The organism is Flavivirga spongiicola, assembly GCF_030540825.1.
GTDB lineage: Bacteria > Bacteroidota > Bacteroidia > Flavobacteriales > Flavobacteriaceae > Flavivirga > Flavivirga spongiicola.
Genome location: NZ_JAUOEO010000001.1, coordinates 1,246,099 through 1,303,769, shown reverse-complemented (window position 1 = coordinate 1,303,769; position 57,671 = coordinate 1,246,099). Strand labels below are relative to the sequence as shown.

At 33.6% G+C, this 57,671-nt stretch carries 36 protein-coding genes (1 of these 36 running past the window's edge); 32 read left to right on the top strand and 4 right to left on the bottom strand.

Annotated features, from left to right (window positions below; translation table 11 throughout):
• The 5 genes from Q4Q47_RS04955 to Q4Q47_RS04935 form a co-directional block, all read left to right on the top strand.
• Positions 1 to 194: the 3' end of a GH92 family glycosyl hydrolase gene (locus Q4Q47_RS04955; protein ID WP_303305543.1), read on the top strand. It extends 2,200 nt beyond the left edge of the window; 194 of the gene's 2,394 nt are visible here — the last part of the coding sequence; the start codon falls outside the window, past its left edge; its stop codon occupies positions 192 to 194.
• A 4-nt stretch (positions 195 to 198) separates the two neighbouring features.
• Complete coding sequence (locus Q4Q47_RS04950; RefSeq protein ID WP_303305542.1) at positions 199 to 1,491, top strand: glucosidase family protein; 1,293 nt, start codon at positions 199 to 201, stop codon at positions 1,489 to 1,491.
• 37 nt (positions 1,492 to 1,528) lie between these two features.
• Entirely contained in the window at positions 1,529 to 2,266 is a 738-nt protein-coding gene (locus tag Q4Q47_RS04945; protein ID WP_303305541.1) for a GntR family transcriptional regulator, read from the top strand.
• A gap of 15 nt (positions 2,267 to 2,281) precedes the next feature.
• On the top strand, positions 2,282 to 3,211 hold the full coding sequence (locus Q4Q47_RS04940; RefSeq protein ID WP_303305540.1) for an ROK family protein: 930 nt from the start codon (positions 2,282 to 2,284) through the stop codon (positions 3,209 to 3,211).
• A 541-nt stretch (positions 3,212 to 3,752) separates the two neighbouring features.
• A complete protein-coding gene (locus Q4Q47_RS04935; RefSeq protein WP_303305539.1) occupies positions 3,753 to 3,998 on the top strand; it encodes a CBU_0592 family membrane protein in 246 nt (81 codons plus the stop codon).
• On the opposite strand, the gene Q4Q47_RS04930 is transcribed toward Q4Q47_RS04935, so the two are convergent.
• On the bottom strand, positions 3,972 to 4,595 hold the full coding sequence (locus Q4Q47_RS04930; protein WP_303305538.1) for a TetR family transcriptional regulator: 624 nt from the start codon (positions 4,593 to 4,595) through the stop codon (positions 3,972 to 3,974). The two genes, Q4Q47_RS04935 and Q4Q47_RS04930, sit on opposite strands and share 27 nt — an antisense overlap.
• 149 nt (positions 4,596 to 4,744) lie before the next feature.
• On the opposite strand from Q4Q47_RS04930, the gene Q4Q47_RS04925 reads away from it, so the two are divergent.
• From Q4Q47_RS04925 to Q4Q47_RS04900, 6 genes are all read left to right on the top strand, one after another.
• Positions 4,745 to 8,029, top strand: a complete 3,285-nt coding sequence (locus Q4Q47_RS04925) for a SusC/RagA family TonB-linked outer membrane protein (RefSeq protein ID WP_303305537.1) — start codon at positions 4,745 to 4,747, stop codon at positions 8,027 to 8,029.
• Between the two features lie 20 nt (positions 8,030 to 8,049).
• Positions 8,050 to 9,834, top strand: coding sequence for a RagB/SusD family nutrient uptake outer membrane protein (locus Q4Q47_RS04920; protein ID WP_303305536.1), 1,785 nt, complete (start codon positions 8,050 to 8,052; stop codon positions 9,832 to 9,834).
• 43 nt (positions 9,835 to 9,877) lie between these two features.
• Entirely contained in the window at positions 9,878 to 10,711 is an 834-nt protein-coding gene (locus tag Q4Q47_RS04915; protein ID WP_303305535.1) for a Calx-beta domain-containing protein, read from the top strand.
• A gap of 84 nt (positions 10,712 to 10,795) precedes the next feature.
• The gene (locus Q4Q47_RS04910) at positions 10,796 to 11,878 is read left to right on the top strand and encodes an endonuclease/exonuclease/phosphatase family protein (RefSeq protein WP_303305534.1); all 1,083 of its coding nucleotides are present in this window, start codon (positions 10,796 to 10,798) and stop codon (positions 11,876 to 11,878) included.
• An 11-nt stretch (positions 11,879 to 11,889) separates the two neighbouring features.
• Positions 11,890 to 13,116 carry an alkaline phosphatase family protein gene (locus Q4Q47_RS04905; RefSeq protein WP_303305533.1) on the top strand — a complete coding sequence of 409 codons (1,227 nt, stop codon included), beginning with the start codon at positions 11,890 to 11,892 and terminating at the stop codon, positions 13,114 to 13,116.
• 88 nt (positions 13,117 to 13,204) lie between these two features.
• The gene (locus Q4Q47_RS04900; protein ID WP_303305532.1) at positions 13,205 to 14,014 is read left to right on the top strand and encodes an endonuclease/exonuclease/phosphatase family protein; all 810 of its coding nucleotides are present in this window, start codon (positions 13,205 to 13,207) and stop codon (positions 14,012 to 14,014) included.
• A 179-nt stretch (positions 14,015 to 14,193) separates the two neighbouring features.
• On the opposite strand, the gene Q4Q47_RS04895 is transcribed toward Q4Q47_RS04900, so the two are convergent.
• Positions 14,194 to 14,784: an RNA polymerase sigma factor gene (locus Q4Q47_RS04895; RefSeq protein ID WP_303305531.1), complete on the bottom strand. Its 591-nt coding sequence runs from the start codon at positions 14,782 to 14,784 to the stop codon at positions 14,194 to 14,196.
• Between the two features lie 118 nt (positions 14,785 to 14,902).
• Between Q4Q47_RS04895 and Q4Q47_RS04890 the strand changes: the two genes are divergently transcribed.
• From Q4Q47_RS04890 to Q4Q47_RS04850, 9 genes are all read left to right on the top strand, one after another.
• Positions 14,903 to 16,072: a FecR family protein gene (locus tag Q4Q47_RS04890; protein WP_303305530.1), complete on the top strand. Its 1,170-nt coding sequence runs from the start codon at positions 14,903 to 14,905 to the stop codon at positions 16,070 to 16,072.
• Between the two features lie 282 nt (positions 16,073 to 16,354).
• A complete protein-coding gene (locus tag Q4Q47_RS04885) occupies positions 16,355 to 19,792 on the top strand; it encodes a SusC/RagA family TonB-linked outer membrane protein (RefSeq protein WP_303305529.1) in 3,438 nt (1,145 codons plus the stop codon).
• A gap of 16 nt (positions 19,793 to 19,808) precedes the next feature.
• Positions 19,809 to 21,221, top strand: a complete 1,413-nt coding sequence (locus Q4Q47_RS04880; RefSeq protein ID WP_303305528.1) for a RagB/SusD family nutrient uptake outer membrane protein — start codon at positions 19,809 to 19,811, stop codon at positions 21,219 to 21,221.
• Between the two features lie 570 nt (positions 21,222 to 21,791).
• Positions 21,792 to 22,724: a glycerophosphodiester phosphodiesterase family protein gene (locus Q4Q47_RS04875; protein WP_303305527.1), complete on the top strand. Its 933-nt coding sequence runs from the start codon at positions 21,792 to 21,794 to the stop codon at positions 22,722 to 22,724.
• A gap of 97 nt (positions 22,725 to 22,821) precedes the next feature.
• Positions 22,822 to 24,165, top strand: coding sequence for an MFS transporter (locus Q4Q47_RS04870; RefSeq protein WP_303305525.1), 1,344 nt, complete (start codon positions 22,822 to 22,824; stop codon positions 24,163 to 24,165).
• Between the two features lie 20 nt (positions 24,166 to 24,185).
• A complete protein-coding gene (locus tag Q4Q47_RS04865) occupies positions 24,186 to 24,815 on the top strand; it encodes an HAD family hydrolase (protein WP_303305524.1) in 630 nt (209 codons plus the stop codon).
• A gap of 110 nt (positions 24,816 to 24,925) precedes the next feature.
• Positions 24,926 to 25,885, top strand: coding sequence for a glycerophosphodiester phosphodiesterase family protein (locus Q4Q47_RS04860; protein WP_303305523.1), 960 nt, complete (start codon positions 24,926 to 24,928; stop codon positions 25,883 to 25,885).
• A gap of 482 nt (positions 25,886 to 26,367) precedes the next feature.
• Positions 26,368 to 27,708 carry an endonuclease/exonuclease/phosphatase family protein gene (locus Q4Q47_RS04855; RefSeq protein WP_303305522.1) on the top strand — a complete coding sequence of 447 codons (1,341 nt, stop codon included), beginning with the start codon at positions 26,368 to 26,370 and terminating at the stop codon, positions 27,706 to 27,708.
• Between the two features lie 195 nt (positions 27,709 to 27,903).
• Entirely contained in the window at positions 27,904 to 28,380 is a 477-nt protein-coding gene (locus Q4Q47_RS04850; protein ID WP_303305521.1) for a GNAT family N-acetyltransferase, read from the top strand.
• Positions 28,381 to 29,210: 830 nt separating this feature from the next.
• Here Q4Q47_RS04850 and Q4Q47_RS04845 read toward each other — a convergent pair.
• Positions 29,211 to 30,308 carry an acyltransferase family protein gene (locus Q4Q47_RS04845; protein ID WP_303305520.1) on the bottom strand — a complete coding sequence of 366 codons (1,098 nt, stop codon included), beginning with the start codon at positions 30,306 to 30,308 and terminating at the stop codon, positions 29,211 to 29,213.
• Positions 30,309 to 31,056: 748 nt separating this feature from the next.
• Here Q4Q47_RS04845 and Q4Q47_RS04840 point away from each other — a divergent pair.
• From Q4Q47_RS04840 to Q4Q47_RS04810, 7 genes are all read left to right on the top strand, one after another.
• Positions 31,057 to 31,389, top strand: a complete 333-nt coding sequence (locus Q4Q47_RS04840) for a hypothetical protein (RefSeq protein WP_303305519.1) — start codon at positions 31,057 to 31,059, stop codon at positions 31,387 to 31,389.
• Positions 31,390 to 32,147: 758 nt separating this feature from the next.
• Complete coding sequence (locus Q4Q47_RS04835) at positions 32,148 to 36,494, top strand: CusA/CzcA family heavy metal efflux RND transporter (protein ID WP_303305518.1); 4,347 nt, start codon at positions 32,148 to 32,150, stop codon at positions 36,492 to 36,494.
• Positions 36,495 to 36,496: 2 nt separating this feature from the next.
• A complete protein-coding gene (locus Q4Q47_RS04830; RefSeq protein ID WP_303305517.1) occupies positions 36,497 to 37,729 on the top strand; it encodes an efflux RND transporter periplasmic adaptor subunit in 1,233 nt (410 codons plus the stop codon).
• Between the two features lie 1,663 nt (positions 37,730 to 39,392).
• Positions 39,393 to 39,920 carry an RNA polymerase sigma-70 factor gene (locus Q4Q47_RS04825; protein ID WP_303305516.1) on the top strand — a complete coding sequence of 176 codons (528 nt, stop codon included), beginning with the start codon at positions 39,393 to 39,395 and terminating at the stop codon, positions 39,918 to 39,920.
• Between the two features lie 72 nt (positions 39,921 to 39,992).
• Positions 39,993 to 40,241, top strand: a complete 249-nt coding sequence (locus tag Q4Q47_RS04820; RefSeq protein WP_303305515.1) for a hypothetical protein — start codon at positions 39,993 to 39,995, stop codon at positions 40,239 to 40,241.
• A 332-nt stretch (positions 40,242 to 40,573) separates the two neighbouring features.
• Positions 40,574 to 41,740: a FecR family protein gene (locus Q4Q47_RS04815; RefSeq protein ID WP_303305514.1), complete on the top strand. Its 1,167-nt coding sequence runs from the start codon at positions 40,574 to 40,576 to the stop codon at positions 41,738 to 41,740.
• Between the two features lie 1,779 nt (positions 41,741 to 43,519).
• Complete coding sequence (locus Q4Q47_RS04810; protein WP_303305513.1) at positions 43,520 to 45,052, top strand: M16 family metallopeptidase; 1,533 nt, start codon at positions 43,520 to 43,522, stop codon at positions 45,050 to 45,052.
• Between the two features lie 237 nt (positions 45,053 to 45,289).
• Here Q4Q47_RS04810 and Q4Q47_RS04805 read toward each other — a convergent pair whose 3' ends face one another.
• Positions 45,290 to 46,603: an IS4 family transposase gene (locus Q4Q47_RS04805; RefSeq protein WP_303305512.1), complete on the bottom strand. Its 1,314-nt coding sequence runs from the start codon at positions 46,601 to 46,603 to the stop codon at positions 45,290 to 45,292.
• An 899-nt stretch (positions 46,604 to 47,502) separates the two neighbouring features.
• Between Q4Q47_RS04805 and Q4Q47_RS04800 the strand changes: the two genes are divergently transcribed.
• The 5 genes from Q4Q47_RS04800 to Q4Q47_RS04780 all read left to right on the top strand — a co-directional run bounded on the left by Q4Q47_RS04800 (position 47,503) and on the right by Q4Q47_RS04780 (position 57,616).
• Positions 47,503 to 48,699 carry a T9SS type A sorting domain-containing protein gene (locus Q4Q47_RS04800; protein WP_303305511.1) on the top strand — a complete coding sequence of 399 codons (1,197 nt, stop codon included), beginning with the start codon at positions 47,503 to 47,505 and terminating at the stop codon, positions 48,697 to 48,699.
• 456 nt (positions 48,700 to 49,155) lie between these two features.
• Positions 49,156 to 52,416: a SusC/RagA family TonB-linked outer membrane protein gene (locus Q4Q47_RS04795; protein ID WP_303305510.1), complete on the top strand. Its 3,261-nt coding sequence runs from the start codon at positions 49,156 to 49,158 to the stop codon at positions 52,414 to 52,416.
• A gap of 16 nt (positions 52,417 to 52,432) precedes the next feature.
• A complete protein-coding gene (locus Q4Q47_RS04790; protein WP_303305509.1) occupies positions 52,433 to 53,884 on the top strand; it encodes a RagB/SusD family nutrient uptake outer membrane protein in 1,452 nt (483 codons plus the stop codon).
• Positions 53,885 to 54,066: 182 nt separating this feature from the next.
• On the top strand, positions 54,067 to 56,355 hold the full coding sequence (locus tag Q4Q47_RS04785) for a zinc-dependent metalloprotease (protein ID WP_303305508.1): 2,289 nt from the start codon (positions 54,067 to 54,069) through the stop codon (positions 56,353 to 56,355).
• Positions 56,356 to 56,422: 67 nt separating this feature from the next.
• On the top strand, positions 56,423 to 57,616 hold the full coding sequence (locus Q4Q47_RS04780; protein WP_303305507.1) for a thioredoxin family protein: 1,194 nt from the start codon (positions 56,423 to 56,425) through the stop codon (positions 57,614 to 57,616).
• The last annotated feature ends 55 nt before the right edge of the window (positions 57,617 to 57,671 follow it).

Here is a 57,671-nt window from a genome sequence, read left to right as displayed (position 1 = left end):
AAACTATAAATCAACAACCAAATAATTTCTATGTCCAATCTGTAAATTTTAATGGTTCTCCAATTAAGAATAACTGGATATATAGAGATGAAATTGTTAGAGGAGGAACACTATCTTTTACAATGGGACCAGAACCAAATAAACAATGGGGTATAGAACAAGTGCCACCATCAATGTCAAATGAAGAAAAATAAAACCATGAAAAAATATTTAGGATTATTTATAACAATACTAATAGTGAGTTGCAACCAACAAAAGGAAGACAAGGAACTTATTGGTAAAATCACGAGTAACAAAAATTTCAAAGAAGTAAAAAACAGAGCTTTAGATGTTGTTAAGACAGGGTTTAATGCTGGTGATGGTTATGGCGAAGTTTGGATACGAGATTATAATACTTTTATAGAGTTATCAGCTGAAGTTTTTGATTCCAAAGAACTTGAAGAAAATTTACTAGTCTTTTTTAGACTTCAAGGAAAAGATGGTAACATTATTGATGGTTTTATACCAAAGGAAAAAGCCATTGAGACCGAAGAAGGTTATAAATTCATTTGTAACGATTTAGAACCTAATTATTGTGGTCATAAGAATACAGTAGAGACAGATCATGAAACATCCTTAATACAAGCAGTATATAAATATATTAAGAAAACAGGTCATCACAATTTTTTAAATACACAGGTAGGAAACTTAACAGTTGCCAAACGAATGGAAAAGGCTATGGAGTTTTTGATGAGTCATAGATGGTCTGATAAATTTGGATTGATTTACGGAGCTACAACAGCAGATTGGGGAGATGTGCAACACTCACACCCTTGGGGTGTTTATATTACAGAAGACACACATTACTGTGTTGATATTTATGATAATGCAATGCTATTGATTGCATTGGATAATATGATGGAACTTGTTCCTGAAACCCAATTAAAATGGGGTACAATACGAAAAAATATTGCCAAAAACACCATGAATGTTTTATGGGATGAAAAAAATCAAAAGTTTATACCTCATGTTTATTTGGAAAAATCACCATATCCAGATGATTTTAACGAAAATGAAATTTACTATCATGGTGGGACGGCAATAGCTATAGAAGCAGGATTACTAACAAAAAAACAAATTAAAGTTTCTTTAGATAAAATGATTGCCAACGTAAAAGCTTCCGGTGCTGGTTCTATAGGGTTAACCATGTATCCTCCCTATCCTGATTGGGCCTTTGAAAATAAGGGAATGTATCCTTATGGCTACCAAAATGGAGGGGATTGGACCTGGTTTGGAGGGCGCATGATTCAGGAATTAATTGAAAATGGATTTGAAAAAGAAGCGTATGAGCAATTATTACCAATGACAGACAGAGTAGTGAAAAATGATGGTTTTTTTGAATGGTATACAGTGAAAAATAAACCCGAAGGTTCTGGTACTTTCAGAGGTTCGGCTGGTGTATTATATAAAGCTATTACAATGCTGGAAGAATGGGTAGAATCACAAAAGTAAATACAGTATATTCGACAAGTATATAAAATAATGCCTTATGGATTTTAGATTAGATCAACAAAGCTCAGTTCCTCTTCATGCTCAAATAGAAGAATACTTAAGAAAGTTAATTACTTTGAAAGAATATAAAAATGGGGATAACCTTCTTCCTAAGGAAGTAACCTTATCAAAAAAACTAGGTGTTTCCAGAAATACTGTAAGACAAGCTGTAAATACATTAGTTAATGAAGGTCTTGTAGAACGTAAAAAAGGAGTTGGTACAAAAGTAGTATACAAAAAAATTGCAACCCGGTTAGACAACTGGATTAGCTTTACCAAAGAAATGAGAAACCAGGGGATTGATGTTGTAAACTATATGGTACAAAATGCAATGGTAAATGCTCCAAATGAAATTAATGAAGCATTAGCTATTTCTCAATCAAAAGAAATATGGAAGCTAGAAAAAATTAGAGGATCTAAAGATGCCAAATACCTTTATTCAGTATCATACTTTCATCCAAGGGTAGGCATCACTGGTAAAGAAGATTTCAGTACCCCTTTATATGAGTTATTGGAGAAAGAACATGACGTAATAGTTTCTACCTCTAAAGAAAAAATAAGTGCTATTACTGCTTCGAAAGAAATTGGCAAATTATTGGATGTAGAGGAGGAAACACCAATTCTAAAAAGAGAAAGGTTAGTATGTGACCTAGGAGATCGTCCTGTGGAGTTTAACATAGTATATTATCTCACAGATTATTTTACATATGATATAGAAATTAAGAGAGACTTTTAATTTTAAAAATATATAATGAGTAATCAAATTGCAATAGGAGTAGATGTTGGTGGTAGCCATATTACAAGTGCTGCTGTAGATTTAAAAAAACTTACTATTATTTCTGAAACTACTTTTTCTGTGAAAGTAGATAATAAAGCTGAAAAAGATATTATTTTAAGAAAATGGAGCGACGCCATTAATAAGACTATTGTTAGTGCTTCATTAATGCAAAGTACTAATATAGGTTTTGCAATTCCAGGGCCTTTTAACTACAAAGATGGAATTGCATTATTTAAAGGAGAAAATGATAAATACGAAAACTTGTATAATGTTTCTATTTCAGAAGAATTATCAAAGTATCTTGTCTCTGAAGAAACCAATTTTAGGTTTTTAAATGATGCCACATCATTTGCTGTAGGTGTTTCAGCACAGGGTAAAGCCAAGAATTGCAATAAAATTATTGCAGTTACCTTAGGTACTGGTTTTGGTTCTGCTTTTATAAAAGAAGGAATACCGTTGGTAAATCATCCTGAAGTACCCAAAGAAGGTTGCTTATGGGATAAACCTTTTAAAAGTGGTGTTGGAGATGATTACTTTTCTACTCGTTGGTGTATAAAACGCTATGATGAAATTTCTTCAAAAAGTGTTAATGGTGTAAAAGAAATAGCTAAAGCGAATACGGATAATTCTAGACTTCTTTTTGAGGAATTTGGTCATAATATGGGGCATTTCATGATTCCTTTTATTCAGAAATATGAACCTCAGTTGATAGTTGTAGGCGGTAATATCTCTAAAGCCTCTAATCTTTTTATTCCTACTTTAAACCAAGTTGTTAAAGCCGCAGGTTTAGATGTTAGGATTGAAATATCTACTTTAATGGAAGATGCTGCCATTATAGGTAGTGCTAAGTTATTTAACGTTGAGTTTTGGAATAAAATAAAAAATGACCTTCCTGTAAATTAAATTATGATTGATTCACCGGTTGACCTACAAGCCAAAATTAAAGGAGCTACAACGCTGAAGATTCGGCAAGAACTTTTTAGGCGTTTTTTTATTAACCAAGTTCACTATTAAGATTTATAATATCACATCAAATTTATTTAATTCTGAAATAAGTAAATGGTTCGCCATTTTTTCTGTACGCTCTACTAATAAAGGCTAAAATATTTAAAATAAATGTTTTAGCCTTTTTGTTTTATTGCCCTTTCCAATGTTTTTTGCTATTAATTACGTGGTGACCTTTGGGATCGTTATTTTTTCAAATTCTTTGTCAAGGTTTTAACTAATAGCATTTTTTAATTCTTTGGAGATGTTTTTTGAGATAGGAGTACACTTTGTACCTTTTTTAGAGCATAGCCCAAAAAAAGTCATTCTTTTGTAGTAATTAAATTTTAATATTATAATAGCTAACCATACTGACTTAAGATTGATTATATTTATTTTTATGGACTGATTGCTACTTAAATTTTGAGCGTTGAACTAAAATTAAAAATAAATAGAATTAATGACCATTTTCGAAATCATAGGTTGGACAGGGGCTGTTTCTTATTTATTATCGTATTTCTTATTAAGCTTTAATAAACTAAAACCTAACAGTATTTCATATCAGCTTATGAATGTTATTGGAGGGTTTTGTTTAGTTGTTTCCGCATATAGCACAAGAGATAACCCCAATTTAGTAACAAATTTTGTTTGGATGTGTATTGGTTTAATAGCTTTATTTTCAATCATTATGAAGAGGAAGAGATAACATATCTTTAAAATTCAGTATCTCTATCGCTGCATTTTTGTAGTGTTCTGCTTTTTTGGAATGTTCTAAACAATCAGCATCAAAAAGAGACAGGTAGTAATAAGCTCCCTCTACTAATACAAAAATAAGTTCGGCTGTTTCTTTGGGATTCTCAACATTTACAATGCCTTCTTTTTTTGCTTCAACTATAAGATCGGTTAGATAATCTCTTAAAGAGTCATGTAAATTTTTAAAAGCTTCTTTTATATTTTTATCTCTAAAAATTAATGAATAGCAGCTATAGAAAACACCATCATCAATTAAATTGTTCCAGTCTCTTGAAAACAAATTGGAGATAGTTTGTTTAAGTTTAAGCTCACTATCTTTTATATCATTCGTAACATAAAGTTGTTTGTAACTCTCTAATATATGGTTTATAAGACCAAACATTAATTCGTCTTTAGATTCAAAATAGTGTAGTATTAAACTAGTGTTTATCCCCATGTGCTTTGCCACTTTAGCAACAGAGCTATTTTCTAACCCTTCTTGTTTAGCAACCTCATAAAAAGACTTTATAATTTCTTTTTGTCTAACGGTTTTCAAACTTTTTCTACCCATAATGCAAACATAGTTAATAATTATTTAACAAAAATAACATATTAATTTTAAATTGATTGGTTGTTCAATCAAAATATTTTTATACATTAGCCCAGCATTTAAAATAATCTATACTAAACTATTAACTATTAACTATTAAAAGAAAGCCAATGAAAACATTAAACTTTTTGATTCTTGAAAGCAAAAGAGCAGGAGGTTATATTGTAAATGAAAAACAGTATGCATGCAATTTTGCGGTATTCATATTGTTATTTATGATTAGCCATAGTGTATTTGCCCAGGAAAAAATTGTAACAGGAACTGTATTTGATGCAGAGACAGAACAACCACTTTCTGGAGCAACAGTAGTATTAAAAGGAACATCAACTGGGACATCAGCAGATTTCGATGGCAAATTCTCAATAAAAGTAGCATCGGGAGATGCTATATTGAAGGTATCTTATGTTGGTTACCAAACTAAAGAAATTCAGGCTGGTAATCAAGAAAACCTTGTTGTTTATTTAGAGGAGGACTCAAGTACCTTAGATGAAGTAGTGGTTGTAGGTTATGGTACTCAAAAAAAGGTAAACCTAAGCGGGGCCGTTGAAGTTGTTGATATGGATATCATAGAAGATAGACCTATAGCTAATGTTTCGCAAGGTCTTCAGGGAGCCGTATCAAACTTGAATATCACTTTCGGAAATGGAGCCCCTGGAGGTACAGCGAATATTAATATTCGGGGAATAACCTCCTTAAACGGTGGGTCTCCTTTAATATTGATTGATGGGGTGCCTTCATCTTCAGGTGACCTTACACGTATGAACCCTAATGATATAGCTTCCATATCTATATTAAAAGATGCGTCTTCAGCAGCCATTTATGGAGCTAGAGCAGCCTTTGGTGTTGTGCTGGTAACAACAAAAGAAGGTGGCAGAAATAAAATTCAATATTCTAATACATTTATTTGGGGAACACCTACGGTTACTCCGGAGCCCATTACAGATCCTTATATATTTTCAAGACTGTTAGATATTGCAACAAGCAATACACCCTGGAATTATGTAAGTTATAATGACGATTGGTATGCCTGGGCAAAAGCCAGATCTGAAGATCCTTCAGTGCCAAGTGTTCGGCTAGACCCTAATAACCCAAATAAATATCAATATATGGGGGATACTAATTGGAATGATTATTTTTTTAACAAATATTCTTTTTCTCAAAACCATAATATTTCCATTAGTGGGAAAAGAGCATTTGGAACAACTAAAGTAGATGGAGAAGAACTAATTGATCAAGGAATTAGTTATTATCTTTCTGCAAGTCATACTTTGGAAAATGGATTGAATAGATTAGCTACTGACAGTTGGGAGCGCAACACTTTAAGATCAAAGATTAAGATTGAACCCAATGCTTGGATGGATTTTGAAAACAATACATTTTTAACCTTATCAAACAGAAAAAACCCAAGGTATAATTTAACCAATGTGTATAATCTAAGACCTACAGAAGTGGTGAAAAATCCCGATGGGTCATGGGCAGACAACCCTGCTGGATTAGCGGCCGCAGAAATGATAGATGGCGGTAAACAAAATAATAAACAAACAGGTGTACAAACCACAAACAGATTACATTTTTACCTATTAAACAAGGACCTAACAATTACAGCAGAGCATACCTTTAAGAAAGATTTTAACAGGTATCACTCAGATCGTACTAGTTATAGAGTAAGTGACGGGCCTAATTCTTTTAGAGATATCAATGTTAATGACTGGGCTTACGAAACACAATCGATAAACACCTATAATGTCTTAAATGTATATGGAACGTATGCAAAAACAATAGGTAGGCACTATATTAGTGCAACTACCGGTTTTAACAAGGAAACCAGTAAATTTGACTGGTTTTCGGCGCAAAGAAATGGTTTGATATCCAGAGACTTACCTTACTTGTCGTTGGCTACTGGGGATCAGGAAGTTGGTTATAATTTTTCCGATTGGGCTGTAACCGGACTTTTCAATAGAGTCAATTATATCTATAATGAACGTTATATTTTTGAGGTAAATACAAGATATGATGGCTCGTCCAGATTCCCACAACAAGATCGTTATGGATTTTTTCCGGGAATGTCTGTAGCATGGTTAGTGAGCAAAGACTTAGGAGAATCAGTTACCGATGTTATGAATCATTTAAAATTCAGATATTCTTACGGTTCTTTAGGAAATCAAAGTGTTAGCAATTATGGATATATAAACTCGTTAGGACAAGGTGAGTCCGGTTATTTAATCGATGGCGATTACCCTAAGATAGTACGAGGCCCCGGTTTGGGTGTAGACCCAAATAATTATACTTGGGAACGTGTTATTTCTTCAAATTTTGGTATCGATGCAAGCTTTTTTAATAGTATGCTCTCTTTGACTTTTGAAATGTTTACCAGAGATACTAAGGACATGTTAGTTCCAAGTAAGGAACTTCCGGCTGTATTAGGAACCGCACCTCCAATTCAAAATGCAGCCGATTTACAAACCAAAGGTTGGGAATTTACGCTAGGTTATAAGGATCAATTCGAACTTGGAGGAAGCCCTTTTAATTTAGAAGTTGCTGCAAGAATATGGGATAATAAAACAAAAATTACCCGCTTTGATAATGAAGGGCAGTTATTTTCGCAATGGAGAGAAGGACAGGACATAGGAGAAATATGGGGGCTGGAAAATGATGGATTTTTTAAAGACGAGGATGAAATTACAACCTTAGACCAATCTGCAATTGTTCCATGGGGAGCCATAGCCGTAGTTCCCGGGTGGCCAAAATACATTGATCAAGACGGTGATGGTAAAATAGAACGCGGGCAGTCTGCAATTGATCCTAAAGATTTAAAATTAATAGGTAATAACCAGCCCAGGTATCAGTTTGGTTTTAATATGTATGCCGCATGGAAAGGCTTTGATGTGAGCTGCTTTGTACAAGGGATTGGGAAGCGAGATTATTACCCAAGATATTATTTGTATTGGGGACCTTACCAACAACCTTATGCTAATGTCTATCCACACTTATTAGATTTCTATAGAGCTACAGGAGATAGTGATGCATTACGAGCTCAGCATTCACAATCTTATATTGATGCTGGATTAGCAGATGCCAATACCGATTCGGAATTTCCGGTATTACAATCGTGGCTAGCGGACAATAATTTTGGAGCTGGTTTAGATATATCTCAAACAAAATATCTGAAAAGCTCAGCTTATTTAAGGTTGAAGAATGTTACGCTAGGGTATTCCTTACCAAATAAATTACTTGATAAAATGAAAATTTCCAATTTACGTGTTTTTGTTACGGGTGAAAATATTGCTGAATGGTCTTCCATCAAAAAGTTTTTAGACCCGGAAGCTACAGGAAACAGAGGTTTTGCATACCCTTTTCATCGTAAACTATCAGTTGGAATGAATGTTACATTCTAATATTAATTAAAAAAAATACAATGAAAACAATACATAAAATAATAGTGTTATTGTCAATAACTATGGTTATTGCCTGTAACGACGATTTCTTAGATACCGTTCCTAAGGATGAAATTTCTGCAGAAAACTTTTTTAATACGGCGAGTGATTTACAATTGTATATTGATGGGCTTCATTCTGTTTCAGGGTATGGAACTTTTTTAGGAGACCAGGCGACGGATGACGTGGCAACTACTGGAGCTGTAGAATTAAAGAATATTATGATCGGATCCCCAAGTGCTGAAAATATCAATTCAGGATGGAATTGGGGCAGATTAAGACAAATTAATTTTTTCCTGGAAAATTTTGATAAAGCTGAAATAGACGATGCCACTAAAAAACATTATGAAGGCATCGCTAAATATCATAGAGCAAATTTTTATTATGGTATGGTAAGACGATATTCAGATGTACCATATTATTCAAAAACACTTGGAGCAAGTGATGAAGATTTGTATAAAGCAAGAGACCCCCGTGCTATGGTTGTAGATAGTGTTTTCAAAGATATTCAATTTGCAACGCAGTATATAAATGAAGAAGCTGCGGGTACAGAAAAAGTTAGCAAATGGGCTGCCTTACATGTACTGGCTAGAATGGCTTTACATGAAGGGACCTACAGGAAATATCACCCGGAACTAGGTTTAGAAAGTACCGCAAATACCTTTTTACAAATGTCGAGTGATGCTGCCAAGCAGTTGATGGATTCCGGAAACTTTAATGTATACACTACCGGTAGTCCAAATTCAGACTATGGATCTTTATTTAATTCTGATAATCAAACTAGTAATCCTGAAGCTATTTTAGTCAATATTTATGATGTTGAAAAAGAAAAAACCAGCGGTAATAACACTGTTTTTGGTGATTATGAGCAAAGTGCTACCAAATCATTATTAAATAATTATTTAATGCAAGATGGTACTAGGTTTAGTGATCAACCTGGATCAGATACGTTTACCTATGTACAGGAATTTCAGAATAGAGACCCTAGAATGTCACAAACTTTTGTTTACCCGGGTTGGGTGCGACGAAACGAACCTGCACCATATATCCCGGAATTTAACAGGAACTTTACAGGGTATTTTCAAACCAAAGGTTATAATAACTCTAACACTAATGAAAATCAAGGGAACGATTTGATCGTCATGCGATACGCAGAAACACTATTAATCTATGCTGAAGCTAAAGCAGAACTAGGCACACTAATGCAAGCAGATCTTGATAATAGTATTAATAAATTAAGAGCAAGAGTTGGCTTGCCAAATTTAGATATGGTTGGAGCAAATGCTGATATCGATCCTATATTTGAAAGTGATTATCCCAATGTTTCTGGAGTAAATAAAGGTGTCATTTACGAAATAAGAAGAGAGCGAAGAGCAGAACTAGCATTAGAATCATTTAGGCTTTATGATTTACAGAGATGGTATGCAGGGAAGGTATTAGAGAGAAACCCTATTGGCATGTATTTTCCTGGTTTGGGTAAATATGATATGACTGGAGATGGCGTAGAAGATATAAGTATTATTGGCAGTAGTGATGATATTCCTTCGCCTAAAGAACAAAACGCATTAGGTGTTGACCTTATATATTATAAAGCCGGAGTTTTTGGAGATGCTGCTGCAAGTATTTATTTGTCAAATGGAACTTCAGGGAATATGGTTGCGAATATAGATGTACGAACCTTTGAAGAGCCTAAGTACTATTACCGCCCAATACCAGCACATCAGGTCGCTTTAAATCCGCAATTATCTCAAATAATGGGGTGGTAAAACTTGTTTAAGTTCAAAAATTTAAACGCAAAAATTAAATACAATGAAAATTTTAAAATCAATATTATATTTAACCATAGTCTTGTTAAGCTTAGGCTGTGAAGAAGAACCAGAGCTTTATAATTTTGAAAAATATAAGTTTGTTTCATTTTTAGATGAAAATGATGAAATTTTAGAAAATGAAGCAACTTATACCATTTTTTTAAGATATGACGGCAGTGTTTTAACCGAAGATTTTTCCCTAAATCTTAAAATTGCTGGCAATGCACAAGACGGTGTAGATTATTCAATAGCGAATAACATCGTTACATTTAAAGCAGGCGAAATAAAATCTGAACCCTTTGAAATCACTATAATTGATAATTTAGTAGTTAATAGTGTTGAAGATAAAAGTTTAGAAATTTCTATTGAAAGTGTTAGTAACCCTAATATAGATATTGGCGTTGGGACACTTCTTCAATCAAATAAAGCATTTGCTTTAAAAATTATAGATAATGAGTGTAGTGATGATATCGATATTTTTGCAACATCGTTAACCAATACAACGGGCTCTGGCACGCATACAATTAGTGGAAGCGTGACAGGTGATGTGGTAACATTTACAGGAGATTTAATTTCATATTCACCATTCGCTAATGCTAATTTAGAAGTTACTCTAACACCGGTTCAGGCTGGTGCAAAAATAGGGAATGCCACTTTTGCCGATTTTGATGCTGGAACCGACAGCGATGGTTATACCTATCAATTTAGGCAGGTAAGCGATGGTACTTACGATGTTTGTACAGGAACAATAAATATAAATATAGCTGTGTATTATGAATCTGGTGGTTCTTGGGTGTATTGGAAGGAGTCTAACAATACTATTAAAATACCATAACGATATATAACATTTTAGTTTTTTAAGTCAGATTGAGTTTAGTTTTAGGGAGGTGAAAATCTCCCTTTTTGAAGTTTTTATACAATGAAAAAAATAAAAATATATGTCTTTTTTGTAGTGCTGGGAGTAAGTTATGGCTGTATTTCAGCTAATAAAGACCAGCACAATGAAGTAGAAAATCCTGAGTTTTCCGAAGTTCATTTTAATGGAACATTAAAGGTTCTGTCCTTAAATACATGGCACGAAGGGGAATTGGTCGATGGTGGATTTGATGCCATTGTTGACATTATTCTTCAGACGGAAGTTGATGTCATTATTTTATGTGAAATCCGTAATTCTAATAATATTATTTTTAGTAACAAAATTACAGACGAGTTGAAAAAAAGAGGAGAAGATTACTACTCTTTTAATTCAGGAAAATCGCCTATTGTACTATCTAAATTTCCAATTGTTTCAAAACCAGTAATAGATAACACTTCATTAACTAAGTGTATAGTAAAATTGAATGAAACACTACAAGTAGCATTATATGCGGCACACTTAGATTATACACATTATGCCTGTTATTTACCAAGAGGTTATGATGGAATAACTTGGAAAAAACTGCCAGAACCAGTTTTAGATGTATCTAAAATTTTACTTCAAAATAAAGCATCTTCACGAGATGAAGCTATTGAGCTGTTTGTAAAAGATGCTTCTGTTGAAAAAGAAAATGGCAATTTAGTGCTTTTAGCTGGAGATTTTAATGAGCCTTCACATTTAGATTGGACTATGGAAACAAAAGATTTATTTGACCATAATGGAACCGTAGTACCTTGGCATAACAGCATAACCTTAAAAGAAAATAATTATGTGGATGCTTATAGGATGAAGTACCCAAACCCAACTACGCATCCTGGTTTTACTTGGGCAGCGTATAACATTGATGTAGAATTATCTAAATTGGTTTGGACTCCTGATGCTGATGATAGAGATCGTATTGATTTTATTTATTATAATAACGATTCTCGATTTACTTTAGAAGATATTATTGTTGTTGGACCTTCCGGGAGTATTGTAAATGGACAAGGTATTCAGGACAATAGTTTGCTAGATAAATTTTTATTACCTCAAGGCAAATGGCCATCAGACCATAAAGGACTATTAGCAACTTTTAGAATAAATTAAAAAGTCATCAAATGAAGTACATAATTTATCTTTTCTTATTTATAATGAGCTTTGCATATGCTCAAAATAAAAAACCAAAAGTAATTTTTATAATTGTAGATGGTATTTCTGCAGATGTTATAGAAAATGTAAAAACGCCACATTTAGACCGAATCTCAAAAGAAGGTGGGTATACCCGAGCTTATGTAGGGGGTGAAAAAAACGGGTATTCACAAACACCAACAATTTCTGCTGTAGGCTATAACAGTTTGCTTACAGGAACTTGGGCTAACAAGCATAATGTTTGGGGAAATGGGATTAAAAAACCAAATTATAATTATTGGACTGTTTTTAGAATGGCAAAAAAGTATCGACCTGAATTAAAAACAGCCATATTTTCTACCTGGTTGGATAATCGAACCAAATTGATAGGAGAAAATCTTTCAGAGACCGATAATCTGAAGTTAGATTATCATTATGATGGGTATGAGCATGACACCATTAACTTTGCACATGATAAAGACAAAATGTATATTCATAAAATAGATGAACATGTCGTAACTAAAGCGGTGCATAGTATTAAGGAAAATGCACCAGATCTTTCTTGGGTGTATTTAGAATATACCGATGATATGGGACATAAATATGGAGACAGTGATCCATTTTATAATGCCGTAAAAATAGCAGATAATCAAATAGGTGAGATATGGGACGCAATTACTTATAGAAGGGAGCAATTTAATGAAGAATGGCAAATATTTATCACAACAGATCATGGAAGAAGTAAAGAGACAGGGCAAGGTCATGGAGGACAAAGCGAAAGAGAACGTCTTACATGGATTGTGACTAATGCAAAAAAATTAAATACTTATTTTAAAGATTATCAACCAGCCATTGTAGATATCATGCCAACCATGTTGAGTACGCTACAAATTACTCCTAAAAAAGAACAGCAGCAGGAGATTGATGGCATTCCTTTAATAGGATATGTTTCACTAGCAAATGCTAAAGCCATTTTAAAAGATAATACCTTACAGGTAACTTGGGATGTCATACATAAGAAAGGGAAAGTAAAGATTTGGGTAACCACAGAAAATCAATTTAAATCAGGAGGTAATGATACCTACAAATTATTAGGCAATGTGAAAATTAAAAAAGGAAGTGCAACAATAAAGGTAAACCACCTACCATCAAACTTTTATAAAATAGTTTTAGAAGGTAAGTACAATACCGTAAATACTTGGGTTATTTATAAATAAGTATAATTATAAAACATGAAACCCAATCAAATATTATTTGATTACATTTAGTAGTTACACATTTGCTTTAAATAATTTTAACAAAAAAATGAAGAATAATCTATTCAAAGTCACTTTACTTGTGCTATTAGTTATTAGTTCTGCTGAAACGGTTTTAGGACAAGAATTTAAAGTTATAGCCTATAATGTTGAATTCGGAAAAAATACATCTCCAAAAGCAATATCTAAACTTTTGAAACCTGAAAATGCTGATATTATCTGTTTTAATGAAGTCCCGGCACAAGGATGGACTAAAAAAGTCGGAAAATTATTGGGATTGCCATATAGTTATGAAGGTGAAATTGCTTCTGCAAACCACACCGATAAATTCATAGATAAAACAAAAAAATACTATGGGAAGTATAAATCTATATTAAGCAAATATCCATTAGAAAATACGCATGAGGTTTTACTTGAAGGCATAGGTTGGTCACCAGCTTCAGCAGTAGTTGCAAATGTTGTTATTGATAACAATAATAGTATTCAAATATTTAGTTTGCATATTCCTTCTGGTAAATCTAATCCGATCAAAAGTAAAGCAGAATATTTGTCAAGATTAATTGAAAACAATTATAATACTTCAGATATGATGATATTGGCGGGAGACTTTAACGATTTATATAATTCCAAGGTTTTATCATATTTGTATCATATTGGTTTTTATAATTCGTGGAAAGCGCTTGACATAAATTTAAAAGATAAAACCACTTATATTTATCCTGAATCACCAGATGATACCGTAATAGACCATATATTTTTTAAAGGTTTAAAAGTAAAAAGAGCGGAAATAATCGAAGAAAAAGAAAAGCCTCAGTCCGACCATAAACCTATTTGGTCTGTATTTGAATTACAGCAATAGCAATGCAGAATAAAAATATGGTGCACACAGGGCATTAATATATTTCTTATCAACTTTTAGTTTTAATTTTGCATGTATGCTTTGTAAGGTAAAAGACAAGTAAGTTAGGAAATAAAGTTGTTGGAAAATATAATAGATTTACAATACAATAGTTTTCGCTTTTTAATTCAAATTGAAATCTAAATTTTAAGGTTTTTGTTAATCCCAAAAAGTAAAAATAAAATACTATTCATTTTACCACCCAGAGTTTTTCTCAAAATAGAAAACGCTTTAGTTATATGAGCTTCGACAGATTTTATGGAAACATTTAAGTACTCTGCAATTTCAATATTGGTAAGACCTTCTTGCTTACTTAATAAAAATGTTTGTTTGCATTTGGGAGGTAAATTCCCTATTTCCTTTTTTACAAGAGCAATTAGTTTTTCTAACGAATTTTCATCTTCCTTTTCAACAATATGATTCAAAGCATCAATATATTTTTTCTCTATGGTCATAACCGTTTTTCGTTTACGATACTGATCAATAAATTCATTATATACAGACCTGTATAAATAATTCTTCACTAAAAAATGATCTTTAAGTTTTAATCTATTCTTCCATATATAAACAAACACGTTCTGTACGATGTCTTCAGAAAGGTCATGGTCATTTGTTAACCCATACGTGTAAATACAAAGCTTATGGTGATAAGAATCTACTAAAAAAGTATAGGCTTTAGGTTCCCCTTTTTTTAACGACCTAATAAGATCAGTGTCATTTTTAAAAACCATTTGCATATTGAAAATGATAAAATTTGATATGAATTAAAGCGAAAATATAAAAAAAACTTAATTAAAAGTTAGGGTTGTTCGATTTTGCTTCGCTTTAATAATATAGAATGTAATAATAATGATAACGAAAAGAATACAAAAGCTGATAGCTAAATACCTTGTAAATCAAGCTTCCTTTTCAGAATTGGATGAGTTAGAACAATGGCTCAAAGACTCAGATAATGAAAAGGAGTTTGCCCGTTTTGTAAAAACAAATTATTTAATAGAATACAACTTGAAGAAATTTAATAAAGATATAACCAAGTTAAAACTTTACGACCTTATCGAACAGGAAAAGAAAGTTTTGAGATTAAAGAGAATTCAAAAATATTCTAGATATGTAGCTGCAGCTGTAGTAGTAGGTATATTAGCAACAGGTTATTTCTTTAAAGATAATATCTTTAGTACACCCATTGAACAAACTCCAACAATAGTGAATACTAAAGCTATCGTGCCAGGAACAGACAAGGCAACATTAACTTTAGGAGATGGTTCTATTGTAGTTTTGAAAAAAGGCAATACATATCAGGGGCAAAATGCTAATAGTAATGGCGAAGAAATAATCTATGAAGCAAGTAAACAAAAACCAACAGAAATAGTATATAATTATTTAACGGTTCCAAGAGGCGGAGAATATTATATTGTCTTATCCGATGGTACACGTGTTTGGTTAAATTCAGAATCTCAGCTTAAATATCCTGAAAGTTTTATAGAAGGAGAAACACGAGAAGTAGAACTGGTATATGGTGAAGCTTATTTTGATGTGTCCCCAAGTACAGAACATAAGGGATCTAATTTTAAAGTGTTTAATAGGTCTCAAGAAGTTGAAGTGTTGGGAACAGAATTCAATATTAAAGCTTACAAAGATGAAGTTAATATTTATACCACATTAGTAGAAGGAAGAGTTGTTGTAGATAATGGTATTTCAAAGCAAAATTTAATTCCGAATCAACAATCTAATTTAGACCTTGAAAAGAATAGTATTAAAGTAACTGTGGTTGACGTTGAAGGGGAGATTTCATGGAAAAATGGTGTTTTTAGTTTTAAAGGGAAATCTTTAAAAAACATTATGAGAGTTATATCTAGATGGTATGATGTTGATGTCATCTTTTTAGATAAAAATTTAGAAGAATTAAAATTTAAAGGTGTTTTGAGTAAGAATCAAAGTATTGAAGAAATTTTATCAATTATGAAGTCTAGTACAATAAGCGACTATAAGATTAAGGATAAAACTATAATTTTAAAATAGACCATTCATTTTTGTTAGATATAACTATCTGATAACATTGAAAAGACCTTGTAAAAGGATGAATAATAACCATTTAATAAAATATAAGGAACTGCTTATGAAATAAAAAAACAATTACAAAAAAGAAGGATAAAGTTTAACCCGCAAAAGTATAAAACTCTATCCCCTTAGATCATTATCTATTAATTAAAAGTGTTTAACTAACAAATAATAAACAAATTTATGGAAATTAAATTAACTAATGCCTGTTTTCAATATAGAAAATGGCTCTTAATGATTATAATGAGAACTTTCATTTTCTTATACTGCACCATGGTTTTTGCCTTAACACCAAATAATGTTATTTCACAAAATTCTAAGATTAAGGTTAAAGAAGATAAGGTATTAACTGTTGATGAGGTATTTGACCTTATCATGGAGCAAACGGATTATAAATTCTTTTATGAAGAAGGTATATTCAAAGACTTTCCCAAGGTACATTTAAAGAAAGGGACTTTAAAAACTAATAAATTATTAAATAGGACCTTGTCCAAAGGTGATTTAAATATTATAGTAACTAATAATAATGCTATTTTAATACAAGAAAAACCTAAAAAAGCTATTACCTCAGGTCAGCAACAACACAATGTTTCTGGAGAAATAACAGATGCATCTGGTCAACCATTACCAGGAGCTAATATTCTTGAAAAGGGTACAACAAATGGAGCACAAACAGATTTTGATGGTAAATTTTCATTAAACGTAAGCAGTGCAAATGTCATTTTAGTAGTGTCTTATATTGGTTTTTTATCGCAAGAAGTATCCGTTAATAATCAAGAGACCATTACCGTTGCTTTACAAGAAGATACAGCTAAGTTAGATGAAGTTGTCGTCGTGGGATACGGTACAAGTACCAAAGAAAAGTTTAATGGATCTGTGTCGAAGGTAAATAATAAAACGCTAAACAATTATTCTTCTGCAAATTTTGAACAGTCATTGGCTGGTACAATTTCGGGTGTTCAAATATTAGGTAATAGTAAAAACCCTGGTGATAATTCCGTAATCCAAATTAGAGGTCTTAGTACCTTGACTGCTGGGACTAACCCATTAATTGTAGTTGATGGAAACCCATTAAGTGAGGGATCTTCATTAAGTTCGGTAAATACAAATGATGTCGAAACTATCAGTATACTAAAAGATGCCGCTTCTGCTGCCATTTATGGGTCTAGAGCATCAAATGGGGTCATATTAATTACAACAAAAAAAGGAAACAGAGGTAAACTTAAAGTGACTTACAACGGTTATGTTGGTTTTCAATCACGGATTGACAAATTTAAAGTGACCGATGCCTATGACACAGCATTATTCGATTTAGATGCTCGTAACTTTGGTTATATATCAGGAGGAGCAGGAAGAAGTATTACAGATGATAATGCTACAAGAGATGCCAATGGTGGAGGAAAACGAAGTAGAATACCGACGTATCTTCAAGGATATATAGATGGTACTCCTGGTCTTACCAATACAAACTGGAATGATGCCGTTTTTAGAGATGCCATGCAACAAAACCATTATTTAAACCTTAGTGGTGGAAATGAAAAAAGCGACTATTCTATTTCATTTGGGCATTTGAATCAAGATAATATCATTATTGCTTCCGGTTATAAAAGATATACCAATAATATAAGATTCAATTCACAGATTAGCGATCGTATTAAGTTTGGTATTAATACAAATATTTCAATGTCTGATGCGACTCCTACAGGAGAACGCGCTTGGTCACAAACCCTTTTAGGTAGAGGCAGACAAGCAGATCCTGCATTTACAGTGACATTGATGCAACCCTATTATCCTATATATAACCCAGATGGCACCTTGGCCATTGCAGCACAATTAGATGATAATAACCAAAATTGGGATGGCCCAATTTCAGAAAACACAATAGCACATGTGCTATTGTCTGATTTTACTAAAAAAGGTTTTAGGCTTTTTGGAAATACATTTGTTGAGATTGAACCTATAGAAGACCTTAAATTTAAAACCTCCTTTGGCGGGGACTACAGCACCAGTGTAGAAGAATTCTTTGCGCCTTCAACTTTTGGTAATTACAGAACACCAGTAGCTAATAATCCTACACAAGCAGCAAAGTATGATACCAAGAGAGAGAATTTTATTATCGAAAATCTTTTAAGTTATAAGAAAAAAATTAAATCACATACATTTGATGTATTGTTGGGATATAGCTATCAACAGGAATTTAGAAACGAAACCGACCTTGAGAGTAGAGATTTTGCTGATGACAATATAAGAAACGTGAGTGGTGCGACGTCTATTACTGCAACGTCTAAAAGTAGTAAATGGGCATTAGAATCATATTTTACACGTTTACAATATGATTTTGACAACAAATATACCTTGTCTGGATCTATAAGAAGAGATGGATCATCACGTTTTGGAGCCAATACAAAGTATGGAAATTTTGCTTCAGTGTCAGCAGGGTGGGTTTTGAGTAATGAATCTTTCTTTCCTCAAGACAAGTTAATTAACTATGCAAAACTTAGGGCAAGTTTAGGTCAAACAGGTAACAACCAAATTGGTGATTTTGGTTCCGTTGCATTAATCTCTCCTGATAATTATGCCATAGATGGAAGTCTAACTTCTGGAGTGTACACGAGAACATCACCAAATGCCGATTTGTCTTGGGAAACCAATACGGCTGTTAACTTTGGTTTAGATTTAGGGCTTTTGCAAAACAAATTGTTTTTTACAGCAGAATATTATACGTCTAAAACAACCGATTTGTTATTGGATGTTCCAGTGCCTCAACAATCTGGTTTTTCTGAGTCTTTACAAAATATTGGAGAATTAGAAAACAAAGGGGTAGAGTTCGAAATAAAAGGGCGAGACTTTAATATTGGTGATTTGAAAATTGGCTTTAATGCTAACATTTCTCATAGTACAAATAAAGTATTAGCGCTTGGTAACGGACAGAGCCAAATAATATTTAGTTCAGGGGTAGATTTCATTACTAAAGTAGGCGAACCAGTAGCACAATTTTACAATTATAATGTTACGGGTGTTTACAAGTCACAGTCAGAGATCGATAACGATCCGGTAACGCCGTTATCTGGTACAGAAATAGGAGACTATATTGTACAAGACACCAATGGTGATGGCAGAATCACATCTGACGATAGAGCCATGCAGGGAGACTTTAATCCCGATTTTACCTATGGTTTTGGATTTACATTAAACTACAAAGGATTTGATCTATCTGCTCAATTCACTGGTATTGAAGGGAGAAAAGTGTCCGATCATATAATTAATCGTACCGAAAGTGGAGAAGGTTTCTTTATTCCTTCTCAATATTATTTTGATAACTATTTTAACGATCGCAATCCAGATGGATTCTTTAGAAGACCAGATTTTTCTAGTTTTTCATCTGCGGGGAGGCTGACAAGAAAATCAAATCTTTCAGTACTTGATGGTGACTACTTTAGGTTGAGAAGTTTGCAATTAGGGTATACATTACCAAGTAGTATCATTGATAAACTGAGTATTGATAACCTAAGACTATACTTCACAGGAAACAATCTGTTTAATGTCACAAAATTTAGAGGATATAATTCCGATGGGGTGGATACAAGATCAAATGAAAGGCAGTCGTTGTCCCGAGGTTATATTGATTCATCGAGTCCATTAACTCGATTTATAGCCATAGGAATGGATATTAAATTTTAATTAAAAAAATATAGAAATGAATATCAAATTAAATATTATAACTATAGCCTTAATATCGTTGGTTTTAGGGGCTTGTTCAGATAAGTTAGATTTGTCCCCAATAACAGAGAAGGCAGCAAATAATTTTTATACTAGCGAACAAGAAATTGAAAGTGCTGTTATAGGCGCATATGCTCAACTTCAAAATGGAGGACTTTACGGACTTGATTTAATTGGTGCTGGGGAAATATCGGGAGAAGATACTTTCGAGGAAATTGCGGCAAACGATGGTGGCCGTTTTGGCCAATTGGACGATTTTTCAACAAATGCTGGAAATGATTTAGTGGGAGACATTTGGAAAGAGTCTTATGAAGGCATTCAAAGAATTAATATTGTTCTTAATCGAATCACCGATATAGAATATGAAAATAGCACGATTAAAAATAACCGAATAGGTGAAATGAAATTCCTTAGGGGTTTGTTGTACTTTAACCTTGTAAGATTGTATGGAGGCGTTCCATTGGCGCTTGAAGAAACAACGAATCCTTCCGATTACTTCGGACAAGGGCGTGCCACGGTATCAGATATTTATGCGCAAATTGAATTAGATTTAAATGATGCGATTCAAAACCTTCCACCAGATACAGATAAATTAGCAGGAAGACCAGCCAAAGGAGCAGCTCAAGCCTTATTTGCCGATGTACAAATGAATCTCGGCAATTATAGTGAAGCTGTTACAATTCTAGGGCCGCTTGTTAACTCTGGGAATTACAGTTTAATGCCATCGACATCAGAAATTTTTGGTGTTGCTAATGAAGGTAATTCAGAAATCTTATTTGAAGTTCAGTTTGCCAGTGGTGTTGATGGTAATAATGAAGGGGAGCCTGCTGCATCGCAATTCAGACCCTCAGGGACTACAGCAAATGCAAAGGGACATAATTTGCCTTCTGCAGAATTTGTAGCACTTTATGAATTAGGTGATACACGAAAGGATGATTATGTAGGTCTAGATGCAGCAGCTAATCCATTTTACTTCTCATTGAAATATGAAGTGTCTTCAACAGGAGCAGATGATGGCGGTTCTGATCATATCATTATTAGATTTGCCGATGTGCTGTTAAAATACGCCGAAGCATTAAATGAATCAGGAGGTTCAAATGCAGCGCAGTATCTTAATATGGTGAGAAATAGGGCAGGATTGGCAAATACAACGGCTACAACACAAAGTGAATTGAGAGATGCCATAGAGATGGAAAGAAGGTTTGAGTTTATAGGAGAAGGACATCGCTGGTTTGATTTAAAGAGAACAGGTGAAGCCATTCAAACTATGAATGCATGGTTTACAGCTAATAGTATAAATGTAACTATAGATGTTGACAACCTTATTTTGCCCATTCCGCAAAGTCAAATAGACACCGATCCTGCGATTACTCCAAATCCAGGATATTAAAAATAAACAAGAATAGTTTTTTTGAGTTTAGTTTATTAGTGAGTCTGTCTAAAAAGTGTCATTCTGAATATTACCGAGAAGCGAAATATATTTTGTTTCGAAGGTAGCAGCGAAGCTGTGAAGAATCTCTTTAAATTATAATGTTTTGATTTATAGAAATATAGGGTTCTTCGCTATGCTCTGAATGACACTTTTCAGGCAGCCTCATTATAACTTAACTATTCCATTTTTTCAATGAACTCATTTAGACTTTTTGGATTTAAGCGAAAATTAGAAGTTTTCAGCTCTGTTGAAGATTTTTTTGAGTTGCATAGCAGAGCTACGGAAGGAAAAAAAGACAAAAACAGAGTTGAAAACAGCCATTTTTTAGCAAATTGAAAAAGTCTAAATGAGTTCAATATCAAGTTTCAAAAAAAGAGCATATTTAGTGAATTTAGAATGGATTAATCTTTAGAAAACAGAAATAAAATAATCATATAAATGAGATGAGCCGTAACAATTTCCTGATATCAAACGAAATGTTTAATGGCGAATTACATCTGACCAATAAAAACAAATAAATAAAAACAGATGAAAACATATTTTTCCATACTTACTTTTTTTATGGTATTAATGTCTTGTAATAAAGAGGTTGCAATAAAAAAAGAAAAAAGCGAAGAGGAATTCAAAATAGCTTCAATTCAAGAAAAGATTGTAAACTTCAAAGATTCAAAAAATAAAGAAGTCATCGTTGTTGCGCACAGAGCAGATTGGAGAAATGCCCCTGAAAATTCATTACAGGCTATACAGAACTGTATCGATATGGGTGTAGATATGGTGGAGATAGATGTTAGAAAAACAAAGGACAATCAGCTAGTAATCATACATGATAGAACCATTGATAGAACAACTACAGGTATGGGTCTTGTTAAAGATTGGACTCTAGATTCTTTAAAGATGTTACAATTAAAAGATGGTTTAGGTGTTGCTACCCAACACAAGGTCCCTACGCTTAAAGAAGCGTTATTAATTACTAAAGGAAAAATACTAGTTAATCTAGATAAAAGTTATGACATTTTTGCTGAATGCTTTGAGGTTATAAAAGAAACGGGAACTCAAGATGAGGTAATAATCAAGGGAGCTATTAAAAGAACAGAAGTAGAGGAAGATTTTGGGCAGTATTTGGATAAGGTACTTTTCATGCCTGTGGTAAGACTTCACAATCCTGGAGCTAAAGAGATTGTTGATGAATATATGGCATCCAATCCACCTGAAGCCATCGAGTTTACTGCTAAATATGATACACTACAAGGCATAAAAAGTTTTAAAAAACTAAGAGAACAAGGAACCAGTGTTTGGGTAAATTCACTTTGGCCGCAACATAATGGCGGTCATGATGATGAAAAAGCAGCTATTAATCCTGCGGTTTATGATTGGTATATAGATAACCATGTTGATATCATTCAAACCGATAGACCAAAATTATTATTGGATTATTTGCGTAGCAAGGGACTTCATAATTAAAATCAATTTTTTTCATAGTTGATTGAGTTAGTTTGAAAGCGCAGCATTCATACTGCGCTTTTTCAATAAATAAAACACCCCCTTTAATTAACACACCATGATTAAAAGAATCATAAATTTTTATACGGCATTAGCAGTCGGAGCAAAAATTGAAAATCAAAAAGAAATCGATAAGAAATACAAACGTTTAAGATGGGCGGTCTTTATTTCTGCAACTATAGGCTATAGCTTGTTTTATGTGTGTCGTTTAAGTTTAAGTGTGGTAAAAAAGCCAATAGTAGGTTCAGGCATATTAAGCGATTCAGAAATAGGTATGATCGGTTCAGCACTGTTTTTTGCCTATGCCATAGGAAAACTCACAAACGGTTTTTTAGCAGATAGAAGCAATATACGTCGCTTTATGGCAACAGGATTGTTATTGACTGCGCTCATCAATTTGGCGTTGGGCTTTACAACCTCCTTTACTATGTTTGTTGTGCTTTGGGGCTTTAGTGGTTGGTTTCAATCCATGGGAGCCGCACCAAGTGTGGTATCCTTATCACGATGGTTTAGTAACAAAGAACGCGGTACCTATTATGGTATCTGGAGCGCCAGTCATGGTCTAGGAAAAGCCATCACCTTTATAGTAGTAGCCTTTATGGTAAGTATTTCAGGCTGGCAATGGGGTTTTTGGGGAGCCGGATTAATTGGCTTAGCGGGAGCTTTAATGGTTGCCCTATTTTTACATGATTCTCCCGAGAGTAAAGGGTTGCCATCTATTGCAGATTATAAAAATGATCATGCCCCGGTTTCGGCAAAAGGAAAATCAGTTGGAGCTTTGCAGAAAGAAGTCCTAAAAAATCCATATATCTGGATATTGGCACTAGCCAGTGCCTTAATGTATGTTAGTAGATATGGTATAGAAAGTTGGGGGATTTACTATTTAGAAGCACAAAAGGGATATACGACTTTAGAAGCTAGTTCTATTGTTTCTGTAAGTGCGGTTAGTGGTATTATTGGTACGATAATATCGGGTATAATCTCAGATAAATATTTTAAAGGAAGTCGTAATGTTCCGGTACTAATAGCGGGTATTTTAAATGTAATGGCCATTTCGTTATTTCTGTTTTATCCAGATGGTTACCCATGGGTAGATACGGCTAGCATGTTCATTTTTGGTTTTGCTATTGGGATTCTAATAACCTTTTTAGGAGGGCTAATGGCAGTAGATATTGCTTCAAAGAAAGCTTCAGGTGCTGCTCTAGGACTAATTGGTATTGCAAGTTATATAGGCGCCGGAATTCAAGATGCCATAAGCGGCTATTTAATTGGAGACAATCATACGACAATAAACGGTATAGATGCTTACGATTTTTCAACAGTAAAAATATTCTGGCTAGGAGCTGCAGTGTTGTCATTAATATGTGCCTTGTTTGTATGGAATGCTAAGGCTAAGGATTAAATTATAAAAATTTATAGAAGATGTCCAAAGAAAATTTAAGCAAATTAAAAAATATCATATTCGATTTAGGTGCTGTAATTATGAATTTGCATGTTCCAAAAACGATTAGTGAATTAAAACATTTGGGTATAATAGATATTGTTAATGATACAGGTCATTATTATACCGATCCTATTTTTTATGATTTCGAAATAGGAAAAGTATCTGAATTTGAATTTTTAGAAAAACTTAGAAGCATGTCTAGTCTAAATCCTTCAAAGAATGAGATAAGAGATGCTTGGAATGCTATGATATTGAATATTCCTAAAGAAAGAATAGGACTTCTTATTAATCTAAAAAAGAAGTATAACCTATACCTTTTAAGTAACACGAATAGTATACATCAAGAAAAATTTGAAAGAGATTTCGAAATTCAAAATGGCTATAATTTTAAAAATTTATTTAATAAAGTGTACTATTCGCATCAAATGGGAATTAGAAAGCCAGAAGAAGGGATATTCCGTTACGTTCTTAAATGGAGTGAATTAGAAGCACAGGAAACACTTTTTATTGATGATTCGATAGACAATATTAAAGCGGCTCAAAGATTTGGGATTCAAACGTTTCATATAAATTCCAGAAATACATTACATAGTTTGTTTAGAAATTAACATAAAATAATTAATAGTTATGAAACTTCCATAACGAACAGTCGATACCCAAGGGGAAGATTATATATGGAAGCTACATGTGACCAATTAAAAACAATAAATATAAACACATGAAAAAAATAATAGTTGTGTCATTATTGATATGTGCTCTTGTTTCTTGTAAAGAGAATACACATAGAACAAATAATACCATAAAAGCAGTTAGTAGTAAAACGAGCACGCTTATTTTAGAGCAGCTTAAAAATCCAACAGAAAACCATGTGCTAGCAGTTGCGCATAGAGGAGACTGGAGAAATGCGCCAGAAAATTCTATAGATGCGATTAATAGAGCTTTAAAAATGGGGATTGACATTGTAGAAATTGATGTTCGAAAAACGAAGGACAACCATTTAATTGTTATGCATGACAAATCTGTTGACAGAACCACAACAGGCAAAGGTAAAATAGCAGAAATAAAATTAGACTCCATTCAAAAACTGGTACTTAAAAATGGAGCAGGTATGCCAACAAAGCATAAAGTGCCAACTCTAAAAGAAGTTATGAATTTTGTAAAAGGAAAACCTGTATTACTTAATTTAGATAAAGCCTGGGATAATCTGCCAGAAAGCTTTGCTATTTTAAAAGAAACAGGGACCATTAATCAAGCTATTTTTAAAGGTAACGACCCATTGCATGTCATGCAAGAAAAACATGGAAAGCTAATGGATAGTATTCATTACATGCCCATGGTATGGCCTATTAATTATAACATTTATGGGGAAACAGCAGAAGCTCCAGATATTTATGCCAAAGGATTTATTGATAATTACAAACCTATAGCCTTTGAGGTTATTTATGATAAAGAAGATTCTCCAGTTATTGATGGCATAGCATTAATGAAAAAAGAAAAAATAACGGTTTGGGTAAATACGCTTTGGGATGAATTATGTGCTGGACATACCGATGATAAAGCATTAGAGAATCCAGAGGCACATTGGGGATGGATTATTGAAAAAGGAGCGAATGTTATCCAAACAGATCGCCCAAAAGAATTACTAGAGTACTTAAGAAAGAAACAATTGCATAATTAGTGACTGGTCGGAAACAGACTAATTTTATCAAAAGATTTATTTTTGGTGAGATTTGGATTTACTTTTTATGAGGTGATGCCTTAGCATCAGGCGATTAAAAATAAATACAAAGATTGTAAAAAGAAACTTTTTTAATTTTGCTATGTTTCCGACCAGTCACTAATTAAAAGTTTAAATTTAAGTTGGTTTTATTATTGGAGTAGAGCTGTTAATTTGTTCTGTTTCTAATTTATCATAAAACATAGAAAAAATACAAAGTATTAGTAGAAGTGGTTTAAACTTTTTATAATTGGCTGCAAAATGTTCTTTTATCCCCACATTTTGCCTTTTTATTACTCCGTAGCGATGCTATGCAGCTCTAAAAAGCCTTCATTTGGGAATAAAATGACTATTTTTCGCTTCAATCAAAAAAGTTTAAACCACTTCGTATAGTAAATAAAAAAAAATCAGGATATTTATCTGCTGAATCCACAAGTTATCCAATGAAAAAAAAATGCTATGTCCTGTTTTTTGTAGTTTGTTTTATGCAAATTAATTTTGCTCAAGATTATGCTGTCCAATTTAAAATAAAAACCAAAAGTAACACCAAAACATTCCCATCGTTTGTATCAAATAAAAAATGGGATGGAGCGAAGATTGTAGATCTGATAAGTACTTCAAATATGGGACTTACTTTAGAGTCTGGAAGAATGGCAGGCTGGTCAGTTTTTATACAACCAAATGGTTCTTGGGGGTGGAATATTGGTGATGGAAAAGCACGTTTGGATTATTTACCATCCGAATTACAAAAAGTAAATGATGGCAAATGGCACCAAATAGCCATGTCGTTTTATCTGGACAAAAAAACAGCATGGCTGTATTTTGATGAGAAACATGTGGCTATTTATAGTTTAAGTGAGCTGAATTTAACAAAGGAACACCTTACCGATAATATGGTGTTTTCAGAGAACAACCAATTCAGTATCAAAGAAGAAAAGACAGGAACGTTTAAGATTAAGACAAAGGAAAATAAAGGTTATTTAGAAAATACTCCAGATAAATTAACCGTAATGAGCTGGAATATATGGCATGGCGCGCGTCATAATGGTGTTGAAAAAGGAATTGAACAAGCGATTACGGCTATAAAAGAATCGGGTGCTGAGCTAGTATGTATGCAGGAAACTTATGGGTCTGGACCAAAAATATCGGATGCCTTAGGAACGTTGTTTTATTATCGTAGTTCAAATTTATCAGTGCATTCAAAATATCCAATTGTAGATACTTACGATTTATATCAACCTTTTCGTTTTGGCGGAGTACGTGTAAAAATGGGAGCCCAATTGGTAGATGTTTTTTCATTGTGGATTCATTACCTGCCTGATATTTCTAAAATGTATCCTGGAGAATCGGTTGCCCATATTCTTTCAGAAGAAAATAAAACCAGAGGTTCAGAAATAAAAGATATTTTAAAGAGTTTACAAATGGCGGCTATTTCAGGCGAAAAAATACCGCTTATTATTGGAGGGGATTTTAATAGTCCTTCTCATTTAGATTGGGGAGAAAATATGAAACTATTTCATAATGATTATGTTATAAAATGGCCCGTTAGTGCATCAATGGCAGAAGCAGGTTTTATAGACTCTTTTCGTGAAATGGCACCAATTCCGAGACATAGTTTGGGGCTAACCTGGTCTCCTCGTTTTCATGAAGACCTGCAAGACCGTATCGATTATATATACTATAAAGGAGCTTTGAATTGTGTAGACGCATATGTAAAAGGGTATACCGATTCAGAATGGCCTAGCGACCATGCCGCTATTGTTGCCAAATACAGATTTAAGTAATATTTACTCATCTTTTTCGTAGTTTTATTTTGAAATAGATAGTATAATTTAACGCGATAATGTTTAAACCACGTAGTGTCGCTTCGAGTGCCACGCCAAGGTGTGGTGTATCGAGAAGTACATTGAATTTCTTATCCATTATTCACATTAATTAAAGCAAGCATGGGTTTTTACAAACAATAAAACTAAATATTTATGACACAGTTAGCTCTAAGAAAAACCCTTGAGAATGATTTGGATGTCCTATTTAACTTCCAAAGTGATCTCATTGCTAATAATATGGCAGCCTTTACATCTGAAAACCCAACAGATAAAGCTACCTATTTAAAAAAATGGACAAAACTTATTAACGATCCAAAGGTTAATATTCAAACTATTACTAAAAATGATGTCATTATTGGTTCGGTTTTACATTTTGAGATGATGGATCAGACCAATGTATCCTATTGGATAGGACGCCCATATTGGAAGCAAGGCTTTGCAACAAAGGCCTTGGAATTGTTTGTAAATACAAAAACAAAGAGAAGGCCTTTATATGGACGGGTTGCCTTTGATAACTTAGGTTCGCAAAAGGTTCTTAAAAATTGCGGGTTTACTTTTATTGGAAAAGAGAAGTATTATGCCAATGCCCGAAAAAAGGAGATAGAAGAACACATTTATATGCTCAGCTAATCGTGTTGTTAAGTTTTGTGGTTATGATTACAATTTAAAACGACTACAAACTATATTGCTACTATTTTTATAACTTTCCTTCTTAGTGAGTGTACCTACAAATATTGATAAATGGCATATAATGGTTTTAAAAAAGCAGCCACGAATACACAAATCTGCCTGACTGGTAGGTCTCACTAATATTCCTATCTATCGACAGGTTTGGCAGACTGAAAGTCTGATTCGTGTTCATGCTGAGATCGGTGTTAAATATTTTAACTAGCGAATGAAATGACGTGAGATTGTCATTCCTGCGAAGGCAGGAATCTAACGTATGTACACAAATATTGTATAATAAAAAGTTGGACACGAATGACACAAATTAACACAAATCCCTAAACTGCACAGGCTTGAAATCTGTCGATAGACAGATTAATTAGTGAAAATTTGTGATATTCGTGTCTTTTTTAAATATGTGTACACACAGTAGTTTGCAGGAATGACAGGCAGATTTATTTTTACTACCAACATCATAATAAATTATTAAGATTTAATGTAACTGCATTTTATTTATTAAACCTATATAATGTACTGAAAATTAAAAGTTTGCAAAAATATGTCAATAGTGATATAATATGCCACAACCATAATTTGTGTATTCGTTGCTTTGTATCGGTAGATCCTCAAGATTTAGTGAACAACCGTTTATATTGATTAAACCAACAGAAATGATAGCTTAAAAAGATGAGATCTATTGTAGTTTAGCAAAGACAGGCTACTCGATACGAAGCAGAAGCTTATAAAAAGCCACTGTTTTATGTTTTTTAACCTTCATAACGAAGTTCTAATATTTAAACTTTTATGAATATTTTTTTCCTATACAATAAATAACCCAACAGAACATAAAGCAGGACAACAGTAAGCCCATATAGCAATGAAGAAAATTTAAGACTTAAAAACTCATGCATAAAAATAGTTTTGTAAAGCCAGGAATGAATATTACTATCAGCTCCGACTTTTATTAAATACATAGATTTAGATATAAAACTAGATAAAAAGTAAATGGTAATAGCATTCATTCCCACATATTTAAATACGGTTCCAAATTCATATTTTTTGATATCTTTTAAATAATAAATAACGGTGAGAATTAAAGTGCCCCAACCACTGGTTACTAAAACAAAACTACTACTCCAAAGCGCCTTGTTTATTGGAAAATAAATATTAAGCAAGTAACCGGAAAGTAATAAACCGAGTCCAACAAAAAATAAATAGCTCACTTTAGTGAGTCCATCCAGCAATTTTCCAATTAAAACCCCTAAAAGACAGGTTACAACTGCAGGTAATGTGCTAATCAGCCCTTCCGGGTCATAATCCGATTTCCACATATGTTTGCCTAAAATTTTTAAATCTAAATAATTTGCCCAATTATTTGGAGCTCTATCAAATGTTGGTGAAATACCATTAAGGTTAGGAAATGGCATAAAACCGAGAAATAACCAATAGCTGACTAAAATAACTGTTGAAATAGTTATCAAACTTTTCCAATTACAATTAAGATATAATACAGATGAAATTAAAAACACAATACCAATTCTTTGAAGCACTCCTAGGAATCGTAAGGTTTCAAAATCAGAAACAAAAGGAAAATAGGGTAAAAATAAACCGAGAAATAACCCTAATCCTATCAGCTTTAAGCTTCTAATTATTATTTTTTTGTAAATGGATTTACTGTTCGATTTATTCTTGTAAGCGAAATAAATTGAAATACCAACGATGAATATAAAAAAAGGAAATATTAAATCGGTCGGTGTTAACCCATGCCATTCAGCATGCAATAAAGGAGCATAAACATGATTCCAATCACCGGGTGTATTAACCAAGATCATAGCAGCAATAGTAAACCCTCTTAAAATATCTACTGATTCTATTCTTTTTTTTTCTAACATAATTAATCTAAAAATTCTCCGACCCTTGGGGCGAGGTTTCCTATTTACCTCTCCTTTAGAGAGGTCAGAATTGCTTTTTTTTGTAATTCTGGGTGAGGTAAAATACAAAATTTCAATTTTTGACCTAGAGGTCAAAACCTGTACTCAACTTGATTGGGTATGAGACTGGGGAAATACCCACATGGCTTGCCTCGAGGATAGTCGGTTTCAAGAAATTTTTTATTATTCCTAATTTTTATTCAAATATAATTAATATTCCTATCCTTTTATAAGCCTCATTTTATGTCTAAAAAAAGCATAATAAAGACTATTTACAAAGAAGTTGATAGAGTTTCTACATCTAGAGGATCTATCTGGAATTATTTTTAAATGGATGAATGGTTTCCACAATAACTCTTTTTCTAAATGTCATTACATTGTACATTTGAAATTAAGAATCAGGTGTTTATATTATTATTAACCCGTTGTGCATTTTGAATCAAAAATGTATCAATATGTCAGTTCGAGTGATTTTGAGGCACGAAAAATTGTATCGAGAACCCATTTACAAGCTAAAATTCTTATTCTCGATACAAATTTCACTCATTTCAATCGTAAAATTCACTCGAATTGACAGAATTTTATCAAAATGCATAACGGGTTATTATTAGAGCAAAAAAGTAGAGTCAAGGTACTGTAAATCAAAAATTAATAGAAGTTTAACTGGTGTAGTATTAATAATATTATGATAGTTTGTATCTTTGCTTCAATGAAATTTATAGTACTTATATTGGCAGCATTAATTCTTACATCTCCGATGCGGGAGCATGTAGATGTTGTTGTTGTTGGTACATATTGCGATAATTCAGAAAGTTTTGATAACATAGGACTAGATGATCAACATCATGATGATAATGAGGACGAAAGAAATTCAAACCATCATCATCATTGTGTAGATATGAGTATTACTAACATATTTACACCTACTAAGTTCGAGTTTCAACTTGATTTTTCACCTGAATTTAAGAAACCAATATTTTCATATAAAAAGTTTCACTCTTTTAGCTTTTTAGACCGCCTTTTTCAACCCCCTCGGGTTTAATTCAATTTTTTTTAGAGGATACTTATACCAATTTGAATGTAAAATATCGTATTAAAGCCGATATTATTTTAAAATCTAAAAACGCTGTGATTAGATTGCATAGCATCGTTACGGAATTTATGAACAAGGCATTTAGATTTAAAAAAGCCTGTACTCAACTTGATTGGGTAAACAAGTCGACATGCGACATTTTACATTCAAATTGGTATTAAATCCTTACACGTCCTATTAAAATAACGCGACTTCGATATAAATAACTCTTTTGTTGTTTTTAAGTTAGTTGTCATTTCGACAGACTACTGTGTGTACACATCTTTAAAAAAGACACGAATGACACAAATTCACACGAATCCAGCACTCTATGGCGTAGATTGGACTCAACATGAATACGAATCCCTGGCCCATACAGGCTTGAAATCTGTCTATCGACAGATTGATTAGTGAAAATTTGTGGCATTCGTGTCAAGCTTTTTATTGTTCAATATTTGTGTGTACACGGTAGATTTCGGCAGAGTGAAGAATGAGCGACGAGAAATCTTATAATTATGAGATTCCCTGACTGCCATCAGGCAGGCTCATCATAAGCTTCGCTTCATATCTTCAAACAAAACATATTTTGTTTTTGATAGTGTTCAGGAATAACAAACAAACTCTTAACATTCGTATCGATCAGTTCTTTGTCTAATGCTAGGCAAGATGAATTATGTAGAACTCACGTTAAAACAGGACATATTTATAATTGAATTAATAAAAATTTTATGATTAATAAACTTATTGAGTTTTCAATCCATAACAAATTTGTTATTGGATTGTTTACACTCGCATTAATAATTGGAGGCATTTACAGTGTTAAACAAGTACCTGTAGATGCGGTTCCCGATATTACTAATAATCAAGTTCAGATTATTACCCAAGCCCCTAACTTAGGTACAGAAGATATAGAGCAATTTATTACCTACCCTATAGAAATTGCTGTTGCAAACCTTCCGGAAGTCACAGAAATAAGATCTATTTCACGTTTTGGACTTTCAGTTGTTACGATTGTTTTTAGTGACGATTTAGACACCTATTTACCACGACAATTAGTATCTGAAAAACTAAACGAAATTAAAGCTAACATTCCGGAAGGTTTTGGAGAACCTTTTATGGGGCCTATATCGACAGGCTTAGGAGAAATTTATCAATATACTTTAGAAGTTGCCCCAGAGTTTAAAGATAAATATTCTGCCACCGAACTACGTACCATACAAGATTGGATTATTCGCAGGCAAATGGCGATGGTTCCAGGTGTTGTAGAAGTGAATGCCTTTGGTGGAAGTATTAAGCAGTACGAAGTCACTATGGATCCTAATGAATTGAATGCCATAGGGTTGACTATCAATGATGTGTATGCTGCATTAGAAAGTAATAACCAAAATACGGGAGGCGCCTATATTGAAAAAAACCATCAAGCTAATTTTATTAGAGGGGAAGGTTTAGCCCGTACTTTAGACGATATTAAAAATATTGTAGTTACGAATAGAGAAGGTATTCCCATTACTGTTAAAGATATAGGAATTGTGCAATTTGGTAAAGCGACGCGGTATGGAGCATTAACCAAAAATGGAGAAGGAGAAGCTGTCGGTGGTATGATTTTAATGCTAAAAGGAGCAAGTACAGACACTGTAATAAAAAGTGTAACTGATAGGATGGATGACATTCAAAAATCCTTACCAGAAGGTGTTACCATAAAGTCATTTTTAGATAGAAGTAAACTCATAGCAAACACAACATCTACGGTGAAGAACAATCTAGTTGAAGGTGCGCTCATCGTCATTTTTATCTTGGTATTTTTCTTAGGAAACTGGCGGGGAGGATTAATAGTCGCTTCTACGATTCCATTATCACTACTCTTTGCTTTTATACTTATGAACGCTTTTGATGTTTGGGCAAACTTAATGAGTTTAGGGGCCATTGATTTTGGTATTATCATTGACGGCGCGGTCATTATTGTAGAAAGTGCCGTTTTTCTTATCTATCAGCGGATTAAAAAAACTGGAGCCATGACGGCAAAAGATAGAGATGACATGACATATAGTGCTTCATCAAAAATGATGAATACCGCTTTCTTTGGGCAATTCATTATTCTTATCGTTTTCTTACCAATTCTGGCTTTAGAAGGCGTAGAGGGAAAAATGTTTATTCCTATGGCTTTAACTTTTAGTTTTGCTATGATTGGCGCTATGGTATTGTGTTTAACATATGTGCCAATGATGACGGCGTTATTTTTAAAAGCGCCCAAAACAGAAAAGAAATATTGGGGAGACAGGATAGTACATTGGTTAGAAGATACATATGAAAACATATTGGTAAAAGCTTTAAGAAAAGGAAAAATCATTGTTGTTTCATCTGTTGTATTACTCGCGTTAGCCATATTTACCTTTACCAGAATGGGCGGAGAGTTTATTCCTCAATTGGATGAGGGCGATTTGGCCTTTCATGCTATTTTAAAACCAGGAAGTTCATTAACAGAAACAATAGAAACAACTACAAAAATTGAAAAAATAATAAAACAGAATTTTCCAGAAGTTATTGATATTATAAGTAGGATAGGTGTTGCAGAAGTGCCAACAGATCCTATGCCTATGGATATTGCAGATGTTTTTGTCATTCTAAAACCTCAAAACGAATGGACTAGTAATATGACCAAGGAAGCCCTTATTGATAAGATGAAAACTATGGTAGAGCAGGTTCCTGGCGTAAATTATGAATTCACACAGCCTATCGAAATGCGTTTCAATGAACTTATAACTGGAGTAAGGGAAGATATTGCTGTAAAGCTTTATGGTGACGATTTGGATATGCTGGCAAAAAAAGCAGAAGAGATTGGTAAAATAGTAGCCACTGTCGATGGTGTTGCAGATATGAAAGTAGAAGCGACTTCTGGCCAGCCTCAAATTACTATTCGTTACAATAGAAGTAAAATAGCCCAATATGGTTTACAAATAAAGGCGTTGAATAAACTTATAGAAACTGCTTTTGCTGGCGGTGTTGCAGGAACCATTTTTGAAGGTGAAAAGCGTTTCGATTTAGTGGTTCGTCTTAAAGAAGAGTTGCGACAGGATTTAAGTAATGTAAAAAACCTATTTGTTACTTTGCCTAGTGGTACTCAAATACCGTTGAAGGAAGTGGCTAGTATAAGCTACAAACCAGGCCCCATGCAAATAAGTCGTGATAATACCAATCGTAGAACCTATGTTGGTATTAATGTTAGAGGACGCGATATAAAATCGTTGGTAGAAGAAATTCAACAAAAAATTGAAACCGAAGTGACCTTGCCAACAGGATATTATGTGCGTTATGGCGGAGCCTTCGAAAATTTAGAGCGTGCTACTAGCAAATTAAAAACGGTTGTTCCTATAGCATTAGGGCTGATATTTGTCCTCATTTTTATGGCGTTAAAATCATTTAAACAAACCATGATGATTTATATGGCTATTCCATTGGCAACTATTGGAGGTGTTTTTTCATTAATGCTTCGGGATATGCCTTTCAGTATATCGGCAGGCATCGGTTTTATTGTGCTTTTTGGGGTCGCCGTATTAAACGGTTTGGTATTGATTAGTGGGTTTAACGAACTTAAAGAAGAAGGAGTTACAGATATTAACGAGCGTATTAGAATAGGTACAAGACGGCGTATTCGTCCCATATTGTTAACGGCCTTGACCGATATGTTAGGGTTTTTACCAATGGCTCTATCAACATCCTCAGGAGCCGAAGTGCAACAACCTTTAGCAACAGTGGTTATTGGTGGTCTACTAACATCTACATTGTTAACCTTATTTGTTATCCCCATTTTATATAGATGGATTGAACGTAAAAATGATGAACTTATGTTCCCAAAATTGAATACCTCTGGGAATAAAGCTATTATAGCAAGTTTTGTGTTGTTATTTAGCTTCGGAATGGCTCAAGCACAACAACCAACCATTTCCATGGAAGAAGCCGTTACATTAGCATCCAAAAACTATCCGTCTATAAAAGCTGCTGTACTTTCTATTGAAAAGGAGAAAGCTTTAAAATCTACGGCTTGGGATTTTGGTGATACCAATATTTTTACATCGGGAGAAGAAATAGGAAATAATAATTCTGGGACTTATACCACTTTAGGAATTGGACAAAGTGATATGGATATTTTCGGAATTTCTTCAAAAAATAAATTGGCGAATGAGACTATTAAACTCGCCAAAATAAATGTGGAATTAAGTACTTTAAGTCTCAAGCAGAACGTTCAAAAGGCTTGGGCAAAAGCCTATACAACTAAGAAAATATTTGAATCTTATAATAAGATACTTTCTGTATTTTCTGGATTAAATAAAGCCATAGACTTGCGTTTTGAAACAGAAGCTATTTCAAAACTAGAATACAATGCCACCAAGAATCAAGGCAAATTGATTGCACTTAAAAAGGAGCAAGCGCTGGTGTCTTATAAAATGGCATTACAGGAATTGAATCAGTGGTTATTTACAGATATATGGTATGATGTAGCACCAACATCATTTAATACATTCGATAATAACCTTTTAGTTAATGAAGCAAGTCTGAAAGACCATGTGCTTTTCAAATTATGGCAAAACCAATTGGACGTTGCAAATGCCCAACAAAAGGTTTCTAACGCTCAGTTTTTACCAAAAATATCTGCACAATACGGATTTCAAAAAATAGCAGATCAATCCGGATTCAATAGTTTTCAAATTGGTGTGAAGATCCCTTTAATATTTAACAAAGCCAAAGGGAAATCTAAAGCCTCAAAAATTAATAGCGCTATTATAGAGCAAGAAAATATAGCTAAACAAACACAGTTTAAAAGTACTTTTTATGCTATGCTTTTAAAATATGAGCAGTTAGAAGCAAGCTGGCAATATTATAAAGATGAAGCACTTCCATTAGCTATAGAGCAGCGAAATGGTGCAACCTTATCATATAAGGAAGGTGCTATGGATTATATAGCCTTTCTTCAAAATATGAAAGCGGCCATTCAATTAGAAATTAATACTTGGAATATACTTCAAGACTATTTAGAAAGTAAAATACAGTTGGAATACTTTTTAACATCAAAACAATAAAAATGAAAAAAATAAATTTATATATCACAGCAATCTTGACGGTTTTTATAACATTAACAAGTTGTAAAAATCACTCAGAAAAAGATGGACACGAGCACGATGCCTCAGGAAATCATGTTGCCCCAGTTACAAACTCAAATACTCCGAAAACTGTTGGTACTCATGGGGAACATACAGAAGAAGTTATCCTAAATCAAGCTCAAATAGATGTTTTAAACATTAAAATAGATACGCTTGTAAAACGCAACATGAATGGGTTTATTCAAGTAAATGGTCAATTAGGAGTACCGCCTCAAAATGAAGCGGTAGTAACCAGTACACTAGGAGCTAATGTTAGCAGTATTAAAACGATTGAAGGAGACAAAGTAAGAAAAGGACAAACCTTGGCTTATATAAGTCACCCAGATATCATTACCATTCAAACCGATTATTTGCAAACGTATAATAAGCTTACTTTTTTAGAACAAGACTATAATCGTCAAAAAAAATTATATGACTCTCAAGTAGGATCTGGCCGCGATTACCAACAAGCACAATCGGAATATATGAGTGCTAAAGGTTTAGTAAAAGGTTTCGAGAGTCAACTGCGCTTATTGGGTTTATCACCAAAAAGCATAAGAACCGGTAATATCTCACAAGTAGCTCCAATAAAGAGTCCGATAAATGGTTTTATTGAAAAAGTACTGGTAAAGTCTGGACAATATGTACAACCGCAAACACCTATGTTTGAAGTTGTAAATACAGAGCATATTCATGTAGACTTAATGGTGTTTGAAAAAGATGTGAACAAAGTAAAGCATGGTCAATTAGTGAAATTTAGTATAGAAGCTTTAGGAAGTGAAGAAATGACCGCTAAAATTTATTCAGTTGGGAAATCTTTTGAAGAAGGTCCCAAAGCCTTGCATATTCATGCTGAAATAGAAAATAAAGATAAAAACCTGATACCAGGCATGTATGTCAGTGCACGTGTTATTACTGATGAAAATTTAGAACAAGCCTTGCCTGAAGATGCTGTTTTTCAGGAGGGAGAAACATTTTATGTGTTTACTGCAGAAAAAGAAGATAATGGCACTTGGAGGTTTACTCCGCAGGAAGTGGTTATAAAATCTATGAGTAACGGATTTGTAGCTTTCGATTTTATTGAGACTATTGATAGGAATACATTAGTAGCACAAAGTGGTGCCTACTATTTAATGGCAGAGATGAAGAAAAGTGAAGCCGAACATTCACATTAAATCCAGATTATAAATTTTTTGTTTGTTTTGTCACTCTTGGCAAAACAAGAATATAAATAAAATTTGAAAGAAGCACTCCTCCTTAAAAAGGAGGAGTGGATTTAGTTTTGATAAAAACTAAAGACGAGGTTTTTTTTTAATGAATCTTTAAAAGTAGCCTGTCTTGAGCACTTTGGCTATACTCATAAACTAAAATCGAAAGGCTCAAGATAAACATGAGAAATCTTATTATTGTAAGATTTCCTACAAGTAGCTACGGACTACCCACAAATTAATAAACATTAATAATTATATCATGTTCTTTTTGCCATTGCCGCAAAAAGAAACCAAACCTGCCTGCCGGCAGGCAGGAAAGTCTAGGCTCACTAAAATTCTATTGAAAATGCTACGGAGGCCCCAGCCACAGATAAAAATAACTCGCCCTATGTCCTTTGTTTATTTACTTACTCTTTTATAATTACCATTAATACTGGACTATCAATAATCTAATACTAGGCTCAAACAGCTTTTTATCTCTAGGCCTTTGCTAACCATGCGTCATCTGGCTACTTCGTTAAAACAGCCCACTGGGCTGTTTCTTAACACTTGTCCCTAATTTACAACAGAATTCTAGATAGGCCGCTGTGCCAGCCTCCGAGGTAATTCTTTTTTAGGGAGATCAAGTCTCTCTGCCAGTTATAGAGAAAAGACCATTAGGCTGTCCCCGACCTTTCGGAAGAATAAAGAACAAAAGCTTCGATGGAAAGGAGCATTTGCGCTGGCTATTGCATTGGAGCGACGCGAAGTTTTGGGCTTGGTTCTTCTCAAGCGTCAGCATGAGAAGAAATTCCTCTCGAAAGGGCGTCTTTTCTTTTGTTACTTTTCTTTGGACGAGCAAAGAAAAGTAAGTAAAAAAAGCTTTTATTTTATATCCCGAAAAAAGATGTGGGTAATGCGTAGCTACCGGCAGGCAGGTTAGCTCTGCTCTGAATGACAAAATAAATAGTTATTGATTATCAATAAAACTAAAAGACAATTTAAAGTTTCTTTGTCTTGCTGAGCTCAGCTTGCCCAGAGCTTGTCGAAGGGTCGAAGCATAATTGAATAAAAACATGAATTCGTTGATATATGTAGTTAGATAAATATGTCAATGGAAGTTAGAAACAAGCATTTAACTAGCTCCTCACTTTTTTAGAAAGGGAGGTGGATTTTCAGAATGAAAATCCGGAGGGTTAAAAAGACATCAAGTTTGAAAACAAAAAGATATTTTATTTTTAAAATCACTTCGTATAAATTGTTAAAGTTTAACACAAAAATTTACTAATAGTTATATTTTTTTCATCAACTAATAAGTAATAAAACAAATTAAGTGAATCATTTTGTAGTTAAATTCTTGTTAAAAATTCGATATTTTTTCTGCCCATACTAGAAAACAAAATTCAGTTGCATTTTACATTTTGGATTTCTTCTTTTGATAATTTTATCTATTTGTAATTGAGTTAGTTAAAATGCATGTTGCCCTATTTTACAGTTTCAATAGGCTTGTTTTTTATTGAAAAAACAGGCCTTCTTTGAATAAATTTGTGGTGCTTTATTTATGAAATTAATAAATAATTGCGTACATTTTTACAGAATTGATAAAATAATTATTTAGTTTTACCCAATATTATCTCTAACTTAAGCCATGAGGGGAGGCAACCACGAATTTACATTAAAGAGTTATAAAAAACTTTTTGAGAGCTTATATCCACAGCTATGTGTGTTTGCATATAAGTATCTTAACGATTTAGAAATCTCAAAAGATTTCGTGCAGGAAGTATTTGTTAAAGTTTGGGAAGATAAAATAACTTTTCAAAACGAAAACCATGCAACAGGATTTTTTTATAAAGCCGTAAAAAATAAATGTCTCAATTATTTAAAAAGCAAGAAGTATAAAGCTACGGAGCGTTATGAGCTTGCAAACCTGGAAGCCTATGAAGCGGAAGAATTCTATATGTCTGAAGCCGTTGTTATAGAAACTACTGCCGTTATAAATAAGGCCATCAGTAAACTGCCAGAAAAAGCTGCTCAGGTTATTAGATTGAGTATCGAAGACTATACAAATAATCAGATAGCAGATGAATTATCCATATCCATCAATACGGTCAAGGACCATAAAAAAGTGGCTTACCGAAAATTAAGAGACTTTCTTAGTTTTTTAACAATTAAATGACATGAACTCATTCAAGCTTTTTCAATTGGCTAAAAAAAGACTCTTTTACATCCATTTTTATCCATCCAACAGATGAGTTTTATCTTTTCTCCTTCCGTAGACCAGCTATGCAACTCAAAAAAGTATCAAATAAAAATACTTGCCTATTGGATGGCTACAGTGTGCTTACAAATTATTGATCTGTTTGTAAAATTGTCAAAACATGAATTGGAGGTAAATGCCCTAGGATTTGTAGGCGAGCGTCAAATGTTTGAAGATGTCGTTAAAAAAGAAATGCTGTTTGAGCATAGTCAAAAGAAAACAAACAGTCAAGTAGGATAGTTTAGGGGATAGAGTTAGTAAGCGAGAAATGAATTTAGTGCGAGTTCATTTCTTTTAGACATCGAAAACTAATTTGACCGCCGAAAATCTAAGGCTAGACTTTTTTGTTTCTTTTTTGGGCGATGCAAAAAAGATATAAATAAAAAATAAAAATTCAATGTTAAGAGAAGAAAATGAATGTTCTTGTGAAACAGAAGGGTACACTGTAGCTACTGGAAGGGCAAGAAATTGCTGATTTTCGCTACAATTCAACAAAGTTTAATATTTTTTTTATATTATACCACCCGATTTTTCTTTTTTTTGTATTAATAAATATAACCTAAAATATTCTAATGGGTAATTCCAATAAAATAAAACCACTTTCAAAAGAATTAGCAGCCTCACTAATTAAGAATGAAGCCCCTAGCGATTTAGAAAAATCTGAGATTTTCGATGAAAAAATAAAAGAACAAATGCTTACAAATATTAAAGAGGGTGAACGTTTAAAACTTTTAAAAGAAATTGATACGGAAAAAGATTGGAAGGCTCTAGAAAGAAAAATTCAAGGTTCCAGAAAACCATTCAGATTATGGACGTATGGTGTAGCAGCCTCCGTGGTGTTATTAATATCAATAGCTTTTGTTTTTAATAATACAAATAAAGATCAAAACTTTGACGCTGCCCCTATCATTGTAAACAATAATATAGAGATAGGAACCGACAAAGCCATTTTAACACTTGAAGATGGCTCTGCTATCACTTTAGAAAAAGGACAAGTTTACGAATCAAATAATATTACCAGTAACGGCGAAGAGATCATATACAAAGTAACTAACAACCAAAAACCAGCAACCAACAACCAAAGTAACTATAACACCTTAACGATCCCAAGAGGTGGTCAATTCTATATCCTATTATCCGATGGTACTAAAGTATGGTTGAATTCCGAATCTCAGCTAAAATATCCAGTGGCATTTAATGATGGAGAAACCCGTCAGGTAGAACTTGTTTATGGAGAAGCGTATTTTGATGTCTCACCAAGTATAAACCATGGAGGTGCCAAGTTCAAGGTATTTAACCGGTCTCAGGAAGTTGAAGTGTTAGGTACTGAATTCAATATCAAAGCTTATAAAGATGAGGCAAATATTTATACAACCTTAGTAGAAGGGAAAGTAGCTATAAATACAGCAGATAAAAATCAAGTATTAGTACCTAATCAACAGTCAAAACTTAACCTAGAAACTAATAAGATAAGTTTAGCTATGGTTGATGTTTATAACGAAACTACATGGAGAGATGGCGTTTTTAGTTTTGAAAATAAACCGCTAAAGGAGATTTTAAAAGTACTATCACGTTGGTACGATATGGATGTAGTCATTGAAAATATGGTGCAAACAGAAGAACGATTTATTGGGACATTTAATAAAAGTAATAGCATTGAAGATATTCTAATAGCTATTAAAAGCACGAATTTCATCAATAATTATGAAATAAATGATAAGACATTGACTATTAAGTAAATAATTGTCATTCCCGTAAAGACGGGAATCTAAATAAAAAGAATAACTAAAACTAAAAAAATAAACTCGTATTGATTTTTATTTATAAGAAAAATCGTACTTTTGTTTACGTAAAAAGTCTTTGTTGTTATATAATTACAATGTAATAAAAAGATGAATAGCCTGCCCTGTTGCAGAACAGGATGATTTTGTAGCAAATCATAAAAAGTAAAGATGAGTTCTCTAAATATAGAGATTATAGTATTCTCCCCGAACCTTAAAAGAAAAGAACCTTTGTGTTAAAATAACTTTAGATTTAAATCTGGCTAAGGATTATAGTAATTTATAGGACACCCAGATATGTATCATGCATGAAGTAAGATCGAAATCATTTATGTGCGTTACTAATCAAAATAGAGAAGGAACGTAAAGAAATAGTCCAGTGGACTATTTTAGTGAACCTGTCTGCCGACAGGCAGGCGGGTCAGCCGGCGTGTTGACATAGAGAACAAAGGGAGTTTCAGTTAGACATTAATAAAATATAATAGTGCAATGCAAAAAGGGAAATAGTATGGTTTTAAGATTAATTAGGTTAGAGTAGTTAAGAATTAAAAACCATCTTTTCCCTTTTAACAGGGTCGAACGTTAAAAAATGATCCTGTGGATCATTTTAGTGAAGGAGCCAGCTTGCGCTAGGGGGGGTTACAAACTCGTTCTGTTTCTGGTAATTGAATAAATTACTGAGACGGTCAATTAAGACCTGAAGGGAAGTTGATATTAGAAAAACAAGAAAAATAACCATAAATATTTTATAAAACCGTAGTTGTTTTTTGAATTAGTCACTCTAGAAGCAACGTTTTAGGTAAAATACGGGCAACCGTTATCATAGTTCGGTTGTCCATATTTTTTAATTAAAATAAGAATTCTCTGGGATTTAACTTCTAAATTTCCATTGAAATTGTCATTCTCGTGAAATCACAAGATTCATGAATTCATTATTATAGAATAACCTTGTCCTAAATAAATTTGGAAGCTAAAGTTTTTAATTAATATTTATAAGTTTAATAGGAAGTTTGTCAGACTTCAGAAATAATGAGCGTAAAGCGGAAGTGCCAAGCGCAGCTTGAAGCATGCAGCTTTTAAAGCGAATGGTGCGCAGCAATTTCCTTATGTCTGACTTGATTTTTTTGGTTCGTTTTTTTATCTAAGAAAAAAATGAACAGAAATAATAAGAATAGATTCCTATTTTAAATTTTAGCACTTAATGTACTAATATTAAGCTTTAAAAAACGTTTAAGACACTATCGATTAAAATAAAAAACAATGAATAAAACAGGAAATGCAAAGCATTCACGATTTCCTAATTTAATGAAATAAAATGCATGAGTAATCTAAATATAACAGAATTTCGGTTTTGAACTAAAAATTTAAAACATGAGCTCAACTTGATCAGAGTATAAAATCAATAAAATTTTGCTAAGTGTTGCTGAAACCTGTGCTGAGTCGTAGGACTTTAATTTATGCTAGCCTTTCTACTTGAGTTTATGTTGAGCGTAGCCGAAGTATGATTCAATCTCAAGGATAGTCGATTTCAAGAAATTCTTTATTGACTGCATTTTTAATTGAACTCATCTTAAATGAGTGGTAAAATTATTATTGTATGATTAAAATTATCGAATTTAAGAAAAATAATATTTGTTAGTGTTTCAGCTTGTCAGTTAGTTCGAACCAAGTCTTTGTTCTTGGTTCTAACAGCAAAGCGGTCTTACACCTCTTTTAAACCCATAAAACAACCACAAAATGCAAAGCATACTATCCGTAATTTCATTTTTATTGATCATTAACGTCCTACTGTTATTATTTTCTGTAAATAGTAATGCTCAATCCTTAAACATAAATGATTCCCTCCAAACAGGCCAAACCATTAAAAAAGGAATTTTAAAGAACGTAAAAAAGATAGAAGAAGATACTGTTTTAATGCCATATATGGATTCCTTTATAGGGAAAACGCTTATATCTGGTTTGACTATAAAAGAGGGAAATATCGTATCCGAAAACATGTTACAGGCCACAGGATCAACAACCTTTACCTTGAGCAATGGTATAAAAATACATTACAAGTTTGCAGATAAAAACAAGAACGATGTACAGCTCAAAGCCATAAGCTATGGTGGTTTGTCTTTAGTAAAAGACAATGATCTTCCATCTGCACAATTTTTGGGAGATATGATGTCCCTATCAGGTTTAGGTTATTATTCAGCCACAGATTTATCAAAAATACTGACAAATAAAACCGTTAAAACTGATATCCATCTTTCCAATCTAACAGAAAGCATCTGTAGTACTTCAACAACTAAGGATTTTGAAACTCTAATGCAAATGATTCATTTACATTTTGTAAATCCAAGATTTGATACCGATGCGTATCAGGAATTGATTAGAAATCTAAAAAATAATATCACACAACGAAACCATATCATTAATGAAAAGATAAAAGATAGTGTTACGGCTACTCTATATGGAAACAATAACCCTAAACAGCGTTTACTTAATAATGACTTTATAAAAGAGGTTTCTTTTGATAAGATAAAGACGCTGTATATGGAACGTTTTAATAATGCTGCCGATTTCGAATTCTTTATAGTAGGGGATCTTCAAAAAAGGGCATTAAGACCATTATTAGAAAAGTATATGGCTAGTATACCAACAAATGGAGCTAAAGAAATATGGCAGGACAATTCAGTACCCTGGTTACAGGATACCATCGATAAAGACATTCTTTTACCTATGGAACCTCCCAAAAGTGTAGTAAGAATTGGTTATCAGAATACCATGTCCTATAGTTTGAAAAATGAATTAATAGCAAGGGTACTGGGTGAGATCTTACAATTACGACTTACAGAAATCTTGAGAGAAGAAACAGGAGGGACACATAGTGTCAGTGCAAAAGCTAATATATCAAAACGCCCTGTCGAGCAGGCTTCTTTACAAATAGCTTTCGATTGTAATCCAAATAGGGAGGGGCAGTTTATAACCATTGTAAATCAGGAAGTAGAAAAGATAGTAAAAGGGGTTATTTCACAAGCAGATTTGGATAAAACAAGGACGAATTATTTAAAAGAGAGAAAAAAGCATCGGGGTTATAATAGCTATGATATGCATATATTAACAAATTACTTTCGAGAGGGTTATAATATGAATGATCCTAAAAATTTTGAAGACATATTAAATACAATCCTAATTAAGGATCTAGAAGTGTTTACAAAAGCATTGATAAAAGAGTCTAAATCTTATAAAATCGTTTTTAACCCAGGATCAAATGTAAAGAAATAGTCCAGTAGACTATTTTAGCGAAGGGATCCAGCTGGCGCGTAGGAGATCGGAACTAATAGATTCAACGGATTTTTAATGAATAGTCCAGTTTGAGCCAAAATGAGACTGTTTTAGTGAACCTGCCTATCACAGCTACGGTGTACCCACATCTTTTATTAGTTTTGTACCTTCTATTATATATGCTAATCTGTCCAACCCTTGTTTTAAAGCAATCACACCTGGCGGCCCTTGTGAGTCTTACCCTTTCCATCCACCAATTCGTCCAACAACCCAAGCTGCCCACTTAGTTCGTTGGGGGTTATGGTGGTTTTGAAGCTTCATACTTTTTCCTTGTAATTTGGTATTCATCATTTCTAGTACTTCTATTTGGTCTTTGTCGAAGACCTCTTCTATAGGTTGTCCTCCCTCAGAATCTGCATAGGCTATATTCATTTGTAGAATTTTTAATAGCGCTGTCATTTGCATGATCACCAACTTGCGGATTGCCCAACCATTTTCCAACTCTGTTTCTTCAATCCCAAAACCTTGTTTTTTCAAGACCCTGAACAGTTGTTCGATATACCATCGTGCATTGTACCACTCTACCATCAATAAGGCATCTTCATATTTCTCGATCTTATGGGTGGTCAATAGCTTCCAATTAATGGGCTTGGATGTTTTACTTATTTCCTTGACCGATATACAGCTCAAGGTTATGGCTTCAGGATAGCCCTTGTTTTTTAAATTAGCAGGGCACATGACCTCATATGTTTTAAACCTCAGTGCTATCTCTGCTTGTCTCTTATATTGGTTTTTACGCCTATCGGTTGAAAGTTCTATACTATAAGTGCCAGCTACCGGCTCAGAATCGATTTCCTTGTATAAACTGTTTCCATTGCTTAGGTTTCTTGTGGCCCTTGAACGTATTAGTAAATGCGTTTTTTCATCTGGAACCATAGCAAACTGTTCATAAATATCACCCTCTCTATCCTCTATGAAGGTTACCGTTGCTGATTCTTTTAATATAGCCTTACTTGTCTGGGCGACCTCAATCCATTTATAAGACTCTTTTTCTATTATAGGTTGCCGCTTGTAGTTTCTTTGAATTCTATCTGGCTTTTCTTCTGGTCGATGAAAGACTTTGATATGGGAAAAACCTAAGGGATTTAAGCCCTGAATATCCAATACCAGCCCAGGGTGTAGTTTGAAACAATGACCTGTACCTGACTTATCAGATTGCCCCAAGCCGCTATTTTCATTGAGCCTTCCTTTGTGGGAACTTAAATTTACTTCACAGGTGTCCTGTAGGCATAGCAGGTGACGACCTTTGGACAGATTGCTCATACGCCCTGAGGATTCTTTGATAAGGTCTTCTTCATTGATCCTATCATTGTTCAAAAATCTATAATATGCTTTTTGCTCAGCTTTATTGCTGGCTAGTTGCCGAATGGTCGAACTTGGGTGCTCACTAAGTTTGCCCCATAATTCCATACCGCGCCGCTCTGAACGCAGATCACCTAATTTCCCCGTATAATCAGGGTAAAAATGCTGTGGATTTATTGTTTCTATCATTTGACTAAATTATACTTATTCGCTCATATTTGTGTGTACACCGTAGCCTCGCGAAGGCAGGGAGTTACACTTAAAAAAGGAGCTTAGCGCTATATTTTGTAATAGTTTTAAGATGTAATAGATTTTATAATGCATAATACGGGTTTCAGGAGGAGTGGATTTAGTTTTGGTAAAAACTAAAGACGACGTGGTTTTTGCGAGAAGGATTGAATCTCTTCAACGTAGCCTGACTTGAGCATTATCGAAATATAAAATGTTTTTTATATTGAAGATGCCTAGCGAAGCTTAACGAAAAGGTTCCTCAGAATAACATAAAGATTAAACGTATCTTCAATGCGAAACTTTTTTTAAATTAAAGCGATCTGTTTGTTATACAATTACAAGTAGGTGGTAGGTAGCTTTCCGTATTATTTAAACAAATAAACAAATCAAGATGTCTTCACAAATAATCTACTGATAATTAAACAATTGTATGTTTTTTTAAAAACTATACCACCCACTTTTATTTTTTTATTGTATTAACTATAATAGAACTCATCTTACTCTCTCGTATCGAAGTACAAATGATGCTCTCACCCAAATTTTACCTTGTTATGGCATCATGGTATGGTCATGTTATGAAATAAAAAAAAGGTAAAACCTAATGGCGACTTACAAGTGGTCATGATGCAAGATAAGTTTATAATTTAAAATATTTGAATGGATAATTCCAACAAAATAAAAGCACTTTCACAAAAAATAGCAGTGGTGCTAATTAAGAAAACCCTAAGGTTTTCGACACTAAAACAAAAGCTCAGATGCTTTTTAGATATTAAAGAAGGCAGACGCTTAGAACTTTTCAACCAAATTGATACAGAAAACGAAAGAATAAGACAATAACAATTAAATAATCCTAAATTATGAAAAAAATTACAATTTTATGTTCATTATTAATAGCCGTTTGTTCAATTAGTGCGCAAACTACGACCTTTGACTGGGATACTGCTCCAATTGATACTGGAGCCACTGTAACTGAAACTATAGACGGAATAACACTTACGGTATCAGATGCATTAGATCTAACATTTGGAGGTTTAGGAGACGCTTTAGGAACCACAGGAAATGTAGTAGTGTTGGTAGGGACAGCTCCTCCTTCCTTACCTATCGATACAAGTATAACATTTACATTTAGTGAGCCTGTAGATTTTGAATCGATAAGGGCCGTAGATGCTGCTATATTTGATGGTTCAGATATTGATTTTACCTTTACACCTACAGGAGGAAGTAATACTACAGAGATAGTGACCATAACAGGTGGAGCAGCGACCGTTAATTTGAATTGGACGAATGTCACATCCTTTACGGTAGAATCTTCAGGTTCTTGGTTTGTCTTTGATGATTTGGTAATTACAAGGACAACACCACTTCCAATCACTTTTGATTGGGATACTGCTCCAATCGATACTGGAGCCACTGTAACAGAAACTATAGATGGAGTTACCCTTACCGTTTCAGACGCTTTAGATCTAACATTTGGAGGTTTAGGAGACGCTTTAGGAACCACAGGAAATGTAGTAGTGTTGGTAGGGACAGCTCCTCCTTCCTTACCTATCGATACAAGTATAACATTTACATTTAGTGAGCCTGTAGATTTTGAATCGATAAGGGCCGTAGATGCTGCTATATTTGATGGTTCAGATATTGATTTTACCTTTACACCTACAGGAGGAAGTAATACTACAGAGATAGTGACCATAACAGGTGGAGCAGCGACCGTTAATTTGAATTGGACGAATGTCACATCCTTTACGGTAGAATCTTCAGGTTCTTGGTTTGTCTTTGATGATTTATCAATACTAAAAACCTCTTTTTTATTATCTACTGAACAAGATTATAAATCTCATAAAGCAGTGGTTTATCCAAACCCGGTACAAGATATTCTTAATATAAAAAATGCTTCAGATTTAAAATCTATAGACCTATACAATAGTTTAGGACAACGCGTATTACAAAGCAATCAAAAAAGTATTGATATGAGTCATTTGTCAAAAGGGCTGTATTTTTTAAAAATACAAACCAGTCAAGGAACAGAAACTAAAAGGATTATTAAAAAGTAAGTGAAACTCAAGAAACTCAACTTTGAGAGGTCCAGTAAGGTGCACTCAAAGTTGTTAGTTATATTTATCCCGATGCTCATATCGGGATCTAAACAATATATATTGTAGAACAAGCTAGATCCCGTCAAAGGGCGGGATTAGTTCAACCATCTATTTTGTCATCATTCTATGCTTGTCAAAACAGGGTTTCACTAAAAAGAAGGAAAACAGTTCAAACCGGACCGAACGTTAAAATAGTCCAATGGACTTTTTCAGTGAAGGGGTCAGCTTGCGGGTTGGCATTACATTAAATTAAAGGGAACAAAGCTTCATCTCGCTAAAAATGGAATGCTTCATCCCCCTAAAATCCAAATAATTAATTAAAAAAGTTTAACTAACTAAATGATTTTCAAATTTATAAAAATAGAATTGAATAATTTGCTTTTCTATAAAAGAAAAGTACTCTTTAAGATCATTATGCGAACATTTATATTCTTGTTTTGTACCACGCTGTTCAGCTTAACACCGAATCATGTGTTATCTCAAAACGAAAAGATTGTGATAGATTCAGATAAGGAGATCTCTGTTGATGAGGTATTTAAAATGGTTAAAATACAAACAGATTATATGTTTGTTTATCACCGCGATTTATTTAAAAATTTTCCCAAAGTACAACTCAAAAAGGGTAAGATAAAACTAAATACATTATTAAATCAAAGTCTATCATCAGGCGATATAAACATAATTTTCACAAAGAACAATACCATTCTTATAAAGGAGAAAATTAAAACCCAACAGAGACAGGTTTCGGGTACAGTTACAGATCAATCAGGTCTTCCAGTGCCTGGTGTAACAGTTTTAATAAAAGGCACCAATAGAGGTGTGGCGACAAACCTTGATGGTCAGTATGTCATCACTGTACCAGACCCTGCCAATATACTGGTATTTTCATCTCTAGGTTTTGAACCCCTAGAGGTAACAGTAGGTAATCAAACAGTAATTAATTTAAGTCTTAAAGAAGCCATAAGCCAATTGGATGTAGTCACAATCAATGCAGGGTATTACAATACTTCTGAAAGGGAAAGAACAGGAAATATCAGCAAGATTGAAGCAAAGGATATAGAAAAGCAACCAGTTAATAATCCTTTAGCAGCTATGCAGGGGCATATTTCAGGTGTAAATATTAATCAAAACACAGGGCTTCCAGGTGGGGGATACCGCATTCGAATTAGAGGACAAAATTTTATAGATATAGAGGGAGGTACTTTTGGTACTGCCAACGACCCTTTATATGTCGTTGATGGGGTTCCTTATGATTCTGGATCATTGGAAAGCAGTGGTAATGCTATCTTTGCCATTACTTTTGGTGGAGTAAGTCCTTTAAATGCCATTAACCCGGCAGATATTAAAAGTGTCGAAGTGCTTAAGGACGCTGATGCTACAGCTATTTACGGGTCTCGCGGAGCTAATGGCGTAGTGTTAATAACAACCAAAAAAGGCAGGATAGGAAAAACACAGGTCAAGCTTGATATCAGTACAACTTTAGGTAAAAGTCGTTATGTAGATTTATTAAATACCGATCAATATTTAGAAATGCGAAGGGAAGCATTGATCAATGATGGTCTTTGGCCAGTAGCACCAGACGATGAGTCTAAATATCCAGACCTGTTTTTATGGGATCAGGATCGTAATACCGATTGGCAGGAGGTACTTATAGGAGGTACTGCTTATAGGCAAAATGCACAGCTATCATTTTCAGGAGGAAGTGAGCATACCCAGTTTTTGTTAAGTGGAGGTCATGTAAGTGAGACCACCGTTTTTCCTGGAGATTTTAAGTATAAAAGTACATCGGTACGATTTAATGTAAACCATAGATCAAAGAACGATCATTTTCATTTAAATGCATCAGTAAATTATAGTACAGATAGCAATAATTTACCTGGCACAGATTTATCTGAGAAAGCACGGACTTTACCCCCAAATGCTCCAATGCTTTATAACGATGATGGTAGCTTAAATTGGGAAAATTCTACTTGGGAAAATCCGTTGGCTATATTAGAATCAAAATACAATGCCATTACGCGTAATCTTATTGCTAATACAGTACTGTCCTATTATCTAACCTCATCATTAGAGATTAAAACTAGTTTAGGTTATACCGATTACCGTTTAGAATCATATTTTGCACAGCCGCATACAGTGGCTGACCCTAAAAAAGGTTGGGATAGTAGTTTGTCTTGGATTACTCCTAATACAGGAAGTCGCCAATCCTGGATTGTAGAGCCACAAATTAATTGGCAACAGGATTGGGATGATGTTAGCTTTAAACTACTTTTAGGGGCTACATTTCAACAAAGTGAAGATCAGCAATTAACAATAAGAGGAGACGATTTTCCTAGCAATGATCTCTTACTTGATATAAATTCAGCGGATTTAATAAGGATTTCACAAAATTTAGCTTCAGAATACAAATATCAATCCTTCTTTGGCAGGATAAATGTTAATTGGCAGAATAAGTATATTTTAAATCTTACTGGGCGTCGGGATGGATCATCTCGTTTTGGGCCTGGTAAGCGGTTTGGCTATTTTGGAGCCATTGGAGCGGCTTGGTTGTTTACAGAGGAAGGTTTTCTGGAAGATAATAATGTTTTAAGTTTTGGTAAACTACGTGGCAGTTATGGTATTACAGGTAGTGATTCTGTTGGTAATTACAAATTCTATGAGATTTATGAAGTAGATGGAAACTATAACGGCTCGGGTTTACTACCTAAAAGTCTGTTTAACCCTGATTTTGCATGGGAATCAAACAAAAAGCTGGAGGTTGGTTTGGATATGGGTTTTTTTAAGGATCGTATATTCCTTACTACAGCCTGGTATCGTAACCGCTCTTCCAATCAACTCATTGATGCGCCTTTACCTGGAACAACTGGCTTTTCCGATATTAATACTAATTTTGATGCCGTAGTAGAAAATACCGGTATTGAGATTGATTTACGTACAGTTAATATTCAAAATGATCATTTTAAATGGAGCACTACCTTTAATATTTCAGCCAATAGAAACAAACTAGTGGCATTTCCGGGATTAGAAGGGTCTACGTTTGAAAGTAAACTTGTGATAGGGCAGCCTTTAGGAACACAGCAGCTCTATCATTTTTTAGGAGTGGATCCAGAGACTGGCATCTATCAATATGAAGATTATAATAATGATGGTTTTATAAACACAGAAGATGAACAATGGTTTGAGGATTTCACACCAAAGTATTTTGGAGGTATGGGTAATACCATAAAGTATAAAAATTTACAATTTGATGTGTTTTTCCAATATACAAAACAAAAAAGCTTTAGTTATCTAAGTAAACTTAGTTCTCCTCCTGGTACATTTGCAGTAAATCAACCTGAACTGGTATTAGATCGCTGGCAGCAATCTGGTGATGAAAACCCAATTCAACGCTTTGCTTCTATATCTAATAATGAAGCGTTTATGGCATGGACTAGGTATGGGATTGGGAGAAGTAATGGGGGAGTGACTGACGCCTCGTTTATCCGGTTACGAAATGTATCGTTAACCTATACCATTCCTAAAGCCTACACTAAAGATATGGATATAAACATCTATTTACAAGGTCAAAACCTATTTACAATTACGAGATACGACGGAGCTGATCCTGAAGTACAGACCTCTGCAACGTTATCTTCATTACGCCAATTTACATTAGGATTTAATTTGAGCTTTTAAAAATAAAAACAGATTTATGAAACTTATAACACATACAATAGAATCTTTAGGAGTTGACATAAATAGCAGATCTAATATTATAAGGGTGTTACAACTAGTTTTGGTCATGTTCTTTTTAATTAGCTGTGATGATTTTGTCGATGTAGACCTTCCAATAAACAAATTAACAGCAGAGACTGTCTTTGAGGATGCAGGAACAGTGGAGGTCGCATTAAAAGGGATTTATTCTGAATTACGTGATAGCTTTTTGGTAAATGATTTGTATGAAATAATAGGGTGGTATACTGACGAATTGGATCCCGAGGTGTCAATTCCCAATTCCCCAAACTCATTCTATAATCACACGCTCTTGGCAACAAATTCCAGAATTGAAGGTTGGTGGAATAATGCTTATAATTTGATTTTTCTAGCCAATGCTTTTGTAGATGGAGTAGAGAATTCTACTTCTTTGACTTTAGAAGATAAAAATCAATTTACAGGAGAAGCCCTTTTTATCAGAGCCTATTTGCATACTTTATTGGTTGAGCTATTTGGACCTGTTCCCTATATTACCACAACTGATTATATAACAAACACTACCGTGTCCCGTATGCCAGTTGATGAGGTATATACTAATATTATTATAGATTTAACAAAAGCATCCACTCTGCTGGGCGATGATATCTCTGGAGAGGGGATACGTGTATACGATGCAGTTGTAGATGCTCTATTAGCAAGAGTTTATCTATATACCCAAAAATGGGAGGATGCTGAAATTATGGCATCCAAAGTTATTGACAGGTTTGTATTAGAACCCGATTTAAACCAGGTATTTTTAAAAGACGCATTAGGAACGATATGGCAATTTAAACCTGAAATAGAAGGGAAGAATTCTCTAGAAGGAGCTTCTTTTATTTTTGAAAATAATCCTTTTGGTAAGCCTGTATTGAGTACATCACTTTTAAATACATTTGAATTTTTTAATATTTTTGATCGTGATCTGCGTAGGGATAAATGGATTAGAACGGTCACAGGTACTAATGGTACATGGCGTCATTCATATAAGTATAAAGAGGGGGTTAATCCTACTACCATAACAAATGCACAAGGAGAAGAGGTAGCAGCATCATTAGAATACTCCATTGTATTTCGATTAGCAGAGCAATACTTAATCCGTGCAGAAGCCAGGGTACAGCTTGCGAAAATAACAGGAGCACAGGAAGATATAAATTTTATTAGAAACCGGGCAAGATTATCCAATACAACGGCTGCTACTACAAATGAATTGCTGGATGCCATTCTCCATGAACGGCAGGTAGAACTCTTTACAGAAGGAGGTCACCGTTGGTTTGATTTAAAAAGAATGGGGAAAGCCGCCGAAGTATTGGCACCTATAAAATCAGGATGGAGAGATACAGACATTTTATTCCCTATCCCAGAATCAGAGATTTTGTTAAATCCAAATTTAGTTCAAAATGATGGCTACTGATAATTGATTTTATCTTCCCCTGCGAGGATAGAGATCTCCCTATAAGGAGCTAACACAAATTACAAATATAAATTTCAAATGAGTAAATCTTTTTTAAAAAAGTGTTAGGGGGTTACATCCTAAATAAAATCTAATATCAAATAGTAAAAATGAAAGTGAGTCACTTAACTAATGTAAACTAAATGAAAAAATATATAACATTCATATTAATATACATATCAATAAGCAGTTACGCTCAAGAAGTAAATAGCAATATAAAACCATACAATGAAGTCATTACATCAGAAGCTGTTACACAAAAGGGGTTTTTACAGACACACCTCCTTAAAAATAAGCTCTATTTAGAACTTCCTTCGGCAATGCTAAATAAAGAGATGTTGTTTGTAAGACATCACAGGCCTTTTTACCAAAGTCAAGTTAAATGGACAAAACGGAATAATGCAATTCATTTAATTATTTCGGAGATCGAATCAAAAGTGGGCAATACAATTCCGTTAATTAAAGATAAATTAAGCATAACAATAACACCAATTACCTTCCCAATTTTGGCATTAGGTAGTAACGATTCAAGTTATGTTATTGATGTAACAAACTTATTTTTGAATACCCCAAAACCATTATCTGCTCGAGGTAAGGTTATACTCAGTGATTTAGCTTTTATAAATAAGGTATTGGCATTTGATAACACCATAGAAGTTAAAACAAATAAGACATTCACATCAAAACATGGACCATTAACAGAAGTATCTGATTTTAGTTTGTTTTTACTTCCAGAACCTATGATGCCACGACTGTACGACTATCGAATGGGTTTTTTTACTGATGAATGGAATCTTTCTCGTGTTAAGGGGAGAGCCTCTATTGCAAGATGGCGCTTGAAAAAAAAGATTAAAAACCAATTATTAAGTGACCCCATCAAACCAATTGTTTTTTATTTTGACCCGATAACACCGGACAAATGGAAACCCTATATAAAAGCTGGTATAGAAGAATGGCTACCCGCATTTGAAGTTGCAGGTTTTAAAAAAGCTGTTTTAGTAAAAGAGCCTCCAATTAATGATAAAAATTTTTCAGTGAATAGTATGAGGTACTCTTTTATTCGATGGAGAAACGGATCGAAATACAGAGGGTATGAAGGCAAAGGGGGTGGAAGTGTACACACTGTTATAGACAAAAGAACAGGAGAAATCCTTAAGGGAGATATTATAATAGGAAGAACTAATTCTCTAGTAGATCAATATTTTACAAGATGTAGCCCATTAGATAAACGAGCACAGCAATATCCATTTCCAGATGATTTAATGGGCGAATTAATTCAGAAGCTTACAGCTCATGAAGCAGGTCATGTTTTTGGGTTAAAAGATGGCAGTTATGGGGAGTATACGTATCCCTTTAAAAAAATGCGCGATAAAAAATGGTTAGAGGAGATGGGGCATACTCCCAGTATCATGAATTATGCTAGAGAAAATTTTATAGTACAGCCACAGGATAGTATACCCTTTCAACTGTTAAAACAAAAAGTAGGGCCTACAGACCTCTATTCTATTCGTTGGGGGTATACAGTATTTCAAAATATTAATACCCCCGATGACGAATTACCCTATTTGGAAGCCATCATTAGAGAACAGGATTCTATACCATGGTATAGATGGGGAGGTGCTAGCTATGGGCCACAGGCCACAAACGAAGTCGTAGAGAGTGATGACCCGGTTCGAGCGACTGCTCTAGGGATAGAGAATTTAAAACGGGTTATTAAGTTGATTCCTAAAGCTACTCGTAATGAAAGGAACTACGCAATATTAAAACGATTATATACTAAAACACTCGATCTTTGGGTAGACCAAATGAAATTGGTAGTGTCTTTGGTGGGAGGATATACAGCTCAATATAAAAACGGCAATCAGAAAGGTCCAGTGTATGATCATTCTGCTATTCCAGTTAGCCGTCAAAAAGAAGCCGTTGCGTTCTTGATCAAAGAAGCTTTTAATCCACCTTTATGGATGGCATCCCCAGAAATTACAAGAAGATTTGAAACCAGAGGTACTCTAAATAATATATCAGAAAGACAAATGGAAGTGCTTAAAAACTTATTATTACCAAGACGACTAAAAAACATGGAAGAAATTGATTTAACAGGTGAAAAAAAAGGCTATAAAATGACAGATTTTCTAAACGATTTACACACAGGATTATGGAAAGAGCTGGAAGATGAAATTATAAAAATAAACCCATATCGTCAGGAAATTCAATTAACATACATACTTGTATTAAAAGGGTATATTGAAGCAGACATTAAAAATAGATATATTGGAAGCGCTATTCATAGATTTAATAATTATACTCGCAGTAACTTGTTTAATTCTTTAATTAATATTAAAAGCGCTATTAAAAAAGTAATACAGCAGGATATTAATGATGTCTCTACAAGCTCACATCTTGAGTTATGTTTATTAGAAATAAATAAAATTTAAGAGTTAAATTCATCATCGTATAATAGAGAGGACAGTTATCAAATATTAAATATACTAAATAAATAAAATGAAAAAAACAATCATTTTCTTGTCAGCATTTTCAATATATGGCGTAATACTAGCGCAAGGTATCAATTTTGAAACATCAGATTGGGCTTCAATAAAAAGTAAAGCCAAAGAAGCAAAGAAGTTAATCTTTATAGACGTCTACACCACTTGGTGTGGTCCATGTAAATGGATGGAAAAAAACACTTTCAACGATGAAGAAGTGGGAATCTTTTACAATAATAACTTTGTCTCTTTTAAAGTTGACGCTGAAAAAGAAAAAGGTTTAGATTTTGCAAAAGAATACAATATCAGCAGCTTTCCAACCCTTTTATTTGTTGATAAAGAAGGAAAGCAAATTAATAGGAAAAGTGAAGCTTTGAATAAAGATGATTTTTTACAATTTGGACAGCAAGCGTTAGATTCAGAAAAGGAGTTAGCCATCAAATCTTCATTATACAATAATGGCAATAGAGAACGTGAGTTCATCCTTAAATATCTTGCTATTTTAAAAGAAAGAGATTTGCCAACAGAAGAACTTGCGTTATGGTACTTTGCTATGATTGGACAAAAAAAATGGATTTCGTCAGAAAACCTTGGACTTATCAAGCAGTACCTACATAACCCTTATAGCAATGTTATAGAATTTTTGGTGAAAAATAAAGAATCTGAATCTGAAATGATAAAAGGCAATGTTTTAGTGTATCAAACCCTCTTTGGTGTCTACAAGGGCAATATGACGACCTTAATTAAAGATAGGAAAGATATAGAAATGGATCAATTATTGTCTCATATAAATTTAATTTTTTATTCGAATGAAGTGAGCTACTTAACTTTTTTTAAAAAAAAGGAAATTGCCAAAAGAGATAAAGACTGGAAACGTTATACTGAAGAATGTATCGAATATGTTAACAAACACTTGTTAAACAGTAATTCTGCCCTAAATAATTGGGCTATGACATTTTATAAAAACGAAGCTATAACCGATGAGAATGCTTTGAATGAGGCCTTAAAATGGACGAATATAGCACTTAAGAACGAAAAAAATGATTATTACAATACTGCATTTTTAGATACTCGGGCAAGGTTGCTGTATAAGCTTGGAAGAAAAGAAGAGGCTCTTAAAGTAGCTAATAATACTGTTAAGATTGCTAAAAATATTGGAGCAGACCCAACAAATACCTTAAAACTTATTGAGAAAATAAAGGCTAATTAATAAATATAAAAAAGCAATGTAAAAACGAACAGAAATGGTCTTACGATTAATTGAG

What these genes read in the sequence shown, in the direction of transcription:
- Q4Q47_RS04855 (WP_303305522.1), top strand. Translation starts at nt 26,368, where the DNA reads ATGAAAAAAAAATGCTATGTCCTGTTTTTTGTAGTTTGTTTTATGCAA.
- Q4Q47_RS04945 (WP_303305541.1), top strand. Translation starts at nt 1,529, where the DNA reads ATGGATTTTAGATTAGATCAACAAAGCTCAGTTCCTCTTCATGCTCAA.
- Q4Q47_RS04910 (WP_303305534.1), top strand. Translation starts at nt 10,796, where the DNA reads ATGAAAAAAATAAAAATATATGTCTTTTTTGTAGTGCTGGGAGTAAGT.
- Q4Q47_RS04800 (WP_303305511.1), top strand. Translation starts at nt 47,503, where the DNA reads ATGAAAAAAATTACAATTTTATGTTCATTATTAATAGCCGTTTGTTCA.
- Q4Q47_RS04950 (WP_303305542.1), top strand. Translation starts at nt 199, where the DNA reads ATGAAAAAATATTTAGGATTATTTATAACAATACTAATAGTGAGTTGC.
- Q4Q47_RS04850 (WP_303305521.1), top strand. Translation starts at nt 27,904, where the DNA reads ATGACACAGTTAGCTCTAAGAAAAACCCTTGAGAATGATTTGGATGTC.
- Q4Q47_RS04870 (WP_303305525.1), top strand. Translation starts at nt 22,822, where the DNA reads ATGATTAAAAGAATCATAAATTTTTATACGGCATTAGCAGTCGGAGCA.
- Q4Q47_RS04845 (WP_303305520.1), bottom strand. Translation starts at nt 30,308, where the DNA reads ATGTTAGAAAAAAAAAGAATAGAATCAGTAGATATTTTAAGAGGGTTT.
- Q4Q47_RS04825 (WP_303305516.1), top strand. Translation starts at nt 39,393, where the DNA reads ATGAGGGGAGGCAACCACGAATTTACATTAAAGAGTTATAAAAAACTT.
- Q4Q47_RS04790 (WP_303305509.1), top strand. Translation starts at nt 52,433, where the DNA reads ATGAAACTTATAACACATACAATAGAATCTTTAGGAGTTGACATAAAT.
- Q4Q47_RS04925 (WP_303305537.1), top strand. Translation starts at nt 4,745, where the DNA reads ATGAAAACATTAAACTTTTTGATTCTTGAAAGCAAAAGAGCAGGAGGT.
- Q4Q47_RS04785 (WP_303305508.1), top strand. Translation starts at nt 54,067, where the DNA reads ATGAAAAAATATATAACATTCATATTAATATACATATCAATAAGCAGT.
- Q4Q47_RS04935 (WP_303305539.1), top strand. Translation starts at nt 3,753, where the DNA reads ATGACCATTTTCGAAATCATAGGTTGGACAGGGGCTGTTTCTTATTTA.
- Q4Q47_RS04880 (WP_303305528.1), top strand. Translation starts at nt 19,809, where the DNA reads ATGAATATCAAATTAAATATTATAACTATAGCCTTAATATCGTTGGTT.
- Q4Q47_RS04865 (WP_303305524.1), top strand. Translation starts at nt 24,186, where the DNA reads ATGTCCAAAGAAAATTTAAGCAAATTAAAAAATATCATATTCGATTTA.
- Q4Q47_RS04805 (WP_303305512.1), bottom strand. Translation starts at nt 46,603, where the DNA reads ATGATAGAAACAATAAATCCACAGCATTTTTACCCTGATTATACGGGG.
- Q4Q47_RS04915 (WP_303305535.1), top strand. Translation starts at nt 9,878, where the DNA reads ATGAAAATTTTAAAATCAATATTATATTTAACCATAGTCTTGTTAAGC.
- Q4Q47_RS04860 (WP_303305523.1), top strand. Translation starts at nt 24,926, where the DNA reads ATGAAAAAAATAATAGTTGTGTCATTATTGATATGTGCTCTTGTTTCT.
- Q4Q47_RS04900 (WP_303305532.1), top strand. Translation starts at nt 13,205, where the DNA reads ATGAAGAATAATCTATTCAAAGTCACTTTACTTGTGCTATTAGTTATT.
- Q4Q47_RS04895 (WP_303305531.1), bottom strand. Translation starts at nt 14,784, where the DNA reads ATGGTTTTTAAAAATGACACTGATCTTATTAGGTCGTTAAAAAAAGGG.
- Q4Q47_RS04810 (WP_303305513.1), top strand. Translation starts at nt 43,520, where the DNA reads ATGCAAAGCATACTATCCGTAATTTCATTTTTATTGATCATTAACGTC.
- Q4Q47_RS04840 (WP_303305519.1), top strand. Translation starts at nt 31,057, where the DNA reads ATGAAATTTATAGTACTTATATTGGCAGCATTAATTCTTACATCTCCG.
- Q4Q47_RS04875 (WP_303305527.1), top strand. Translation starts at nt 21,792, where the DNA reads ATGAAAACATATTTTTCCATACTTACTTTTTTTATGGTATTAATGTCT.
- Q4Q47_RS04890 (WP_303305530.1), top strand. Translation starts at nt 14,903, where the DNA reads ATGATAACGAAAAGAATACAAAAGCTGATAGCTAAATACCTTGTAAAT.
- Q4Q47_RS04835 (WP_303305518.1), top strand. Translation starts at nt 32,148, where the DNA reads ATGATTAATAAACTTATTGAGTTTTCAATCCATAACAAATTTGTTATT.
- Q4Q47_RS04885 (WP_303305529.1), top strand. Translation starts at nt 16,355, where the DNA reads ATGAGAACTTTCATTTTCTTATACTGCACCATGGTTTTTGCCTTAACA.
- Q4Q47_RS04930 (WP_303305538.1), bottom strand. Translation starts at nt 4,595, where the DNA reads ATGGGTAGAAAAAGTTTGAAAACCGTTAGACAAAAAGAAATTATAAAG.
- Q4Q47_RS04920 (WP_303305536.1), top strand. Translation starts at nt 8,050, where the DNA reads ATGAAAACAATACATAAAATAATAGTGTTATTGTCAATAACTATGGTT.
- Q4Q47_RS04940 (WP_303305540.1), top strand. Translation starts at nt 2,282, where the DNA reads ATGAGTAATCAAATTGCAATAGGAGTAGATGTTGGTGGTAGCCATATT.
- Q4Q47_RS04905 (WP_303305533.1), top strand. Translation starts at nt 11,890, where the DNA reads ATGAAGTACATAATTTATCTTTTCTTATTTATAATGAGCTTTGCATAT.
- Q4Q47_RS04815 (WP_303305514.1), top strand. Translation starts at nt 40,574, where the DNA reads ATGGGTAATTCCAATAAAATAAAACCACTTTCAAAAGAATTAGCAGCC.
- Q4Q47_RS04795 (WP_303305510.1), top strand. Translation starts at nt 49,156, where the DNA reads ATGCGAACATTTATATTCTTGTTTTGTACCACGCTGTTCAGCTTAACA.
- Q4Q47_RS04820 (WP_303305515.1), top strand. Translation starts at nt 39,993, where the DNA reads ATGAGTTTTATCTTTTCTCCTTCCGTAGACCAGCTATGCAACTCAAAA.
- Q4Q47_RS04830 (WP_303305517.1), top strand. Translation starts at nt 36,497, where the DNA reads ATGAAAAAAATAAATTTATATATCACAGCAATCTTGACGGTTTTTATA.
- Q4Q47_RS04780 (WP_303305507.1), top strand. Translation starts at nt 56,423, where the DNA reads ATGAAAAAAACAATCATTTTCTTGTCAGCATTTTCAATATATGGCGTA.